Raw genomic sequence first — 47,723 nt, forward strand, 5'->3', positions numbered from 1 at the left:
GGCGGGGCAGGGCGGCCCCGTCGGCGTGCTCCTCGATGTGCACCGCCCGGCCCAGGCCGCCCAGGGACCCCGTCAGACGGAGCACCCCGGGGACGGCCAGCGCCGTCTCCGCCACCCTGGTCTCGTCCGGGGCCGTGGGTTCGCGGGCGGGTGGCGGTTGCGGTGCGCCGGCCGCCGCGGTGGGCGGGGCGTCCGGCTCCAGCAGGTCCGTCACCCGTAGATCGATCTCCGTGACCGCGAGGCCGAGCCGTTCCGTCGCGGCTCTCGCCAGGGCGAGCCGGAGGCGGGCCGCCGCCGTCGGCAACGGTTCGGCGGCCGTCGCCGCGAAGTCCGCCGTCACCCGCAGCAGGCCCGGCGGCAGCGCGCTCGGCGGTGCCGGTACGACGGGCTCGTGCACGTCCTCCGGATCGGCGAGCGCGATCCGCAGCGCGCCCAGGCGCACACCCGGCGCCCCGTCCGCCACCGCGCGCCGCAGCACCGCCCCGGCCGCCCCTTCCGTGATCCACGCGCCGTCGCGCGGCCCGCCGAGCGGCAAGAGCCTGCCCAGTCCCACCTGATGCCGTACCACCTGTGTCCACCGATCCGCCGTCATTCCACCAGCCTGCCGTATCCCCGGCGCGCTGCCGGGCAACCTTGCATACCGTGGTCGCAGGACGACGACCGGGCGGCACGACGACCGAAAGGGACGTACGGCGATGACCGACACGACGATCACCCCCGAGGACGACCACGAACCCCAGGTGTCGACCCGCAAGACCACGCGGCGCGGCGGCGGCGACCCGGCGGCCCGGGGCCGCACCACCATCGCCGACGGCGTCGTGGAGAAGATCGCCGGGCTCGCCGCCCGGGACGTGGTCGGGGTCCACGCCATGGGCAGCGGCCTGGCCCGCACGTTCGGCGCCGTTCGGGACCGGGTGCCGGGCGGCAGCAAATCGGTGGCCCGGGGCGTCAAGGCCGAGGTCGGCGAGGTGCAGACCGCGCTCGACCTGGAGATCGTCGTGGACTACGGCGTCGCGATCGCCGATGTCGCCCGCGCCGTGCGGGAAAACGTGATCGCCGCCGTGGAACGCATGACCGGCCTGGAGGTGGTCGAGGTCAACATCGCGGTCAGCGACGTCAAGCTGCCCGAGGAGGAGGACGAGGAACCGGAGCCCCGCATCCAGTGAGACCCGGCATCCGAGACCGCACGCCTGACGAACTGAGGAGCGCTGCATGAGCATGGCCGTGGTCGGCTTGATCGCCGGGATGGCGCTGGGGTTCGCCGGCTACTTCGGCGGCTTCGGCGCCTTTCTGCTGGTGGCGGCGCTGGGGGCCATCGGTTTCCTCGCCGGCCGGTTCGCGGACGGCGACCTGGAACTCGGTGACGTCTTCCGCACCCGCGACGACCGGCGCGACCGGCGGCGGTGACCCGGTGAGCGCCGAGACCGGCACACCGCGCCCCGCGCCGCCCCTCGTGCCGCCGGCCGAACGGGGCGCCACCCGGATCGCCGACCGGGTCGTCGCCAAGATCGCCGCGCAGGCTGCCCGCGAGGCCCTCGACCCGCTGCCCGGTGCCGCCGCCGCACCGCACGCCACGGTCGTCGTGGCCCAGCGGACGGCCCGGGTCCGCGTCCATGTCGAAGTCGGCTACCCCAGTGACATCGGCGCCCGCTGCGCCGCCGTACGCCGCCATGTCACCGCCCGGGTGGGCGCGTTGACGGACATGCGGGTGCCGGAGGTCGCCGTCCACGTGGAACGGCTGAATCCGACGACGGATCAGGGGGCGGACGGATGAGCACGACGGGTCACGGGAGGCGGAGGGTCCGATGAGCGAGACGCGAGAAACCCCCGCCCGCGCCGAGTCGCCCGTCGCCGAGCCGCCCGGCGCCGCACCGCCCGCCGCGAACGGCAGGGGCCGCGCCGCGAAGGGCAGCGGCCGGTTCTGGTCGCCGCGCCGCGTCCCCGCCGCCCTCGTCGCCGTCCTGCTCGTGACCGGCGCCGGACTCCTGCTGTACGACGTCGCCGCCGTACGCGCCCACCGCCCCGCGATGCGCTGGCGCCGCGCGCTCGCCCGGCAGCTGGCCGAACGGCCCCTGGACGACATCTGGGTACTGGTCGGCGCGGGCCTCGCCGCCGCCCTCGGCCTGTGGCTGATCGTCCTCGCGGTCACCCCCGGTCTGCGCGACCTGCTGCCGATGCGGCGCCCGCACCCGGACGTCCGGGCCGCGATCCGGCGCGGCGCGGCGGCGCTGTTCCTGCGTGACCGGGCCATGGAGGTGTCCGGGGTGCGCGCGGTACGGGTGCGGATGGGCCGACGGAAGGCCGACGTCCGGGTCGTCTCGCACTTCCCGGACCTGGACGACGTACGCGCCGACCTGGACACCGTGCTCACCGAGGCGATCCGGGGCCTCGGTCTGGCCCGTCCGCCCAGGCCGGCCGTGCGCGTGGTCCGGCCCGGACGGAAGGGGTGAGCGCGATGCGCGGCGGTGTCCACCGCGTCCTGCTGACCCTCGCCGGTCTGCTGCTGTTCGTACTCGGCGGCGCGGTCCTGGCCGTCGGCCTGGGCGCGCCGTTCCCTTCCTGGTGGCCGCACACCGGCCCGCACGACGTCCTGCTCACCAGGGCCGAACGCACCCGCTGGCGGGACGCCCCCTGGTGGTGGCCGGCGGTCATCACCGCCCTGACCGTCCTCGTCCTCCTCGGCCTGGGGTGGCTGACGGCGACCCTGCGCCGCCGCCGGCTGACCGAGCTGCTGATCGACACCGGTGACGGCGCGGGCGCGCACCTGCGGGGCAGGGCCCTGGAGAGCGCCCTGGCGGCGGAAGCGGCCGCCCAGGCGGGCGTGGCCCATGCGCACATCGTCCTGCGGGGCCGCCGTACGGCTCCGGCGGTGCGGGCCTGGCTCCAACTGGCCCCGGACGCGGCCCCGGCCGAAACCCTGACCACGTTCACCGCCGAAACCCTGACCCGCGCACGCGAGTCGACGGGCCTGACGTCACTTCCGGCCGAGGTCCGCCTGGGCGAGGTCAAACACCGCGCGGAGAGGGTGACTTGACGGCTGCGGTTCAGAACCCGTGCCGCGTCCCCCCGTCCACCGGCACCATGACCCCCGTCAGGTAGGAGGCCGCCGGGGACAGCAGGAACGCCGCCACCCGTCCGAACTCCTCAGGCGCCCCGTACCGGCGCAACGGAATCCGGGACTCGTTCGCGGCCCGAGTGGCCTCCGGGTCCGCGGACAGCCCGTCCAGCTCGCGCATGCGGTCCGTGGCGATCCGTCCCGGCAGCAGGCCCACCACCCGGATCCCGCGCGGCCCCAGCTCGTCGGCGATCGACTTGGCGAACCCGGCGAGTCCGGGCCGCAGCCCGTTGGACACGGTCAGCCCCGGGATCGGCTCGTACACCGAGCCCGACAGCACGAACCCGATGACACCGCCCTCCGCCAACTCGGCCGCCGCCGCGCGGGCGACCCGTACCGCGCCGAGGAACACCGACTCGAACGCGGCGCGCCACTGCTCGTCGGTGTTGTCGGTGACGAACCCCGGCGGCGGCCCGCCCACGCTCACCAGCACACCGTGGAAGCCGCCGAAGTTCTCCCGGGCGGCGGCGATCAGCCGCTCGGGAGCCTCCGCGTCGGCGTTGTCCACGGCCACGCCCACCGCGTTCGGGCCCAGTTCGGCGGCCGCTTCGGCGGCCCGCTGCTCGTCCCGGCCGGTGACGACCACCTTCGCCCCGTCGGCGACGAGTTCCCGCGCGGTGGCGTTGCCCAGCCCGCGCGTGGCTCCGGTGACGACGTACACCCGGTCCTTCAGTCCAAGATCCATGGCCCCTATCCTGCCTGGTCGTCCCCGTAGAGGATCAGCGCGGTGTTCACCAGGCCGATGTGGCTGAACGCCTGCGGGAAGTTGCCCAGCTGGCAGCCGTCCAAGGGGTCGTACTCCTCGGCCAGCAGACCCACGTCGTTGCACAGGCCCACCAGCCGGTCGAACAGCTCCCGCGCGTCCTTCGTCCGGCCGGTCAGATGCAGCGCGTCGGCCAGCCAGAACGAGCAGGCCAGGAAGGCGCCCTCGCCGCTCGGCAGCCCGTCGACCACCGAGTCCTCGGTGTCGTAGCGGCGCAGGAAGCCGTCGTGGCCGAGGTCGTCGCGGATCGCGTCGACCGTGCCGACCACCCGCGGGTCGTCCGGCGGCAGGAACCCGACGCGCGGGATGAGCAGCAGAGAGGCGTCGAGTTCCCGGGAGCCGTAGTACTGGGTGAACGTGTTGCGCTTCCGGTCGAAGCCCTTCTCGCACACCTCCCGGTGCACCTCGTCGCGCAGTCTGCGCCAGCTCTCCAGGTCGCCCCGCAGCTCCCGGTTCCGCTCCACGGTCTTCACGGCCCGGTCGGCGGCCACCCACACCATCACCTTGGAGTGCACGAACTGGCGCCGGCCGCCGCGCACCTCCCACAGGCCCTCGTCCGGCTGCCGCCACGCCGACTCCAGGAACGTCATCAGCGAGCGTTGCATGGCCCACATGTGCGGTTTCGCGGGCAGGCCCGAGGCGCGGGCCAGCGACAGTGAGTCCATGACCTCGCCGTACACGTCCAGCTGGAGCTGGTCGACGGCGGCGTTGCCGGTGCGTACGGGGGAGGAGCCGGCGAAGCCGGGCAGCCAGGGCAACTCGATCTCCCGCAGCCGCCGCTCGCCCGCGACGCCGTACATGATCTGTAGGTCGGCCGGGTTGCCGGCGACCGCGCGCAGCAGCCAGTCGCGCCAGGCCTCGGCCTCCTCGTGGAAGCCCGCCTTGAGCAGCGCGCCGAGCGTGAGAGTGGAGTCGCGCAGCCAGCAGTACCGGTAGTCCCAGTTGCGCACACCGCCCCGCTGTTCGGGCAGCGAGGTGGTCGCCGCGGCGACGATCCCGCCGGTCGGGGCGTAGGTGAGGGCCTTGAGGGTGATGAGGGAGCGGACGACCGCGTCCCGGTACGGGCCGTCGTACCGGCACTGGCGAGCCCAGCGCCGCCAGCCGGTCACGCTGTTCTCCAGTGCCTCGTACGGATCGATGAGCGGCGGGCGTTTCTCGTGCGAGGGGTGCCAGGTGAGCACGAACGCGACCCGCTCGCCCTCCGCGAGGGTGAACTCCGCGTGGGTGCCGTAGTCCTCGCCCCAGGTGTGCACGGCCGGCTCGGAGCGCAGCCAGACGGAGTCCGGCCCGGCGACGGCCACCCGGTGGCCGTCCGAGCGGCGCACCCACGGCGTGATCGAGCCGTAGTCGAAGCGCAGGCGCAGCGTGCTGCGGACGGTGACCCGGCCGCTGAGGCCCTCCACGATCCGTACGACGTCGGGGGCGCGGTCGCGCTGCGGCATCAGGTCGGTGACGCGCACCGTGCCGTCGGCGGTCTCCCACTCGGTGTCGAGCACGAGGGTGTCGGTCCGGTAGGCGCGGCGGGTGCAGACGTCCGTTCCCTCGGGCGCGATCCGCCAGTGGCCGTGCTCCTCGTCGCCCAGCAGCCGGGCGAAGCAGGAACCGGAGTCGAAGCGCGGCAGGCACAGCCAGTCGATCGAGCCGTCCTTGCCGACCAGGGCCGCGGTCTGCTCGTCGCCGATGAGGGCGTAGTCCTCGATGCGCGCGTTCACGGGGTGCGGTTTCCCGGCGGACCAGGGGGCCAATCAGGTGATGCGCCGGGGGAGTGACGTTTCCGCGGGGAAACCTGTGCTGCTCGGGGAACACCGTGGCCGGTTCGCCGGGCCGGATCGCCGGGAGGTGCTGCCCGCTCAGACCGTGGCGGATCGCCGGGAGGCGCTGCCCCCGGTCACACCGTGGCCGGTTCGCTCTCCTCCGGCTGCGTCTGCGCTGCGGCCTCCTCCTGGTCGCGGATCTCCCGCCGGACCAGGAACCACCAGCCGACCGGAACGGCCGCCGCGAACAGCCACCACTGGATCATGTAGGCGTAGTTCAGCGGGGCGTCCTCGCTGCCCGGGTCGGAGATCTGCTCCGGGGAGCCGCCCTTGGGCTCGGGCGCCGTCTGCTGGATGTAGCCGCCGAGCACCCGCGCGCCGAGCCGCCGGGCCTCCTCCGCGCTGTTGATCAGCATGATCTGCCGGTCGGGAAGGCCTTCGACGTTCTTGATGCCGCTCGCCGAGGTCGTCTCGTCGGCCATCAGCCGCCCGGTGATGGTGGTCCGGCCGGCCGGCGGGGCGGGGATCTCGGGGAAGGCGGTCTGCGCGCCGTTCGCGGGGATCCAGCCGCGGTTGACGAGCAGCACCTTGCCGTCGTCGAGGACGAACGGGGTGAGGACGTGGAAGCCGACCTCGCCGTCGGAGTTCGTCCGGCGCCGGACCACGACCTCCTTCGCGGTCTCGAAGGTGCCCGTCGCGGTGACCGTGCGGTACTTGTCGGCGCGGGTCACGGCGTGCCCGGGGGAGGTCAGCCGCTCGACCGGTACCGGCTCGGCGTGCAGCGCGGCGGAGACCAGGTCGTTGCGGGCGGTGCGCTCCTCGTAGCGGTGCTGCTGCCAGAAGCCCAGCCTTATCATCGTCGGGATCAGCGCGATCGCGACGAGGGTGAGGATCACCCACTGGCGGGACAACAGGAAGCGGTAGCGGTGCACCCCACGACGGTACCTCCGGGCCGTGGGGCGCATTCAGGCGGGTACCGGGTCAGACCCGGTCGACGATTCCGGTCCTCCCCTCCTGGCGGGCGCAGTGCGCGCCGCAGAACCAGTGCCCCTCCACCTCCACGCCCTGGCCGATGATCTGCACCCGGCAGTGCTCGCAGATCGGGGCCATGCGGTGGATCGCACAGGAGAAGCAGTCGAAGACGTGCACCGCGCCCTGCGCGTGCACCTCAAAGGTCATGCCGTAGTCATTGCCGCACACTTCGCATGTCGCCATGCGCCACAGGGTGAGCCGTCCGCCGATCCCCCGGCGAGCGGGCGCCGGGTGAGTCGTGGGGCAATCACCCGATCGTACGACGACTCGACACGGGGTGTGGCTACTCGTCGGCGGGCTCGACATCCCTCAGCAGCTGCCCGAACGCGGCCTCGTCCACGATCGGCGTGCCGTACTGCCGTGCCTTCACCGTCTTCGACGTGCCCGAGTCGGGGTCGTTGGTCACCAGCAGGCTGGTGAGCCGGGAGACGCTGGTGGCGATATGCAGCCCGGCCTCCACGGCCCGGTCCTCCAGCAGCTCCCGCTCGGTCGAGGTGTCGCCGGAGAAGGCGACCCGCATGCCCTGTTTGAGGTGTTTGCCGTCTTCATAACGCCCTGGGTTGGGATAGGGGCATGCGGGCCTTTTGCGGGAGGGGCGCCAACCGCCGGTCCGATAGCCGCCGTAGCCAGCCGACGCCTGCCGGGGCACGGGCCGGTCCGACCACTCCGTCAGCGGCCGGCACTCCAGCAGCGGCAGCCGTACGCCGCCAGCCGCCGCGGCCCGCAGGCTGGGCCGGAACGCCTCCGCCAGCACGCGCGCGTCGTCCAGCGCGTGGTGCGCCCGCTGCTGCACGACCCCGAAGTGCGCCGCCAGCGACTCCAGCTTGTGGTTGGGCAGCGGCAGCCCCAGCTCCTTCGACAGCGCGATGGTGCACAGCCGCTGCCGCACCGGCGCCTCGCGCCGCACGCGCGCGTACTCCCGCGCGATCATCTGCCAGTCGAAGACGGCGTTGTGCGCGACGAGCACCCGCCCGTCCAGCCGGGCGGCGAACTCCTCGGCGATGTCCGCGAACAGCGGCGCGCCGGCCAGCGTCTCGCTCGTCAGACCGTGTATCCACACGGGGCCCGGATCGCGTTCCGGGTTGACCAGCGTGTACCAGTGGTCCTCGACCTCACCGAGCGCGTCCAGCCGGTAGACGGCCGCGGAGATGATCCGGTCGTCCCGGGCCAGGCCGGTGGTCTCCACGTCAACGACCGCGTATCCCTGCGGATACGCGGCCGGCCACTGGGTGGGGGAGGACACTGCGGTCGCACGGTCTTCGAGCATGGTCACTGAGGATACGGGCCGCGACTGACAGCGCGGTCCCTCAGGTCCCGTTCGTACGACCCGGCCTCGCCCTCCTGCTCGGCCACCGCACACGTATGCCCAAGGCCGGCGGTTCGGGCGCTCGTACGACGCTCACCCCAGCGCCGCCACCAGGTCCCCGGCCGTCAGCGGCGAGAGACCGCAGCCGTCGGCCGGGCCCGGCAGCAGCCGGTACACCTCCCCGGTCGTGCCCTCCGGTGCCACCCCGCCGTGCACCAGGACCGGCAACACGCGTCTCTTCGCCGCCGCTTCACCCGCACGGGCGTCCGCGTCGGCCGCGCTCCGCACGCCCCGCCCGCCGAGCGCGCCGAGGGCCGGGTCGACGTGCTCGGTCGCGCCGTCCGGCGCCGGAGCCGACGTCAGATCGCCGGAGTGCACGGCCCACCGGTCGCCGTACACGAGGTTCGTGTAGTCGCACAGACCGGCGAACTCGCAGTCCTCGTCGTACAGCGCCACCGACAGATCCAGGTCCACGCGGGTCCTCTCGGGCTCGGTCCAGTGCAGGAACAGGCGCAGCACCTCACCCGCGGGCAGGCGCTGGGTGCTGCCGCACGGCACCGACACCAGGGCCTTGGCGGCGGCACGCTCGGCGGACGGCACCGCGAGCCCGGCGAGCGCCGAGTCGAGCACCGCCAGGTCGAAGCGGGACCCGCCGGCCAGGCGGCGCAGGGCCTCCGCCTCCAGCAGCGCGCACACGCGCGCGGTCACCGCCTCGGCGCGCGGCGCGCGTGTCATCGGCCGTGTACGCGTGCGTGACCTGCCCGCGCGGGAAGAACAGCCGCCGCTCGCCTGGGAGATGACGGACGCGTAGCCGGCCCAGCGCGGCCGGCAGCGGGCCGGGCCCGGCCGTGGGCAGCGCCCGGCGCAGCACCTCGCCCCGAACTCCTCGGGCAGCACGTCGAGTTGGCGTGGCCGCAGCAGACGGTCCAGCCGGCGCGGCAGTTCGCCCGGCCGCTGTTCCAGGAGGGCGGGCGCGGCGCCGGTGTCCCGCCCGGCCGGCGCCCGCTCCGCACGCGCGCGCCAGGTGGCCGCCCCGCGTCTCCAGGGCGGCAGCGGCGGCCGACGGGAGCGGCCCGGTGCCCGCGCGCGGGGCGTCGGTGCGGCGGGCGTGACCCCGGGATGCGATCCTCCCTGCTGTGACGGAACCCACCCATGACGAGCCCCACGGCGGCGCGCTCGGCTCCCGGCTGAACTGGCTCCGGGCGGCCGTGCTCGGCGCGAACGACGGCATCGTCTCCACCGCGGGACTCGTCGTCGGCGTGGCCGGCGCGACCGAGAGCCGCGGCGCCCTGCTCACGGCCGGACTGGCCGGCCTGCTCGCCGGCTCGATGTCCATGGCGGCCGGCGAGTACGTCTCCGTCTCCACCCAGCGCGACTCCGAGTTGGCCGCGCTGGCCGTGGAGAAACGGGAACTGCGCGAGCAGCCGGAGGCCGAACTGCGGGAGCTGACCGAGCTGCTGGAGCAGCGCGGGCTGTCCCGCGAGGTGGCCCGCGAGGCCGCCGAACAGCTCACCGCGCGGGACGCGCTGAGGGCCCACGCGCGCGTGGAGCTGGGCATCGACCCGGACGAGCTGACCAACCCCTGGCACGCGGCCTGGGCGAGCTTCCTGTCGTTCACCGTGGGCGCGCTGCTGCCCCTGCTGGCCATCGTCCTGCCCCCGGCCGGCTGGCGGCTCGCCGTCACGGTCCTGTCGGTCCTGGCCGCCCTGACCCTCACGGGCTGGAGCAGCGCCCGCCTCGGCGCGGCGGCCCCGGCGCGCGCGGTCCTGCGCAACGCGGCGGGCGGGGCACTGGCGATGGCGGTGACGTACGCGGCGGGGAGCTTGCTGGGGGCGGCGGGGGTGTGACCGGGCGGGGTACCCCTGGCCGCGCGGACGGCGGTGGCCCCGGCGTACGGTGAAATGGGCCCGGCACCCGGGCCCCCGATGACCGTACGACACCGCATGACCTGTACGACCTGTACGACTCCGCACGGCCCCGTACGACCCCGTACGACCCCGTACGACCCCGCACCAGAAGGATCCCCGCCATGCGCGCCACCACCATCCACGCCCCGTACGAGCTGCGCGTGGAGGACGTGCCCGACCCCGTGGTGCAGTTGCCCACCGATGCCGTGGTGCGGGTGCTGCGGGCCTGTGTCTGCGGCAGCGACCTGTGGGCCTACCGGGGCGAGGCGGCCCGGCAGCCGGGGCAGCGGATCGGGCACGAGTTCCTCGGGATCGTGGAGGAGACCGGCTCCGAGGTGAGCACCGTCCGGCGCGGTGACCTGGTGGTCGCGCCCTTCATGTGGTCCGACGGCGTCTGCGACTACTGCCGCGAGGGCCTGACGACGTCCTGCGAGCACGGCGGCTTCTGGGGCTCCGTCGGCTACGACGGCGGCCAGGGCGAGGCCGTCCGCGTGCCGTTCGCCGACGGCACCCTCGTCCAGCTCCCCAAGGACGCCGCCTCCGACGACCACCTGCTGTCGGGCCTGCTGACCCTCTCCGACGTCCTCGGCACCGGCCACCACGCGGCCCTCGGCGCGGGTGCCCGGCCCGGCGCCACGGTCGCCGTCGTCGGTGACGGCGCGGTCGGCCTGTGCGCCGTCCTGGCCGCCAAGCGGCTCGGCGCCGAGCGGATCATCGCGCTCGGCCGGCACGAGGTGCGCACCGACATCGCGCGCCGGTTCGGTGCCACCGACGTCGTCGCCGAGCGCGGGGAGGCGGCCGTCGAGGCCGTCCGCGAGCTGACCCGTGGGCAGGGCGCCCACGCCGTCGTGGAGGCGGTCGGCACCGAGCAGTCCATGCGGACGGCCGTCAACATCACCCGCGACGGCGGCGCCATCGGCTTCGTGGGCGTGCCCCACGGCAGCGGCACCGGCCTGGACCTCGGCGTGATGTTCGACCGGAACATCGCCCTGCGCGGCGGTGTCGCGCCGGTCCGTGCCTACATCCCCGACCTGCTGCCGGACGTGCTCGACGGCACGATCGACCCCTCGCCGGTGTTCGACATGACCGTCGACATCGAGGGTGTACCGGCCGGTTACCAGGCCATGGACGAACGCAAGGCGCTCAAGGTGCTGGTGACCAACGGCTGAGTCAACGCCGAATCGAGCTGAATCAACTCCAGTCAACTCGAATCAACTCCGTCAACGACCGAATCAACCCGTCACCGCCACTCCGCCGGGTCCGATCCCCACGGCACCGGAGGCCGCGCCCAGCCGGCCGGGCCGCCGGTGAAGGACACGGCCGGGCGGGCGTGCCGGAGGCGGCCCAGGGGGCTGTCCGTCACGGTCAGCCAGGCGTCCGGGCCCGCGTACGGCACCCCCTCGGCCGCCGTGGCCAGAGTGCCGTCCGTCAGCCAGTGGGCGTCCGTGAGCCAGTGGGCGGTCCGGGCCAGTGCCAGCCGGACCAACCGGCTCCCGCCGTCGTACGACTGCTCGGTCAGCGCCCGCAGCACGGCCGCCGCCAGCAGATAGCCGGTGCCGTGGTCCAGCGCCTGCGCGGGCAGCGCGCCGGGCCGCTCCGCCGAGCCCTCGGTGACCGCGACGCCGGTCGCGACCTGCACCAGACTGTCGAAGCCGCGCCGCCCGCCCCACGGCCCGTACGCGCCCCACGCCGACACCTGCGCCACGACCAGGCCGGGGTGCCGCTCGGCCAGCGCGCGCGGTGCGAGCCCGAACCGGTCGAGCGCGCCCGGCCGGTACCCGGTCACCACGACGTCGGCGGTGCGCAGCAGCTCCTCGAAGGTGTCCCGGTCCGCGGTCAGGTCGAGCGTGGCCGACCGTTTGCCGAAGCCCGTGTCGGCGTGCTGGTCCGGCAGTTCCGGCAGCCAGGGGGCGTCCACGCGCAGGACGTCCGCGCCCAGCAGGGCCAGGGTGCGGGTGGCGACCGGGCCCGCCAGCACCCGGGTCAGGTCCAGGACGCGCAGCCCGGCGGCGGGCAGCAGGACGGCGTCGGCCGGGGCCGGCGGCGGCAGCACGCGCGCGGGTGCCGCGTCCAGCCGGACGCGCTCGACCAGGGGCCGTGCGGCCACCTCGGCGGCCTGCGGGTGCGCCTGCCACTCCGCCGGGGTGCGCAAGGCCACGGCGAGGCCGCCGGCGCCGTGGACGGCCTCCTCGGTCTCCCGGGCGGAGCGCTCGGCGAGCCGGCCGGCGACATCCTCCGCCGAGGCGTCCGCCGGCAGGCCCAGCGCGCCGAGCAGCCGGGCCCGGTGGTGCGGGTAGTTGGCGTGGGTGCGCACCCAGCCGTCGGCCGTGCGCCAGAACCGCGACAGCGGCGCGAAGCCGGCCGGCGCCCGGCCGTCGACGCGGAGCAGCCGCTCGCTGTGGAAGGCGGTGGCGACCGCGCCGTCGTCGACCCGGACGCCGGGCACCTCGGCGAGCCCGGCCCGGTGGGCCGCGAGTTCCGCGGCGGCCAGCGCGCACGCGCCCACGCATGCCCGGGCGAGCTGCCGTACGGGAAGGCGCGCAGGGAGCGCGCCTTCCCGCGCGACGGTGGTGAGCCGTGCGAGACGGGCGGGATCGCCGCCCAGAGCGGACCACGCGTACTTGATAGCAGTCATGACTGCACTATGCAGTATTGACTCAATCAATATAGGGACTGTACCGACGTGGTCCTCACGCAAGGCCTACCGGGTCACCGCGGCCAGGGCGTCCGCCGTGCCCCGCCCGTAGAAGCCGTTGTGGTTCTTCGACCCCTCGCACACCGCGTCCACCTTGCCGTCACTGTTGATGTCGTAGGGGTCCGTGCACGGTGTGGCGTCGGCCTGGGCGTACAGCAGCGCCTTCACGAGGGCGGCGGAGGCGTGCGGATGGGTTGACTTGATCAATGCGGCGACACCGGCGACATGCGGGGTCGCCATGGACGTCCCGGCCATGTAGCCCCACTTGCCGCCCGGCAGCGGACCCAGGATGAGGCCGCTGGTCGCCGGCGGCTCGGGCTTCTGGTAGGCCGTCGAGTCGCCGCCGGGCGCGGCGATGTCGATCACGCCGAGGCCGTAGTTGGAGAAGGACGACTTCAGGCCCTTGGCACCCGTCGCCGCCACCGTCACCACACCCGGCAGCTGGGTCGGTATGTCGTAGCACTCGTGCGGGTCGATCACCCGGTCCGACGCCGTCCCGTCGTTCGGGGAGACCGGGTCGGTGATCGAGTCGGACGCGAGGTCATAGCTCTCGTTGCCCGCCGCCGCGACGTTGACCGCGCCCTTGCGCTCCGCGTACCGCGACGCCCGGGTGATGGCGTCCACGAGCGCCTTCTGGTCCGGGTCGGTGGTGCAGTTGAAGTACCACGGGTCGGTGTAATAGCTGTTGTTGGTCACGTCGACGTGGTGCTCGGCAGCCCACACGAAGCCGCAGACCACGGCCTCCGTGTAGAAGTAGCCGTCCGGATTGGCGACCTTGATGCCGGCGACCCTGACGCCCGGTGCCACGCCGGTGACGCCCACGCCGTTCTTCGCGGCGGCGATCTCGCCCGCCACGTGCGTGCCGTGGGGGCTCTCCGACGCGCTCGGCCGCCAGGCGCCGTCCGTGGTGTCCGGCTTGCCCGCCACGCAGTTGGCGGACGCGGCACGGTCGAAGTTGGGCGCGATGTCCGGGTGGGTGTCGTCGACGCCCGTGTCGATGACGGCGACGGTGACGTCCCGGCTGCCCAGCGTCTTCTCGTGCGCCTTGTCCGCCTTGATGGCCGGCAGGTCCCACTGGAGCGGCTCCAGCGGGTCCTGGCCGTCGGCCGCCCGCACATCGGCGGCCTCGTCGGCGCTCAGCGTCTTCGGCGTGCCCATGTCGGTGGTGGACTGGGCGGGCAGCGGCGCGTTGCGCGTGGCCCCGGCCGAGTCCACTCCGCGTACGGTGCGGATCCGCTGGGCGAAGTCCGGGTTCGCCGAGTGGGCGACGATCACGCCGATCCGGTCGTACGCGATCACCACCGAGCCCCCGGCCTCGGCGATCGCCTTCTCGACACGCGCCGACACGGCGTGTCCCGGGCGGACGTTGACGACATAGCTGAGCGTGGGCCCGTCGGCGGAGGCCGCCGGGGTGCCGGTGGCGGCGGACGCGGTGACGCCGGGCAGGAACGCGAGTGCCGTCGCCAGGGCCGTCCCGGCGGAGAGGGCGAGGGTGCGGCGGTAGCGCGGCTTGGGCGCTGTCATGGGTGTTGTCTCCAGTTCGGTCGCGGTACGTGCGCGTCGTGCGGGAAGTCGTGGTGGAGCGCCGTCAGATGACGGCGACGTGCGGGCTGCCGGACGGCTACTCGACCGCGCGCAGCGCGTTGACGACACCGAAGCCGTAGAAACCGTTGACCCGCTCGCCGCCGGCGCAGGTCGCGTCCACGACCCCGTCGCCGTCACCGTCGTACGGCCCGGCCGGGCAGCCCGGGTTGTCCGCCTGGGCCTTCAGCAGCGCCCGCAACCGGTCCGGAGTGGCGTGCGGGTGGGCCGACTTGAGCAGCGCGGCCACCGCGGCCACGTGCGGGGAGGCCATCGAGGTGCCCTGGAGGAAGCCGTACTGGTTGTTCGGCATGGTGGACAGGATGCGGCCGTTCTTCGACGGCGTGTCCGGGATCTGGTACTTGTCGCCGCCCGGCCCCGCCACGTCGACCACGCCCTGGCCGTAGCTGGAGTAGTACGACTTGGTGCCCTTCACGCCCACCGCGCTCACGGTGACCACACCGGGCAGCTGGGTCGGTATGTCGAAGCACTCGTGCGGGTCGATCGTGCGGATCCGGGTCGTCGAGTCGTCGGGGCTGGAGTCGTCCACGATGGCGTCGGCGTCCAGGTCGTGGTTTGAGTTGCCCGCCGAGGCGACATTGAGCGTGCCCTTGCGCTGGGCGTACAACTGGGCCCTGTTGACCGCGTCAACGATGGCACGTTGATCGGGGTCGTCCATGCAGTTGTACAGCCATGGGTCAACGTAATAGCTGTTGTTCGTGATCTCGATGCCGTGGTCCGCGGCGAACACGAACGCGCAGACCACGCTCTCCGGGTAGAACAGCGACGTCTCGTCCGGCTGCGCCACCGTGATGCTCGCGACCTTCACCCCCGGCGCCACACCGGCCACGCCGACGTTGTTGCGGGCGGCGGCTATCTCACCGGCCACATGGGTGCCGTGGTAGTGGTCGGCGTCCGCCGGCCGCCACGCGCCGTACGTCGTGTCCGCCTTGCCGCTCACACAGTTCGCCGACTGGGACGCGGAGAAGTTCGGGGCGATGTCCGGGTGGGTGTCGTCCACGCCCGTGTCGATGACCCCGACCGTGACGTTCCGGCTGCCCGGATTCACCTTCGCGGCCCGGTCGGCGCCGATCGCCCGCAGGTCCCACTGGTCCGCCTCCAGCGGCTCCTCGCCCGCCGTCGCGCTCGCCGCGAGCCGCGCCCGCTCCGCCCGGGACAGCATCTGCGCCGCGCCCTCGTCGGTCGTCCCGGCCGCGCTCAGCGGCGCGGTGCGGGTGGCGCCCGCCGAGTCGACCCCGCGCACCGCCCGCATCCGCGCGGCGAAGTCCGGGTTCGCGGAGTGCACGACGATGACGCCGATCCGGTCGTAACCGGCCACCACCGTGCCGCCGTTGCGCACGATCTCCCGCCGCACGGACGCGATCGTGCGGTCGTCCGTACGGGTGTTGACCACGTAGGCGAGATTCGGGCCGTCCGCCGCCCGCGCCACCGTGTCCGCGGCGGGTGCCGCCGAGGCCGCCGACGGCAGGAAGCCGAGCGAGGCGGTCAGCGACAGCACGACCGGCACGGCGAGCGCGAGCCGGCGTCTGGAGCGCAGATGAGCCATGGGATCTCCACATCATCCGGATACGAAACCGCCCGGACACGGTCGTGTTCGGGCAGGTACATGACGGGTGGTGCAGGCCGAAGCTATCTGCCGCGCCCGATCTCCGAAAGAGTCCGGCGGACTTGAACCGGTCCGCGCGGGGCGCCGTGACCGTGGACGGGGGGCCCGTCAACGCAGGCGCCCCCCGCGCCGGAATCACACAACGGAGTCGTGCGGCGACTACCCGTAACATGATCCCCGGTTCTGTGAAGCCCGACAGCGCATGTCCGTGACGCGAGGAGAGCCCGTGGCTACCGAGACACCGCCACCCGCGAAACCCCCAGCTTCCCTTCCCTCCACCGAGGAGTTCACCGAGGTACAGCAGAGCGCGGAGTTCGGTGAACTGCGCCGCGCCCACCGCTCCTTCGCCTTCCCGCTGACCATCGCCTTCATCGCCTGGTACCTGCTGTACGTCCTGTTGTCCAACTACGCGGGCGACTTCATGGGCACCAAGGTCGTCGGCAACATCAACGTGGCCCTCGTCCTGGGCCTCGCCCAGTTCCTCACCACGTTCCTCATCGCCTGGTGGTACGCGCGGCACGCCGCGGCCAAGCTCGACCCGAAGGCCGAGGCCATCAAGTCCCGGATGGAGGGCGGAGCATGAGCCCCGCGCAGTACACCCTGTCGGCCACCGGCCGGGCATCGCACACCGTGCTCGCCGCCGGGGAGGCGAGCGAGCACCGGACGCTGATCATCACCCTGTTCGCGGTGTTCGTCGCCGCGACCCTCGTCATCACCATCTGGGCCGGCCGGCAGACCAAGGACGCCGCCGACTTCTACGCCGGCGGACGGCAGTTCACCGGCTTCCAGAACGGCCTCGCCGTCTCCGGCGACTACATGTCCGCCGCGTCCTTCCTCGGCATCGCCGGCGCCATCGCCCTGTTCGGCTACGACGGCTTCCTGTACTCCATCGGCTTCCTCGTCGCCTGGCTCGTCGCCCTGCTCCTGGTCGCCGAGCCGCTGCGCAACTCCGGCCGCTACACCATGGGCGACGTGCTGGCCTACCGGATGCGCCAGCGCCCCGTCCGCACGGCCGCCGGCACCTCCACGATCGTCGTGTCGATCTTCTACCTGCTGGCCCAGATGGCCGGCGCAGGCGTCCTGGTCTCCCTGCTCCTGGGCATCACCAGCGACGGCGGCAAGATCGGCATCGTCGCCCTGGTCGGCGTGCTGATGATCGTGTACGTCACCATCGGCGGCATGAAGGGCACCACCTGGGTCCAGATGGTCAAGGCGGTCCTGCTGATCGTCGGCGCCCTGCTGCTGACCTTCCTCGTCCTGCTGAAGTTCGACTTCAACGTCTCCGAGCTGCTCGGCAAGGCCGCCGACAACAGCGGCAAGGGCAGCGCCTTCCTGGAACCCGGCCTGAAGTACGGCGCCACCGGCACCACCAAGCTGGACTTCCTCTCGCTCGGCATCGCCCTGGTCCTCGGCACCGCCGGCCTGCCGCACATCCTGATCCGCTTCTACACGGTCCCCACCGCCAAGGCCGCCCGCAAGTCCGTCATCTGGGCGATCGGCCTGATCGGCGCCTTCTACCTGATGACCCTCGCCCTCGGCTTCGGCGCCGCCGCACTGATCAAACCGGACGAGATCATCGCCTCCAACAAGGCGGGCAACACGGCGGCGCCGCTCCTGGCCCTGCATCTGGGCGGCATCGACTCCAACTGGGGAGCCATCCTGCTCGCCACCATCTCCGCCGTAGCCTTCGCCACGATCCTCGCGGTCGTCGCCGGCCTGACCCTGGCCTCGTCGTCCTCGTTCGCGCACGACATCTACGCGAACGTCATCAAGAAGGGCCAGGCCACCGAGAAGCAGGAGATCGGCGCGGCCCGCTGGGCGACCGTCGGCATCGGCGCGGTCTCCATCGTGCTCGGCGCCCTGGCCCGCGACCTGAACGTGGCCGGCCTGGTCGCCCTCGCCTTCGCGGTCGCCGCCTCCGCCAACCTGCCGACCATCCTCTACAGCCTGTTCTGGAAGCGGTTCACCACCACGGGCGCCCTGTGGTCCATCTACGGCGGCCTGGTCACCGCGGTCGGCCTGGTGCTGTTCTCCCCGGTGGTCTCCGGCAAGCCGACCTCGATGTTCCCCGACGTCGACTTCCACTGGTTCCCGCTGGAGAACCCCGGGATCATCTCCATCCCGGTCGGCTTCCTGCTCGGCGTCGTGGGCACCCTGCTGTCGAAGGAGACCCCGGACACGGGCAAGTACGCGGAACTGGAGGTGCGGTCCCTGACCGGCACCGGAGCGCACTGACGGAGCGCACGGAGAGTGCGTCCGGAGTGCGTACGGACGACCGCGTCGTGCCGGACTGTACGGTCCTACGACGCGGTCGCGTCGTACCTCGTGGGATCGGGCCGCTGTCGATGTCGGCGGCGTCACGTAGGCTCACAGGTGACGGACGACGCACGCGCGACCGAAAATGAGTGACCGGGAGAGGGAGGGGGCCCACGTGCTCATCGACACCTACGGCCGAGTGGCCACCGACCTGAGGGTCTCGCTGACCGACCGCTGCAATCTGCGCTGCACCTACTGCATGCCCGAGGAGGGCTTGCAGTGGCTGGCCAAGCCGGACCTGCTCACCGACGACGAGATCGTCCGGCTCATCGACATCGCGGTCCGCACGCTCGGCATCGAGGAGGTCCGCTTCACCGGCGGCGAGCCGCTGCTGCGCCCGGGCCTGGTCGGCATCGTCGAGCGGGTCGCGGCCCTCGACCCGCGCCCCCAGATGTCCCTCACCACCAACGGCATCGGCCTCAGGCGCACCGCGACCGCCCTGAAGGCGGCGGGCCTGGACCGGGTCAACGTCTCCCTGGACACCCTCCGCCCGGACGTCTTCAAGACCCTCACCCGCCGCGACCGCCACAAGGACGTGCTGGAGGGCCTGGAAGCCGCCCGCGAAGCCGGTCTGGCCCCCGTCAAGGTCAACTCGGTCCTGATGCCGGGGCTGAACGACGACGAGGCCCCGGACCTGCTCGCCTGGGCGGTGGAGCACGACTACGAGCTGCGCTTCATCGAGCAGATGCCCCTGGACGCCCAGCACGGCTGGAAGCGCGAGGGCATGGTCACCGCGGGGGACATCCTCGCCTCCCTGCGCACCCGCTTCGACCTCGCCCCGGAGGGCGCGGACGAGCGCGGCTCGGCACCGGCGGAGCGCTGGCTGGTGGACGGCGGCCCGCACCGGGTCGGCGTGATCGCGTCGGTCACCCGGCCGTTCTGCGCGGCCTGTGACCGCACCCGCCTCACCGCCGACGGCCAGATACGCACCTGCCTGTTCGCCACCGAGGAGACCGACCTGCGCGCGGCCCTGCGCTCGGGCGCCCCGGACGAGGAGATCGCCCGCATCTGGCGCCTGGCGATGTGGGGCAAGAAGGCGGGAGCGGGCCTGGACGACCCGTCGTTCGTCCAGCCGGACCGCCCGATGTCCGCGATCGGCGGCTAGGCCCCCTCGGCCGCCCGCCACTCCTCGAACGCCACCACGTCCTTCAGGAACCCCCGGACCCCGAGGAACTGCGACAGATGCTCGCGGTGCTCCTCACAGGCCAGCCATGTCTTGCGCCGCTCCGGTGTATGGACCTTCGGGTTGTTCCACGCCAGCACCCACTCGGCGGCGGCACGGCAGCCCTTGGCGGAGCAGATCGGGGTCTCGTCACTCACGGATTCGTCTCGGGTTGAAGGGGCGTGTATGAGGGGCTCAAACAAGGCGACGCCGGGCAGCCACGGGGGGAGCTGCCCGGCGTCGGTCCATCGCTCCGACGGGGGATGCGGAGCGCGTACGCAGTATGTCACGGGTACCCTGCCGCCCGGCACCGGAACAGCACGATTGATCTGAGCTTTTCTTGAGCTTGGCGCATGGTCGCATTCCGCTTTCCGTCGCGTGCGCGCTGCTCAGACCGGGTCGGCGCGCTCACCACGCGCTCCGGCTGCCGGATTCGTCGGCACGTCCCCCGGTGCGGATTCCCGCACGGACTCCCGCGCGGATTCCGCCCGTCCGTCCTCGGCCATCGACGGCGCGATCATCGGCCGCATCGGCGCGGTGACGAACGTGGACGGCAGAGACGGCGGCCTCTCCCGGCCCGCGTTGGCGATCACCACGGCGATGTAGGGCAGGACCGCGCCGAGCACGAGCGCGACGATGGCGACGTACCGCTCGACGTTCCACAGTGAGACCGCGAGAATCACCGACAGGGTACGGATCGACATGGAGATCACGTACCGCCGCTGCCGGCCCCGGACATCCTCGGCGAGTCCGGTCCGGGCGCCGGTGATCCGGAACACCTGGACGCTGCCGCCGTGCTGTTTCCGCATCACATTCCACCATCCGCCCGCATCGGACTCTCCCCGGCCCGCACACCCTCGTCCACCTCCGGCGGGGATCCGGCCGGGACATCTTCCACGTTACGCCGTGCCCGCGCCGCCTTCGAGACCGGGTCGCCCCCAGCCTGCGACGACGCTTCCCGCCCCGCCGCGTACGGGGGAACCCGACATGCGCCGTACTGCGGACCGAATCACACTGGCCGTAATGCTCACGTCGAGCCGTTCAAGGAGGCAGCCATGGGCTGGTTGTGGGCGATCATCGTGGGATTCGTGCTGGGCCTCATCGCCAAGGCGATCATCCCGGGCAAGCAGCACAGCCCCCTGTGGCTGACCACGATCTGCGGCATGCTGGGCGCCATCGTCGGCAACGCGGTCGCCCGCGCGGCCGGCGTGGAGGCCACCCGCGGCATCGACTGGAGCCGCCACATCTTCCAGCTCGTGGCCGCGATCATCATCGTCGCGGCCGTGGACGCCCTCTACATGGCGACCCTGGGCAAGCGGAAACACCAGCGGGCCTGAGCTTTCGAACGCCCTGAGGACAGCGCGGCCAAAGGGGCGCGGGGAACTGCGCGACCAGCCACAACGCGGCAGCAGTCGTCGGCATCCCCCCCACGACGCTCAGGCGCCTGTGACCTCCACCGCGGCCAGGTTCTTCTTCCCGCGCCGCAGCACCAGCCACCGCCCGTGAATCAGATCCCCGGCGGACGGCACCGCGTCCTCGGCCGTGACCTTCACGTTGTTCACGTAGGCCCCGCCCTCCTTCACGGTCCGCCGCGCGGCGGACTTGCTGGCGACCAGCCCGACCTCGGCGAACAGGTCCACCACCGGAGCGAGCTCGCTGACCTGGACGTTCGGCACCTCGGACAGCGCCGCCGCCAGCGTCCGCTCGTCCAGCTCGGCAAGCTCGCCCTGCCCGAAGAGGGCGCGGGACGCGGCGATCACCGCGGCCGTCTGCTCGGCGCCGTGCACCAGCGTCGTCAGCTCCTCGGCGAGCGCCCGCTGCGCCGCCCGGGCCTGCGGACGCTCCTCCGTCTGCCGCTCCAGCTCCTCGATCTCCTCCCGGGACCGGAAGCTGAAGATGCGCAGGAACTTGGAGACGTCCCGGTCGTCCGCGTTGACCCAGAACTGGTAGAACGCGTACGGCGTGGTCATCTCGGGGTCGAGCCACACCGTGCCGGACTCGGTCTTGCCGAACTTGGTGCCGTCCGCCTTGGTGATCAGCGGGGTGCCCAGCGCGTGCACCACGGCCTCCGGCTCGACCCGGTGGATCAGGTCCGTGCCCGAGGTGAGGTTGCCCCACTGGTCGCTGCCGCCGGTCTGGAGCGTGCAGCCGTGCCGCCGGTACAGCTCCAGGAAGTCCATGCCCTGGAGGATCTGGTAGCTGAACTCGGTGTAGCTGATGCCCGCGTCGGAGTTGAGCCGGCGGGAGACGGCCTCCTTGGCGATCATCTTGTTGACCCGGAAGTGCTTGCCGATGTCCCGCAGGAACTCGATGGCCGACAGGCCCTGGGTCCAGTCCAGGTTGTTGACCATCACCGCGGCGTTCGGCCCGTCGAAGTGGAGCAGCGGCTCGATCTGCGCGCGCAGCCGCTCCACCCAGCCGGCCACGACCTCCGGCGCGTTCAGCGTGCGCTCGGCCGTGGGCTTCGGGTCGCCGATGAGACCCGTGGCACCGCCGACCAGCGCCAGCGGACGGTTGCCCGCCTCCTGGATGCGGCGCATCGTCAGGATCTGCACGAGGTTGCCGAGGTGCAGGCTGGGCGCGGTCGGGTCGAAGCCGCAATAGAACGTGACGGGGCCGTCCGCGAACGCCTTGCGCAGTGCGTCCTCGTCCGTGGAGAGGGCGATGAGCCCCCGCCACTTCAGCTCGTCGACGATGTCCGTCACGGTTCTCGTGTCTCCTTGGTGATCTTCGGGCGGTCGGGTGACACCCGACCACGAACGTCTACGAGGTTATACGCCCTGACTGACAGAGCTCATGTTGAAATCGGGGATGCGCAACGCGGGCATCGCGGCCCGCGTGAACCAGTCGCTCCACTCGCGCGGCAGCGTCTTCTCCGTCCGCCCGGCCTCCGCGGCCCGGCCCAGCAGGTCCACCGGCGACTCGTTGAACCGGAAGTTGTTCACCTGCCCGGTCACCTCGCCGCTCTCCACGAGGTAGACGCCGTCCCGGGTCAGGCCGGTCAGCAGCAGCGTCGCCGGGTCGACCTCGCGGATGTACCACAGGCAGGTCAGCAGCAGCCCGCGCTCGGTGTCCGCGACCATCTCCTCCAGGGAACGGTCGTCACCGCCGTCCAGGATCAGGTTGCCGAGCACCGGGGCGACCGGCAGCCCGGTCAGGCCCGCGCTGTGCCGGGTGGTGGTCAGGTGCTTCAGCACGCCCTCGCTGATCCACTCGGTGGTGTGGGTCGGCAGCCCGTTGTCGAACACCGACTGGTCGCCGCCGGAGGAGTGCGCGACCACGAAGGGCGGGCACTCCAGGCCGGGCTCGTTCGGGTCGCTGCGCAGGGTCAGCGGCAGCTCGCTCAGCTTCTCGCCGACCCGCGTGCCCCCGCCGGGCTTGGAGAACACCGTCCGGCCCTCGGCCGCGTCCCGGCCCGACGCCGACCACAGCTGGTAGATCAGCAGGTCGGCCACGGCGGTCGGCGGCAGCAGCGTCTCGTAGCGGCCCGCGGGCAGCTCCACGCGCCGCTCCGCCCAGCCGAGCCGCACGGCCAGCTCGGCGTCCAGCGCGCCCGGGTCGACGTCCTTGAAGTCCCGCGTGGACCGGCCGGCCCACGCCGAGCGCGTACGGTCCGGTGACTTGGCGTTCAGCTCCAGCGTGCCGGTGGGCTGGTCGTGCCTGAGGCGCAGCCCGGTGGACGTCCCCATGTACGTCGACACCAGCTCGTGGTTGGCGAAGCCGTACAGCTCCCGGCCGCCCGCACGCGCGCGTGCGAAGGCCTCGCCGAGTGCCGGGGCGAAGTCGGCGAACACGGCGGAGGAGGTCTCGGCGGGCGCGTCCGTGAAGTCCGGGGACTCCGGCACCCCGCCGACCAGCGGCTGCGCGTCCTCGGCGGGCCCGGCGCCGCGCGCGGCGGCCTCCGCGGCCCGCACCAGCGGCTCCAGCTCCTCGGCGGTGACCGCGGACCGGGACACCACACCGGAGGCCGTGCCCTGCGCGCCGTCCACGGTCGCGATCACAGTGAGCGTACGGCCCCGCGTCACGCCGTTGGTGGTGAGCGCGTTGCCCGCCCAGCGCAGGTTGGCGGTGGAGTGCTCGTCGGCGATGACGACGCAGCCGTCGGCCCGGGACAGCGCCAGGGCCTGCTCGACGACCTCGTGCGGCTTGTGGGTACGGGCGCTCATCGACCGGCCTCCTGCGTGGTGTTCAGAATGTTGACGCCCTTGAAGAGGGCGGACGGGCACCCGTGGGACACGGCCGCCACCTGGCCGGGCTGGGCCTTGCCGCAGTTGAAGGCACCGCCGAGGACATAGGTCTGCGGCCCGCCCACGGCGGCCATCGAGCCCCAGAAGTCGGTGGTCGTGGCCTGGTAGGCGACGTCCTTCAGCTGCCCGGTGATCCGCCCGTTCTCGATCTTGAAGAAGCGCTGGCCGGTGAACTGGAAGTTGTAGCGCTGCATGTCGATCGACCAGGACCGGTCCCCGACGACGTAGATGCCCCGGTCCACACCGCCGATCAGGTCCTCGGTGGACAGCCCGGCCGGGTCCGGCTGGAGGGAGACGTTGGCCATGCGCTGCACCGGCACATGCGCCGGCGAGTCGGCGAACGCGCACCCGTTGGACCGCTCGAACCCGGTCAGCCGCGCGATCCGCCGGTCCAGCTGGTAGCCGACCAGCGTGCCGTCCTTCACCAGGTCCCAGGACTGCGCCGCCACGCCCTCGTCGTCGTAGCCGATGGTGGCGAGGCCGTGCTCGGCGGTGCGGTCGCCGGTGACGTTCATCAGCTCGGAGCCGTACTTCAGCTTGCCCAGCTGGTCGAAGGTGGCGAAGGAGGTGCCGGCGTAGGCGGCCTCGTAGCCGAGGGCGCGGTCCAGCTCGGTGGCGTGACCGATGGACTCGTGGATGGTCAGCCACAGGTTGGACGGGTCGACCACCAGGTCGTACAGGCCCGGCTCCACGCTCGGCGCCCGCATCTTCTCGGCGAGCAGCTCCGGGATGCGCTCCAGCTCGCCGTCCCAGTCCCAGCCGGTCCCGGTCAGATACTCCCAGCCACGCCCCACCGGCGGCGCGATGGTGCGCATGGAGTCGAACTCCCCGCTCGACTCGTCGACCGACACGGCCGTCAGCTGAGGGTTCAGCCGCACCCGCTGCTGGGTGGTCACGGTCCCGGCGGTGTCGGCGTAGAACTTGTTCTCGTGCACGATGAGCAGTGAGGCGTCGACGTGGTCGACGCCCGGCGCGGCCAGCAGCCGCGCGCTCCACTCCGCGAGCAGCGCGGACTTCTCCTCGTCCGGCACCGAGAACGGGTCGATCTCGTACGACGAGATCCACGTCTTGTCGGAGTGCACCGGTTCGCCGGCCAGCTCCACTCGCTCGTCGGACCCGGCCGCCTTGATCACCTGCGCGGACAGCTTGGCCATGGCCACCGCCTGCGAGGCGACCCGGGCGGCGGCGTCCATGGTCAGATCCACCCCGGAGGCGAAGCCCCACGTACCGCCGTGCACGACCCGGACCGCGTACCCGAGGTCCGTGGTGTCCGACGATCCGGCGGGCCTGGCGTCCCGCAGCCGCCAGGACGCGCTGCGCACCCGCTCGAACCGGAAGTCCGCGTGCTCGGCCCCCAGCGCACGCGCGCGTGCGAGCGCGGCGTCGGCGAGGGCCCGTAGGGGAAGCGCCGTGAAGGCTTCGTCGATGGAATGAGGCACGGAGGTCTCCCTGCTGTCGTGGCCTGTCGGCTCCGATCATGTCGCGGGAGCGGCCCGGGGGACCACACCTTTCGGTCCCCGGAACGACGCATTCTGTAGGGACCCGACAGCGACACTCCCGCGCCACTGTCGGTGCCCGCTTGCCCGTGCGCGTGGCGGTACCGATAGGTTTTCGATGAAGCCGCCTGTCATCCAGGTGTTCGGGCGGATGTGTGCAACCGCTATCGAAAGGGTGATCCGTTGAGCCGCTCGGTTCTCGTCACCGGAGGCAACCGGGGCATCGGCCTCGCCATCGCCCGCGCATTCGCCGACGCCGGCGACAAGGTCGCGATCACGTACCGCTCGGGTGAGCCGCCCGCCGCCCTGACGGAATTGGGCTGCCTGGCCGTCAAGTGCGACATCACCGACCCCGAGCAGGTGGAGCAGGCCTACAAGGAGATCGAGGACCAGCACGGTCCGGTCGAGGTCCTGATCGCCAACGCCGGCGTCACCAAGGACCAGCTCCTGATGCGCATGTCCGAGGAGGACTTCACCTCGGTCATCGACACCAACCTCACGGGCACCTTCCGCGTCGTCAAGCGCGCCAACCGCGGCATGCTGCGCGCCAAGAAGGGCCGCGTCGTCCTGATCTCGTCCGTGGTCGGCCTGCTCGGCTCGGCGGGTCAGGCGAACTACGCCGCGTCCAAGGCCGCCCTGGTCGGCTTCGCGCGTTCCCTCGCCCGGGAGCTGGGCTCGCGCAACATCACCTTCAACGTCGTCGCGCCCGGCTTCGTCGACACCGACATGACCAAGGCGCTCACCGACGAGCAGCGCCAGAACATCGTCTCTCAGGTGCCGCTCGGCCGTTACGCGCAGCCCGAGGAGATCGCCGCGACGGTGCGGTTCCTCACCTCGGACGACGCCTCGTACATCACTGGAGCCGTCATCCCGGTTGACGGCGGACTGGGAATGGGTCACTGATCACCATGAGCGGAATCCTCGAGGGCAAGCGCATCCTGATCACGGGCGTGCTGACGGAGTCCTCCATCGCCTTCCACACTGCCAAGCTGGCCCAGGAGCAGGGCGCCGAGATCATCCTGACCGCGTTCCCGCGGCCCACCCTGACCGAGCGCATCGCCAAGAAGCTGCCGAAGCCCACCAAGGTCATCGAGCTGGACGTCACCAACGACGAGCACCTCGCCCGCCTGGCCGACCTCGTCGGCGAGGAGCTGGGCGGCCTCGACGGCGTCGTCCACTCCATCGGCTTCGCCCCGCAGGACGCGCTCGGCGGCAACTTCCTGAACACGCCGTTCGAGTCGGTCGCCACCGCCATGCACGTCTCGGCGTACTCCCTGAAGGCGCTCACGATGGCCTGCCTGCCGCTGATGCAGAACGGCGGCTCGGTCGTCGGCCTGACCTTCGACGCGCAGTTCGCCTGGCCGCAGTACGACTGGATGGGCCCGGCCAAGGCCGCCCTGGAGGCGACCAGCCGCTACATCGCCCGCGACCTGGGCAAGCAGAACATCCGCTGCAACCTGATCTCGGCGGGCCCGCTCGGCTCCATGGCCGCCAAGTCCATCCCGGGCTTCGGCGAGCTGGCCTCCGTGTGGGACAGCCGCTCCCCGCTGGAGTGGGACCTGAAGGACCCGGAGCCGGCCGGCCGCGGCGTCGTCGCCCTGCTGAGCGACTGGTTCCCGAAGACCACCGGCGAGATCATCCACGTCGACGGCGGCCTGCACGCCATCGGCGCCTGATCACAGCACCACACGGACGCCCCGTTCCCCGCCGCGCGGGGGAGCGGGGCGTCACCCGTTCAGCGACGGTGTCACCCGTTCGGCTCACCGGCCGGGCCGCCGCCGCGCGGACGGCGCACCCTGGATTACGCCTTCCCTCGCTCGTCCCTCCGCCGCCCGGCCGAGGAGGTTCCCTTGTGCGCCTGTCCCGCAGCCTGGCCCCGGTGACCGTGGCCCTGGCCCTCGTCCTGTCCCTGCCGTACGACGCGCTGTCCCACGCGCGCGTGAGCGACGGCAAGCCGCCCGCGCCGAGCCGGTTCGGCGCCTCGTGCCGTACGGCCGTCCAGGGCTCGCATGTGGTGGCCTACTGCCACAACCCCTATGTCGACACCGATCGTGTGCGGCTGCACATCGAGTGCGACCGCTGGTGGGACATCGACACCGACAGCGCCCCGGTGGACGCCGGGGCCGCGATGACCGTACGGCTGACCGGCCGGTGCTGGAAGGAAGTCCACTCGGTGTGGATCAGCCACCAGAAGGTGCGGTGAACCGCCCCGGGTCGCACAGGAAGGGATAGCTCGCGGCCTCCGTCGCCGCCGCTTCGGCGTCCCCCTCGCGGATCGCGTCCATCAGGCGCGTGTGGTCCATGTACGTCTCCGGGGTCAGCTCCGTCCCGACGTCCGCGCGCAGCCAGTCCCGCAGCACCTCGCCCAGATCGGCGTACATCGCGGTCATCACGTCGTTGTGGGAGGCGGCCACCACGGCCAGATGGAAGGTGGCGTCGGCCGTCACGAAGGCCTCCGTGTCGCCGCTCTCCCAGACCTCCTCGCGCCGGGCCAGCAGCGTGTCCAGCTGCTTGAGGTCCTTCTCGGTGCGCCGCTCGGCGGCCAGCTTCGCCGCCGCCGACTCCAGCGTGGACCGCAGCTCGGCGATGTGCCGCGGGTCGGCACCGGCGAAACGGCGGTGCATCACTCCGGCCAGCTCGCTCGTGGCCACCACATACGTGCCCGAGCCCTGGCGGATGTCCAGCAGACCGTTGTGGGCGAGCGCGCGGACGGCCTCGCGGACGGTGTTACGGGCGACACCGAGCTGCTCGACCAGTTCCGGCTCCGTCGGGATCCGCGCCCCGACCGGCCACTCGCCGGACGTGATCTGGTTGCGCAGTTCGGCGATGACCTGCTCGGACAGCGCCGAACGGCGCGGGTGGCTCAGGGGCATGGCACACCTTCGCACGTCGGACCCGGGCGCGCGGGCCACGGGCGCCACGAGGATGGACAACCAATCATCCCATGATTCTATGATGGCTCTCATGGCTAGTGAGGAAACCCGGACAGTGGAGACCCGTACGGCGATGTCATCGACCGAACGCGGTACGGCCGCGACGCGCCCCCAGGAGACGACGCCCGGCGCCGGCCGCACGCGCGCGTGGGCGGTCCGGCTGGTCGTCGTCGGCATCGTGCTCTCCGCGCTGAACCTCCGCCCGGCCATCACCAGCCTCGGCGCCCTCCTGGAGGAGGTCCGCGACGGGCTCGGCATGAGCGGCAGCGTCGCCGGACTGCTCACCTCCGTGCCCCCGCTGTGCTTCGCCGTCTTCGGCGTCACCGCGCCCCGCCTGGCCCGCCGCTTCGGACCGGCCGCCGTGGTGTGCGCCGGCATGGCCGCCATCACCGCCGGCCTGCTCATACGGCCGTACGTCGGCGGCACCGCCGGATTCCTGGCCGCCAGCGCGCTCGCCCTGATGGGCATCGCCGTCAGCAACGTCCTGATGCCGGTCATCGTCAAGCGCTGGTTCCCCGACCGGGTCGGCTCCATGACCGGCCTGTACTCCATGGCCCTCGCCCTCGGCACCTCCGTCGCCGCCGCGGTGACCGTCCCGCTGACGGACGCCCTGGGCGGCTGGCAGTCCGGCCTCGCCGTGTGGGCCGCCCTCGCCGTCGCCGCCGTCCTGCCCTGGCTGCCGCTCGTCCGGGACCACGGCACCGCCACCGCCCAGCGAGGGGAGCCCGCGCGCGGGGCGGCGGAACAGCACGCTCCGCTGCGCATCACCCGCAGCCGCACCGCCTGGGCCCTCGCCGTCTTCTTCGGCCTCCAGGCCACCGCCGCCTACATCACCATGGGCTGGATGCCCCAGATCTTCCGGGACGCCGGTGTCCCGGCGGGCACCGCGGGCGTGCTGCTCGCCGTCACCATGGTGATGGGCGTGCCGCTGGCCTTCGTCATCCCGAGGGTCGCCACCCGGCTGCCCCATCAGGGCCCGATCGTGCTGGTCCTGGGCGCCTGCGGCCTCGCCGGCTACGCCGGGCTGTACCTCGCCCCGGCCGGCGGCGCCTGGGCCTGGGCCCTGCTGCTCGGCGTCTCCAACTGCGCCTTCCCGCTCGCGCTGACGATGGTCGGCATGCGGGCCCACAGCGGTCCGGGCGTGGCCCAGCTGTCCGCGTTCGCCCAGAGCACCGGCTATCTGATCTCCATCCCCGGCCCGCTGCTGGTCGGCGTGCTCTACCAGCAGAGCGGCGGCTGGGGGCTGCCGCTCGCCCTCATGGCGGGCCTCATGGTGCCGCAGATGGTCGTGGGCTTCCTGGCGGGCCGCGACCGGACGGTGGAGGAGGAGGCGGCCCGCTGACCCGGCCCGGGTGCCCCCGGCGCGGCCGTGCGGGGGGCGGGGTGCGAGACTGGGCGCATGCAGCCTGTGCTCGACCCGAACCCGCAGAACGGCCAGAAGAAGATGCTGCTCGTCTTCGGCTCGTTCCTCGCCATCTTCGTGATCATCGCCGTCGTGGCGACCCTCGCGTCTCCGTGACGGCAGCGCCCGGGGCGCTCCCGGCTTCACCGGTTCGCCCGGTTGTGCCGGTTTTCCGGGTTCTCCCGGTTCTCCGGGTTTGCCGGGCGGATGGTGGGGCTGGCCCCACCGTCCCCTAGGGGGCCAGGGTCAGGGTCAACTGGGTGGAACTCCGGATGGGTTGACGGCCCCGGTTTCCGTAGCTTCGAGATGTGACCGCACCAGGCGGTCACGGACCCGCTCGAGGACTCACGGAGGCGACCATGGCGGCCCGCACCCACTCCCGGCCCCACCCGGCGACCACGGGCGGCGTCGACATCAGGCTGCCCTGGTGGGCGCTCGCCCTGCCCGCCCTCGCGTTCCTCGTGCTGCTCGCGCTGATACTGAACCCGTCGGACGCCCACGCGGCGAGCGGCGACCCGGCGATCGCGCGTCTCCTGGAGCGCGCCCAGCAGCTCCTCGCGCGCTGACGGCAAGCCCCCTCACGCGGTGAATCCGCATGTCAACTCCCTGCGCCGGGTGGCCTGTTTCATGCGAAGCTGGGTCACATGAGCGTCGCAGAACCCCGCAGGATCGTCCTCTTCCGGCACGCGAAGGCCGACTGGCCCCAGGTCCCCGACCATGAGCGCCCGCTCGCCGAGCGCGGCCGCACGGACGCCGCCGTCGCCGGACGCAAGCTGGCCGACACCGGCATCACCTTCGACCTGGCCCTGTGCTCCACGGCGACCCGCACCCGCGAGACCTGGAAGCTCGCCGTGCACGAGCTGTCGCACCGGCCGAAAACCGTCTACGAGGAGCGGGTCTACGAGGCCTCGCCCGGCGAGCTGATCGCCGTGCTGAACGAGGTCCCGGACGAGGTGCGGAACGTGATCCTCATCGGCCACAACCCCGGCGTGCACGGTCTGGCCGACATCCTGGCCGGCGCGGTCGACGACGAGGCCCGCGAACGAATGGAGCGGCGTGGGTTCCCCGCCGCCGCCTTCGCCCTGCTGTCCTTCGACGGCCCCTGGAAGGGCGTCGAGCCCGGCGTGGCCACCCTCGTGGACTACTGGGCACCCTCCGTGTGACCCGGCGCCGACGCGGCACGCCGGACGGCGAGGGGCCCGGCACCCCACAGGGCGCCGGGCCCTCCCGGTAGCCGGACGCGGGCGCCGCCCTCCCTGCCGTCGGGCGCGGGCGGGGCTTCGCTCAGCCCTCGTCGTCGTGCATGTCGGCGGCCTCGACCTCTTCCCGGGTGATACCGAGGAGGTAGAGGACCGTGTCGAGGAAGGGGAAGTTCACCGCCGTGTGCGCCGCCTCCCGCACCACCGGCTTCGCGTTGAAGGCCACGCCCAGGCCCGCCGCGTTCAGCATGTCCAGGTCGTTCGCGCCGTCACCGATCGCCACCGTCTGCGACAGCGGCACCCCGGCCTCCGCCGCGAAGCGGCGCAGCAGCCGCGCCTTGCCCGCCCGGTCCACGATCTCGCCGGTGACCCGGCCGGTCAGCTTCCCGTCGACGATCTCCAGCGTGTTGGCCTGCGCGAAGTCCAGGCCCAGCCGCTCCTTCAGATCATCGGTCACCTGGGTGAATCCGCCGGAGACGACACCCACTTGGTAGCCGAGCCGCTTCAGGGTGCGGATCAGTGTGCGCGCGCCCGGCGTCAGCCGGACCTCCTCGCGCACCTTCCCCACCACCGACGCGTCCAGCCCCTTCAGCAGCGCCACGCGCGCGTGCAGCGACTGCTCGAAGTCCAGCTCCCCGCGCATCGCCGCAGCCGTCACCTCGGCGACCTGGTCCTCACAGCCGGCGTGCGCGGCGAACAGCTCGATGACCTCGTCCTGGATCAGGGTCGAGTCCACGTCCATGACCACCAGCCGCTGGGCGCGCCGGTGCAGACCCGCCGAGACCACCGCGATGTCGACACCCAGTGCCGCCGCGTCGGAGGCGAGAGCCGTGCGCAGGGGCTCGGTCTCCACGCCGGACACCGCGAACTCGACCGCCGTCACCGGATACTTGGCCAGCCGGAAGATACGGTCGATGTTGCCGCCGGCCTTCGCGATCCGGGCGGCGATCGCGGCGGTCGACTCGGCGGTGAGCGGGTGACCGAGCACGGTCACCAGGGAGCGCCCGAGGCCACGCGGACGGTTGTCGCCGTGCCCCGAGATGATCTCCGCCTGCATCTTCATCGACTCGGCCCAGCTGTGCACGGTGGCCCGCAGGTCGCCCTCCAGGCCGGCCGGCGGCTCGGTCACCAGCACGCACAGCACGAGGCGGCCCCGGGTGACGACCTGCTCGATGTCGACCACGTCGACGAGGTAGGCGGCAAGGGTGTCGAACAGGCCGGCCGTGATGCCCGGCCGGTCCTTGCCGAAGATCTTGACGAGGAGGGTGGGGACCTCGGGGGTCTGCGAAGCGGAGGTCTGCGAAGCGCTCATGGTGTCACCACCGTATCCGGCACCCAGTGCCTCCCGCCGCCGAGGTCCGCCTGACGGACACGGAACAATGGGTGTCGCCCCGGTGTCGAGGATCTTGCCACCGGAAAACGACCCCGCGGGACGCGGTACCGCCCGGCTCCACCACGAGGGTCCCACGCCGGAGCCGGAACGGCAGACCCACGGAACGCGCCGGCGCGGTTTCCGGGGCAGTGGGGGAGGAGGTCGAGCGGTCCGGCGAGGGCCGGGGCGCCGTGCACCTCCTGCCCGGCAGTCGCAGGCCAGCCGTCCCGCGGCCCGTCCGGCAGCCGGCTCAGGTCGGACCGCCGAGCATCGCCCCGAAGAGCACGGCCACCGCGCCCACCCGCGCGAGGAGTTCGGCCGGCGCGATCACAACTCCCGCCGCGCCCAGGGACCGTAGGAAGGACAGCGACACCACGCCCGCCATGCCGGCGACTCAGACTCCCTCGCGGGATGCCCACGGGGCGGGTTGGAGCGCCCGCCGGTGCCCTTGGCAAGGCCCGGGTTTCGGTCAAGGGGCCGAGCCTGAAATAGTTCCCCACGATGTTCGACATCCCTAGACTCCCTGCGACGGGGGTAACTCGGGGGACAACTCAGTGGGGCATGGAGTGCCGGAACTCGTACTCGAAACAAATGGACATACCTGGACGCTCGATCCATCCAGGGCATACATCCTCGGACGTGATCCGCAGGGGGACATCGTCTTCGACGACGCCAGGGTCTCCTGGCGGCACGCCACGGTCAGCTTCAACGGCCGCAGCTGGGTCATCGAGGACCACGGCAGCACGAACGGCACGTACGCGCAGGGCCAGCGGATCCAGCACATGGAGATCGGCCCCGGCTCGTCGCTGCACCTCGGCAACGCGACCGACGGACCGCGGCTGAACCTGTCGGCGACCACGGCACCGGTCTCCGGCCCCGGCCAGCAGCCACAGGCGGCGGCGCAGGCGGCGGCGCAGACGGCGGCGCAGACGGCGGCGCCGTACGCGGCCCAGGGCGCCGGCGCACCCGGCTGGGCCCAGCAGGCAACCCCGCAGCAGGCGCCCGCGCACCAGCAGCCCGCCTCGCAGCAGGCCGTACCCCACCAGGCGCCCGCGCAGCACCCGGCCCCCCAGGCCGGCTGGCAGCAGCCGCCCGCGTTCCCGCAGCAGCAGGGCGGGCCCGCCGAGCAGACGCCCGGTGGTGGCGCGGGGGCGCCGCCGGTCTACGGCGACCGCAGCCCGACCACGTTCCACCAGTTCGCACTCGGCCGCGTGATGCGCATCGGCCGTGCCCTGGAGAACGACCTGGTCGTCTCCGACCTCCAGGTCTCCCGGAACCACGCAGAGTTCCACGCCACGCCCGACGGCCGCCTCGAGATCCGCGACCTCGGCTCGCACAACGGCACCTTCGTCAACGGCCAGCCGATCCCGAAGGGCGGCTCGCAGCTGCTCGGCCCGACCGACATCGTCGGCGTCGGCCACTCCACGTTCCGGATCGTCGGCGACCGACTCGAGGAGTTCGTCGACACCGGTGAGGTCTCCTTCTCGGCCCGCCATCTGACCGTCACGGTCGACGGCGGCAAGCAGATCCTCAAGGACGTCTCCTTCGGCGTACCCGAGAAGTCGCTGATCGCGGTGATCGGCCCCTCCGGTTCCGGCAAGTCGACCCTGCTCAAGGCGCTCACCGGCTACCGGCCCGCCAACCAGGGCGAGGTGCTGTACGACAACCGGAACCTTTACAAGCAGTTCGCCGAGCTGCGCCAGCGCATCGGTCTGGTCCCGCAGGACGACATCCTGCACAAGGAGCTGACCGTCAAGAAGGCCCTGAAGTACGCGGCCAAGCTGCGCTTCCCGGCCGACACCACGGCGCAGGAGCGCGACGCCCGCATCGACGAGGTGCTGCGCGAGCTGAAGCTCGACATCCACAGGGACAAGAAGGTCACCTCGCTCTCCGGCGGCCAGCGCAAGCGCGTGTCGGTCGCCCTGGAGCTGCTCACCAAGCCGTCGCTGATCTTCCTGGACGAGCCGACCTCCGGTCTCGACCCGGGCATGGACCGCGACGTCATGCAGCTGCTGCGCGGCCTCGCCGACGACGGCCGTACGGTCCTCGTCGTCACCCACTCGGTGGCCGAGCTGGCGCTGTGCGACAAGCTGCTGGTGATGGCGCCGGGCGGTGCGGTCGCCTACTTCGGCCCGCCGGGGGAGGCACTCAACTTCTTCGGCTACGACAGCTGGGCCGACGTCTTCTCCGCCTTCGAGAACTACCGCGACTACGACTGGGCGGGCCGCTGGAAGGGCTCGCAGCACTACCAGATGTACGCCGCGGACCTCGACTCGGTCGCCCCGCAGGCGGTCCAGACGTCGCCGATGCAGGCGATCAGGCCACCCAAGCCGCAGGGCTGGTTCTCCCAGTTCGTCACCCTGGTGCGGCGCTATGTGTCGGTCATCGCCTCCGACCGCGGCTTCCTGGCCCTGATGGTGCTCCTGCCGGCCGTCATCGGATCGGTCAGCCTGCTGATCCACCCGGACCGCGGCCTGCTGCCCAACGGCGCCAACCCGCAGACCGGCCAGATCGTGCCCAACGGCACGGCCACCACCGTGCTGCTGATCCTGGCCGTCGGCGCCTGCTTCGCCGGTGCCGCCAACTCCGTCCGCGAGCTGATCAAGGAACGGGTGATCTACGAGCGGGAGCGCGCCACCGGCCTGTCCCGGTCGGCGTACCTGATGTCGAAGGTGTTCGTGCTCGGCGTGATCACCGGGTTCCAGGGGCTGCTGGTCGGCGTCATCGGCTTCGGCAGGCGCGAGATCCCGGACCAGGGCCTCATCCTCGGGCACGCCACCCTGCTGGAGCTGTCCCTGCCGATCATGGGGCTCGGCTTCGCCGCGATGATGTTCGGCCTGATCATCTCCTCGCTGGTGAAGACAGCCGAGAAGACCATGCCGCTGCTGGTCATGTTCGCGATCATCCAGGTCGTCTTCACCGGCTGCCTGTTCGCCCTGCACGGCACGGTCGGTGTCAACGAGTTCTCGTACCTGATGCCGTCCCGCTGGGCGGTCGCCGCGGCCGGCGCCACGCTGGACTTCAACCGGATCAGCCCGCCGGAGACCGCCGGGGACAACGACCCGCTGTGGAACCACACCGTCGGCGCGTGGAGCATGGACATGATCGCACTGATCGCGCTCGGCGTGGTCTGCGGCTTCTTCGTGGCCCGCTTCCTGCGCCGCCACGAGCCGGAGGTCATGCGCAAGTAACCGCGCGCACGTACCCGTGCCGGGTACCCGCTCGTACGACGCCGAAGGGCGGCGCCCCCGCGATGGGGGTGCCGCCCTTCGGCGTTACGTCGCTGAGGTCCCGCGCCGGTGGCCTCAGTACGCGCTGTTGACGTTGTCGATCGAGCCGTACCGGTGGGCCGCGTAGTTGGCGGCGGCGGTGATGTTGGCGACCGGGTCGTAGATGTTCCAGGAGGTGCCGGGGACGTGGTACGCCCGGAAGGTGGGCGGGATCACCTGGAGCAGACCCTTGGACGGGATGCCGTTGACGGCGTTGATGTCCCAGTTGTTGATGGCCATGGGGTTGCCGGAGGACTCCCGCATGATGTTGCGGTGCAGTCCGCTGTAGCTGCCCGGGATGCCCTTGGCCTTCATGATGCCCAGGGCCTGGCGGATCCAGCCGTCCAGGTTGTTGGAGTACGTCTTCGCGGCGACCGGCTGCATCGGCAGACGCTGGGCGGAGCGACCCGCGGCGGCCGTGACGGCGCGCTCCTGCGTGGCCTTCTTGACGGCGGCGTCGACGGCGGCCTTCTTCGCGGCGGCCTGCTTGACGGCGGCCGCCTTCGCGGCGGCAGCGTCGGCGGCCTTCTTCTGCGCGGCGAAGGTGTCGAGCTTGATGTTCTTCGCGGCGAGCTGGTCCGTCACCGTGCCCTTGACGTTCTTCAGGACGGTGCCGGTGGCGACCTGCGCGGTCGTGGCGGGGGCGCCGGTGGTGACGGTGTCGGCGCTGCTCGGGCCGGCCGAGAACGCGAGGGCGGCGGTGCCGAGTGCGGTGACACCGGCGACGGCGATCTTGTGGTGCTTGGTCAGCTGACGACTATGAGCACGGTTGAGGATGTTCTTGGGCATGGCTGATGGACCTCTTCGATAGCGCGGAGGTCGCTCCTGCGTCCGCCGGGGGAATCGGCTCCTCCCACACGAACGCCGCGGGGCGGAAAACCCGCGGCGCTGAGCGACGGAAGCAATTCTTAGCGGGCGCAAAATGCCCAGGCAAAGGTGTGACGTACTATCCCCCATAGTGGATCAGGGAAGGGCAAAACAGGACAGACGGGACCGTCTGTCCCGTTCATGTGGGGGCGTTTATCTCCTATGCCCTTTAGTACGTGATGCAGGCCCTATGCGCGGGCTCACATTGAGCGGCATGCCATATCACCGCTAGTTGCCATCGCAATGCTCTGTGTGAGGGCTCTCCTCCGGGAGGATGAGATGGACGTCGCCGAACTCGTGCCAGAGGTAGAGCGCGCCCAGCGCCTCCCGGTAGGCACGGTCGACCGCCGCCCGCCCGGCGACCGCCTCCAGCATCAGCAGATGCGAGGCCTCCGGCTCGTGCAGCCCGGTCAGCAGCCCGTCCACCACCCGCACCCCGCGCCCGGGCGTGACCACCAGATCCGTCCACCCCTCGGCCGCCCGCACCACCCCGTCCGGCCCCGCGGCCGACTCCACGGCCCGCACGGCCGTCGTCCCCACCGCGATCACCCGGCCGCCGGCCCGTCTCCCCGGAGGAAGCGCGTCCCCTTCCTGACGCGCCCGGACAAGGTTGATCAGCCGCGCCGACGCCTCCGGCACCGCGAACCGCTCCGGATACGGCGGCTCGTGCGCCTCCGCCGACGACACCCCTGTGTGCAGCGTCACCGGCGCGAACAGCACCCCCCGGCTCACCAGCTCCGCCACCAGCCGCGCGGTGAAGGGCCGGGCCGCACTCGGCATCTCGGCACTGCCCGACCCGTCCGGCGAGGGCAGCGCGAACACCGTCTGGTGAGCGGACAGCGGCTGATCCCGCTTCGTATAGGAGTAGCGAATGGGCCGCCCGTGCTCCTCCAGCACCTCCTGTACGTCCGCACCGGCGACCCGCGCCCACCACAGCCGCTCCCCCCGCGCGCTCAGCGGCTCCTCCAGCAGCAGCCGGCCCCCGCCCGGCAACGACACCTCTGTCCCCGCGGGCGAGCCCGCACGCGCGCGCGTGGTACCGCACCCGTCCGGTTCCCGCAGTTCGACCGCCCACCGCCCGTCGTCCCCGCGCGTGGAGAAATGCACCACCACGCGCGCGTGCCCGATCCGCCCGTCCACCGCGGCGGCCAGCGTCGGCGAGGTGTTCACCACCAGCAGATCCCCGGCCCGCAACAGCCCCGGCAGCTCACGGAACGCGTGGTGCGCCACCTCCGTGCCGCGCGACACCAGCAGCCGTACGGCGTCCCGGCCCAGCCCCGGCCCCCGCTGCTCGGCCGGCACGCGCGCGGACAGCTCCTCGGGAACCTTCCCCCACTCGCGCGGCCCGAGCGAGGAGACCCCCGTGGACACGGTCACCGTGCCTCCAGCAGAGAAGGCGCCGCGTACCGCCCGCTCGCCGGACGCTCGTCCAGCAGCCGCAGGAACGCCGGTACGACAGCGGCGGGCGCCGGACGCGGCGTGTCGTCGTCCGGTACGGCCGCCGTATACAGGTCCGTCGCCATGTCCCCGGGGTCCACCGCCCACACCCTGAGCCCCGGCTCCTCCGCGCCGAGCACCGCGGCGAGCTGGTCCAGGGCCGCCTTCGAGGCGCCATAGCCGCCCCACGTCCCGTACGCCTCCGCCGCCGCGTCCGAGGAGACCACGATCACCGTGCCCGCCGTCGACGCCCGCAACAGCGGCAGCGCCTCCTGGACCAGCCCCAGCGCCGCCACCACGTTCACCTCCAGTGCCCGCCGCAGCCCCTCCAGCGGCAGCTCCGCCAGCCGCACCAGCGGCTCGGCACCGAGCGCGCTCGCGTTGCTCACCACCAGGTCGACCCCGCCCAGCCGCCACCCGGCGGCCACCAGCTCGGCCCGGTGCCGGCCGTCCGTGACGTCTCCCGGCAGCGCCACCACCCGCGTACCGTGCCGCGTGACCGCCTCCGCGGTCTCCTTGAGGGCGTCGGCGCCCCGGGCGTCGAGCACCAGATCCCAGCCGCGCGCGCCCAGCGCCTCGGCGAGCGCCCGCCCCAGGCCCTTCGAGGCCCCCGTGATGATCGCTACCGGCATGACTACCGTCCCTCGTCGCTCACCGCCTCCCTCGGGCGGTGACCTCAACCTAGGAACGGCGCCCGCCGGGCCGCCTCGGACGCGGGCCGCAAAGCGCCGGGGCCCTTCGGCGTACGCCCGGCGCCCCGGTACCGGCGCCCCGGTACCGGCGCCCCGGTACCGGCGCCCCGGTACCGGCGGCCTACGCCACCGGCCCTAGGCCCAGCGGACCGGGTCCGGCCGCCACCGGTCCGATCCGCGCTGTCGGACCCCGCCGGTACCGTGAGGAGCATGAGTCAAGGCCCCCGGTCCGGCCTCGCCGCGGTGAGTTCCGCGCTGCTGGCCATGAGCAGGCACCTGGAGATGCGCGACGTCCTCAAGACGATCGTCGCCTCCGCCCGCGAGCTGCTCGACGCGCAGTGCGCCGCCCTCGGCGTCCCCGACGACCACGGCGGCTTCGCCCAGTTCGTCGTGGACGGCGTCAGCGACGCGCAGTGGCGCGCCATCGGCCCGCTCCCGCGCCAGCACGGCATCCTCGCCGCGATGCTGCGCGAGGCGAAGGCCGAGCGCCTCGCCGACGTGCGCAAGGACCCCCGCTTCGAGGGCTGGCCGTCCGCCCACCCCGACCTGGCCGACTTCCTGGGCCTGCCCATCCGCGACGGCGACGAGGTCATCGGCGCCCTGTTCCTGGCCAACAAGAACTGCGCCAAGCAGGAAGGGAGCTGCGGCTTCACCCAGGACGACGAGGAACTGCTCTCCATCCTCGCCCAGCACGCCGCCATCGCCCTGACCAACGCCCGTCTCTACGAGCGCAGTCGCGAACTGACCATCGCCGAGGAACGTTCCCGCCTCGCCCACGAACTGCACGACGCGGTCAGCCAGAAGCTGTTCTCCCTGCGCCTGACCGCCCAGGCGGCAGCCGCCCTCGTCGACCGCGACCCCGCCCGCGCCAAGGGCGAACTGCACCAGGTGGCCTCCCTCGCCGCCGAGGCCGCCGACGAACTGCGCGCCGCCGTCGTGGAGTTGCGGCCCGCCGCGCTGGACGAGGACGGCCTGATCGCCACCCTGCGCACCCAGACCCAGGTCCTCGACCGCGCCCACTCCGCGCGCGTGACCTTCAGCAGCAACGGCTTCCGCGCCCTGCCCGCCGCACAGGAAGAGGCCCTGCTCCGGGTCGCCCAGGAGGCCCTGCACAACGCCCTGCGCCACTCCGGCGCCGACCGGGTCGAGGTGAGCGTGGACCGGCGCGGCAACGGAGCCGTCCTGCGCGTCACCGACGACGGCAGCGGCTTCGACCCCACGGCGGTCCGCCGCGCCGGACGCCACCTCGGCCTGGTCTCGATGCGGGACCGGGCGAGCGGGGTCGGCGGCACGCTGACCGTGGATTCCGCGCCCGGCAAGGGCACCACGATCGAGATGGAGGTCCCCGGTGGGTGAATCGATCAAGGTCCTGCTGGTCGACGACCATCAGGTCGTCCGCCGCGGCCTGCGCACCTTCCTGGAGGTCCAGGACGACATCGAGGTCGTCGGCGAGGCCGCCGACGGTGCCGAGGGAGTCGCCCGCGCCGAGGAACTGCGGCCCGACGTCGTCCTCATGGACGTCAAGATGCCGGGCGTGGACGGCATCGACGCCCTGCGCAGACTGCGCGAACTCGACAACCCCGCGCGCGTGCTCATCGTCACCAGCTTCACCGAGCAGCGCACGGTCGTCCCGGCCCTGCGCGCGGGCGCCGCCGGGTACGTCTACAAGGACGTGGACCCCGACGCCCTCGCCGGCGCCATCCGCTCCGTGCACGCCGGGCACATCCTGCTCCAGCCGGAGGTCGCCGGCGCCCTGCTCTCCCAGGAGGAGGCCAACACCGGCCAGGGCAGAGGCGGTTCGCTCACCGAGCGGGAGCGCGAGGTGCTGGGTCTGATCGCGGACGGCCGCTCCAACCGCGAGATAGCGCGCGCCCTCGTCCTGTCCGAGAAGACCGTCAAGACGCACGTCTCCAACATCCTGATGAAACTGGACCTCGCCGACCGCACCCAGGCCGCGCTGTGGGCCGTACGCCACGGCGTGACCGGCTGAGACGCCCTGACCAACGCCTCACCCGTGGCAACACGGAGGGTCACGGTCCGGACCGGAATTCATACCGTCGTGGGAATGTCACCCGGATGGCGCACCCTCCGGTGATCTCCGCCGTTCTCCAGTGCGTGCCGCGGAGATCGCCGCGGTGAACGACCAGGAGGGGTTGACAGTGAAGAACCTGAAGAGGGCAGCGGCCGTGACGATGGTGGCCGGGGGTCTGGTGGCGGCCGGTGCCGGTCTGGCCTCCGCCCACGGCGGCGCCCACGCGGCCGGCGAGGCCATCGGCTCCCCGGGTGTCGGCTCGGGCAACGTCGCCCAGGTTCCGGTGCACGTCCCGGTGAACGCGGTCGGCAACAGCGTGAACGTCATCGGCGTGCTGAACCCGGCCTTCGGCAACCTCGGCCTCAACCGCTGAGGCTCCCGCCGACGACGACCTCAGGCCCCTCGGGGCGCACCGGGGGGCCTGTCCGGTTGTCGTCCGACTGACCCGAACGGGCGCCGGAACCGGGGTCCGCGTACCTCGCCGGAGGCTCCCGCGTTGATCAGCACACGACCCACGGCCGGGTCACAGCCGCACACGCAGGAGGAACCCGTCCCATGAACATCGCCGTCGCCGACGCGGACGCCCACGACATGGCCGTGCGATCCCGGGGCGTCGCGTCCGGCCTCACGGCCCAGGTCCCGGTCGACGTCCCGGTCCAGGTGGACGGCCTGACCGCCGACCTGGTCGGCGCCCTGAACCCGGCGTTCGGCAACACGAGCGTCAGCCGGTGACGACGAGCCCGGGGGCCCGGCTCTCAGGCATACGTACCTGCACCGAGTCCCCGGGCATCCGCACCGGCCAGGGCCCCCGGCTCACCGCACCCCGCGCTCCCGCTCCTCCACGAACGCGTTGTACGCCGCGACCTGCGCCCGCCGGGCCGTCCGCTCCACCGGCCGCAGCGCCTCTCCGCGCGCCGCCATCTCCGAGGCGCTCACCGCGCCCCCGTGGCCGTTGCCGTACGCCAGCGACACCAGCAGCCCCACCCGCTGAGCCAGCTCCAACACCCTCACCGCGCGCGGCGGATACCCCGGCGCCAGCACCTCGCGGCCTCGGTCGACCCGTGCCCGGTACGCCTCGATCGCCGCCTCCGCCACCGGCCCCGACCCGGCGACGTCCAGCTTCGACAGCACCTCGGTCGCGTCCCGCAGCGCCTCCGCCAGCTCCCGCTCGGCCTCGCCCAGCGACGGCACATCGGCGGGCGGCGCCTCCCGCACCGGCAGCACTCGCCAGACCACCTCGGCATGTACATCACCCTCGGGCCCGGCCTCGTACACCTGAGGCACCAGCCCGAACGCGGCGCCGTGACAGACCACCGCCTCCTCGGCCTCCAGCGCCCGCGCGTTGAACTCCGGCGGACCGCTCAGCCCCAGCGGATGCCCCGGCGCGGGCAGCGCCACCCGCAGCCCGGTCACCCCCAGCGTGCGCAGCCGCCCCAGCGCGAGCGTCAGCCCGACCGGCGCGGACTCACCCGGCAGCCCCTCCACCCGGTGCACGGCGTCCTCGCCCACGACAGCGAGCGCGGCGTCATCCGGAGAGACAAGTCCGGCCAAAAGGGCATTTCCCCAAGCGGCAAGGCGTCCTGAACGCGGTTCCGAGAGCATGCCCCCACCCTAAGGACCGGACCGATGGAATGGAGCGGGGCGCTCGTGGCGTAGATTTCATAAGGGCTGCGCCCACCGGCGCGGCGGACCCGAGCCACAGGCGTACGCGACAGCCGAGACCGGCCACACTGCAAGGGGAGACAACGCGCTCATGAGCGATGTTCTGGAGCTTCAGGACGTATCCGTGGTCCGTGAGGGCCGGGCTCTGGTGGACCAGGTCTCCTGGTCGGTGAAGGAGGGCGAGCGCTGGGTCATCCTCGGTCCCAACGGCGCCGGCAAGACCACCCTGCTCAACGTCGCCTCCAGCTACCTCTTCCCCAGCAAGGGCACCGCCACCATCCTCGGCGACACCCTCGGCAAGGTCGACGTCTTCGACCTGCGCCCCCGCATCGGCATGGCCGGCATGGCCATGGCCGACAAGCTCCCCAAGCGCCAGACCGTGCTGGAGACCGTCCTGACCGCCGCCTACGGCATGACCGCCCACTGGCAGGAGGAGTACGACGAGGTCGACGACCAGCGCGCCCGCGCCTTCCTCGACCGCCTCGGCATGAGCGACTACCTGGACCGGAAGTTCGGCACCCTCTCCGAGGGCGAGCGCAAGCGCACCCTGATCGCCCGCGCCCTGATGACCGACCCCGAGCTGCTCCTGCTCGACGAGCCCGCCGCCGGTCTCGACCTCGGCGGCCGCGAGGACCTGGTCCGCCGCCTCGGTCGGCTCGCCCGCGACCCCATCGCCCCCTCGATGATCATGGTCACGCACCACGTCGAGGAGATCGCCCCCGGCTTCACCCACGTCCTCATGATCCGCCAGGGCAAGGTGCTCGCCGCCGGCCCGATCGAGCTGGAACTGACCTCCCGCAACCTCTCCCTCTGCTTCGGCCTCCCGCTCGTCGTCGAGCAGGTCGGCGACCGCTGGACCGCCCAGGGCCTGCCCCTGTCCTGACCCCGCCGCTCTCCCCGCGCGCCCTGTCCGCCGCCCGACCGCGGCCCTACCATGACCATGTGAACGACATCGACGCATGGGTGTGGTGGCTCGTCGGCGCGGCGGCGCTCGGAATCCCGCTCGTGGTCACCGCGATGCCGGAGTTCGGCATGCTCGCCGTGGGAGCCGTCGCGGCGGCGGTCGTCTCCGCCCTCGGCTTCGACGCGGTCATCCAGGTCCTGACGTTCGTCATCGTCTCCGTCGCCCTCATCGCCGTCGTCCGGCCCATAGCGGCCCGGCACGGCAGACAGCGCCCCCAACTCGCCACCGGCGTGGAGGCGTTGAAGGGCAGGCAGGCCGTCGTACTGGAACGGGTCGACGCGTCCGGCGGCCGCATCAAACTCGCCGGGGAAGTCTGGTCGGCCCGCGCGCTCGACACCGGCCGTGCCTACGAAGTGGGCCAGGAGGTGGACGTCGTGGACATCGAAGGGGCCACCGCGATCGTCATCTGAGGACAACTCGCCGAGAAGGACTCACGAGTTGCGCGACGGTCTGTCAGACTCGACCAGCAAGATCCTCAACAGTCATGAGATCTGCCGAAGGCGCCGAGGCGGAGAAGGGTACGGGGAACGACGATGGAACCGGTCATCATCGTCTTGATCATCCTGGTGGTGTTGGTCTTCATCGCCCTGATCAAGACAATCCAAGTCATCCCACAGGCCAGCGCGGCCATCGTCGAGCGCTTCGGCCGTTACACGCGGACGCTGAACGCGGGCCTCAACATCGTGGTCCCGTTCATCGACACCATCCGCAACCGCATCGACCTGCGGGAACAGGTCGTACCGTTCCCGCCGCAGCCGGTGATCACCCAGGACAACCTGGTCGTGAACATCGACACGGTCATCTACTACCAGGTCACCGACGCCCGGGCCGCCACCTACGAGGTCGCCAGCTACATCCAGGCGATCGAGCAGCTCACCGTCACCACGCTCCGGAACATCATCGGTGGCATGGACCTGGAGCGCACCCTGACCTCCCGCGAGGAGATCAACGCGGCCCTGCGCGGCGTCCTGGACGAGGCCACGGGCAAGTGGGGCATCCGCGTCAACCGCGTGGAACTGAAGGCCATCGAGCCTCCGACCTCCATCCAGGACTCGATGGAGAAGCAGATGCGCGCCGACCGTGACAAGCGCGCCGCCATCCTCACCGCGGAAGGTACGCGCCAGGCCGCCATCCTCACCGCCGAGGGCGAGAAGCAGTCACAGATCCTGCGCGCCGAAGGCGAGGCCAAGGCAGCCGCCCTGCGCGCCGAGGGCGAGGCCCAGGCCGTCCGCACGGTCTTCGAGGCCATCCACGCCGGCGACCCCGACCAGAAGCTCCTGTCCTACCAGTACCTTCAGATGCTCCCCAAGATCGCCGAGGGCGACGCCAACAAGCTCTGGATCGTCCCCAGCGAAATCGGCGACGCCCTCAAGGGCCTGTCCGGAGCGATGGGCAACTTCGGTCCCCTGGGCGGGGGTTCGGGCAACAGCGGCTCGTCGGGCAACGGCGGCTCCGAGCGCCGAGAGAAGCCGTCGATCGACTGAGGGAGCTTTTCTACGCAGGTTCTGCCGCGCCCCGGAAGGGGCGCGGGGAACTGCGCGAGCAACGCGACACGACCCGCAGCCGCCGACGAACAGAACCCGGCAGACGCCTAGGCCGCATCCCGACCGAGCCACTCAGGAAGCGCGTCGAACTCCTCCCGCCCCAGAGCCAAGAGCATCGCATCGGCCGGCGTCGGCTCGAACGGCTCCCGGAGCAGAGCCATACCGGCCTCCTCCGGAGTCCGGTTCGCCTTCCGGTGATTGTCCTCCGCACACGCGGCAACCGTATTCAGCCACGTGTCCTGCCCACCCTGCGACCGCGGCACCACATGGTCCACGGTCGTCGCCCGCCGCCCGCAGTACGCGCACCGGTGCCGGTCCCTGACCAGCACTCCCCGCCGCGACCACGGAGCTTGTCTTCGGAACGGCACCCGTACGTACCGGCACAACCGGATCACCCGAGGCGCCGGTATGTCGACATCGGCACCCCGCATCCGCAGTTCGGGATGGGCCTGCTCGACCACGGCCTTGTCCTGGAGCACCAGAACGACCGCGCGGTTCAGCGTCACCGTCGACAGCGGCTCGAAGCTCGCGTTCAGCACCAGCGTGTCACGCATCCAGCCCACCTCCCGTGTGCACCTGCCCACCCCCCGGCGGGCTCGGATCAACTCTGGACGGGCGCGCCGAGATGGACAACGCAATAAAAAATGCCCGCCTCCGATCACTTCCAAGACCGGAGGCGGGCAAACGTTCAATGAACCCTTGGCTGAATCCTTGCGCTGACGTCAGCCCTCAGCGGGGTTCTCGTACTCACCGATGAGCTGAGCGCGCGCGATCGTGTGGAACCGCAGGTTGAAGCCGACGACAGCCGGAGAGGCGTCCGCGTCCGGACCCAGCTTCTCCTGGTCCACCGCGTACACCGTGAAGACGTACCGGTGCGGGCCGTCCCCGGGCGGCGGAGCGGCACCGCCGAAGTCCTTCGTCCCGTAGTCGTTGCGCGCGTGCACGGCGCCCTCGGGCAGCCCCTCGAACTTGCCGCTGCCCGCGCCCTCCGGCAGCTCCGTCACGGAGGCCGGGATGTCGAACAGGACCCAGTGCCAGAACCCGCTGCCGGTCGGCGCGTCGGGGTCGTAGCAGGTCACGGCGAAGCTCTTGGTCTCGGGCGGGAAGCCCTCCCAGCGCAACTGCGGCGAGGTGTTGCCCTCCGCATGCACCTGGGCGCTCTTGAGCGTCGCACCCTCCTCGATGTCCTCGCTCGTCACCGTGAACGACGGCACGGGCGGATGGAAGTCATGGGGGAGCGGCCGCCGCTTGAGCTCGGTCACCTCGGTACCTCCTGATCGATGATCTGGAACCTGCGGTTCCCGAGCCTAGAACCAGTTGCGCTTGCTGCCGACCTCGGACAGCCACTGGTTGAGGTACGCCGCCCAGTCGGTCCCCTGCCAGTCGTTCAGACCCACCTGGAACGACCGGAAGGTGTCCGAGCCCTCACTGAACAGACCCGGCTTCTTGTCCATCTCCAGCACGACGTCCATCGCGTGCTCGTCGGCGACGAAGCTCAGCTCGACCTGGTTCAGACCCCGGTACTGCGACGGCGGGAAGAACTCGATCTCCTGGTAGAACGGCAGCTTCTGCCGCGTGCCCCGGATGTGGCCGCGCTCCATGTCCGCGTTCTTGAAGCGGAAGCCCAGCTGGATGAAGGCGTCCATGATCGCCTTCTGCGCCGGCAGCGGATGCACGTTGATCGGGTCCAGGTCGCCGGAGTCCACGGCCCGCGCGATCGCCAGCTCGGTGGTCACACCGATGTTCATCCCCCGCAGGGCCTGCCCGTCGATCATGGTGATCGGCGTCTCCCAGGGGATCTCCAGGCCGAACGGCACCGCGTGCACGGCCCCCGCCTGGAGCTCGAAGGCCCCGCCGAGCCGCACCTTCGTGAACTCGATGTCCTGCTTGTACTCCTGGTCGCCGCTCTCCACCTCGACCTTGGCCTGGAGGCCGACGGACAGCCCCTCGATCGCCTGGTTCACGGACCCGCCCTGGATCCGCACCTCACCCTGGACGACACCACCCGGTACGACATTGACCTCGGTCAGCACCGTCTCGACCGACGCCCCGCCGGCCCCCAGGCTCGCGAGCAGCTTCTTGAACGCCATGACTCTCCCTTTACGAATGGACCCTCGACCCGTACAAACGCGATCCGCCCGCGCCCGGTTCCGCCGGCGCGGTGCCCCGTCTGGACTACCCTCGGAGGGCATGATCGCGCCCCCGGACCGTACGCCACTGCCCCGAGCCTTCTTCGACCGCCCGGTACTGGAGGTCGCTCCCGACCTCCTCGGCCGCATCCTGGTCCGGACGACACCCGACGGCCCGATCGCCCTCCGCCTCACGGAGGTGGAGGCGTACGACGGCCCGAAAGACCCCGGCTCGCACGCCTACCGTGGCCCCACCGCCCGCAACGCGGTGATGTTCGGCCCGCCCGGACACGTGTACGTCTACTTCACCTACGGCATGTGGCACTGCATGAACCTGGTCTGCGGACCCGAGGGCCGGGCCAGCGCGGTCCTGCTCCGCGCGGGCGAGGTGGTGGAGGGCGCAGAGCTGGCCCGCAAGCGCCGCGTTTCGGCCCGGAACGACAAGGAACTTGCCAAGGGTCCGGCCCGGCTGGCCACCGCCCTGGAGGTCGACCGGGCCCTGGACGGCACGGACGCGTGCGCCGCCGGCGAGACCCCCCTGAGGATGCTCACCGGGACGCCCGTCCCCTCCGACCAGGTACGCAACGGTCCCCGTACCGGCGTGGCCGGCGAGGGAGGCGACGGCGACCTCCACCCGTGGCGCTTCTGGGTCGCCAACGACCCGACGGTGAGCCCTTATCGGGCCCACGTGCCCCGGCGCCGCCGAAGTTGACGCGGGCCGCCGGGGTGCGTAATGTAGCCCGAGCCGCTGAACCGGGTACGGCGATCGCCTGCAGCCGGAGCGGCCAACCCACTACCTAGCTTCAACCCCTCAGCGGGGTCGTTTCTGGCGCACCCGTGTGCCCGAATTCGAACTCGCGAGACTCGATTATGAGTTCCCCGAGGGAATCGGCTAACGTAGTGAATGTCGAAAAGGCGGGCGGCGAAAGCCGAAAGCCCCGAGACAAGCCCCCCGACTGGGACATCGGATCGAGAAAAGATCTGATAGAGTCGGAAACGCAAGACCGAAGGGAAGCGCCCGGAGGAAAGCCTGAGAGGGTGAGTACAAAGGAAGCGACCGTTCTTTGAGAACTCAACAGCGTGCCAAAAGTCAACGCCAGATATGTTGATACCCCGTCTCTCTCGTACGAGAGGGCGAGGTTCCTTTGAAAAAACACAGCGAGGACGCTGTGAACGGTCGGGCTTATTCCGCCTGACTGTTCCGCTCTCGTGGTGTTGAA

The 47,723-nt window shown here is 71.9% G+C and carries 52 protein-coding genes (1 of these 52 only partly in view); 27 read left to right on the forward strand and 25 right to left on the reverse strand.

Features of this window, described 5'->3' with window-relative positions:
- Positions 1-592, reverse strand: the 5' portion of a protein-coding gene (locus ACZ4WH_RS13145; RefSeq protein WP_468179699.1) for a nucleopolyhedrovirus P10 family protein. The gene continues 134 nt to the left of window position 1, outside the view; the window shows 592 of its 726 coding nt (coding positions 1-592); its start codon is at positions 590-592; the stop codon falls past the left edge of the window.
- A 103-nt stretch (positions 593-695) separates the two neighbouring features.
- Between ACZ4WH_RS13145 and ACZ4WH_RS13150 the strand changes: the two genes are divergently transcribed.
- Genes ACZ4WH_RS13150 through amaP form a run of 5 tightly spaced genes read left to right on the forward strand, consistent with a single transcriptional unit; the run spans position 696 to position 3,034 of the window.
- On the forward strand, positions 696-1,166 hold the full coding sequence (locus tag ACZ4WH_RS13150) for an Asp23/Gls24 family envelope stress response protein (protein WP_468179701.1): 471 nt from the start codon (positions 696-698) through the stop codon (positions 1,164-1,166).
- A gap of 46 nt (positions 1,167-1,212) precedes the next feature.
- Entirely contained in the window at positions 1,213-1,407 is a 195-nt protein-coding gene (locus tag ACZ4WH_RS13155) for a hypothetical protein (RefSeq protein ID WP_468179703.1), read from the forward strand.
- A 4-nt stretch (positions 1,408-1,411) separates the two neighbouring features.
- Positions 1,412-1,774, forward strand: a complete 363-nt coding sequence (locus ACZ4WH_RS13160) for an Asp23/Gls24 family envelope stress response protein (RefSeq protein WP_468179705.1) — start codon at positions 1,412-1,414, stop codon at positions 1,772-1,774.
- Positions 1,775-1,805: 31 nt separating this feature from the next.
- The gene (locus tag ACZ4WH_RS13165) at positions 1,806-2,450 is read left to right on the forward strand and encodes a DUF6286 domain-containing protein (protein ID WP_468179707.1); all 645 of its coding nucleotides are present in this window, start codon (positions 1,806-1,808) and stop codon (positions 2,448-2,450) included.
- Between the two features lie 5 nt (positions 2,451-2,455).
- The gene (gene amaP / locus ACZ4WH_RS13170) at positions 2,456-3,034 is read left to right on the forward strand and encodes an alkaline shock response membrane anchor protein AmaP (protein WP_468179709.1); all 579 of its coding nucleotides are present in this window, start codon (positions 2,456-2,458) and stop codon (positions 3,032-3,034) included.
- A 10-nt stretch (positions 3,035-3,044) separates the two neighbouring features.
- On the opposite strand, the gene ACZ4WH_RS13175 is transcribed toward amaP, so the two are convergent.
- The 6 genes from ACZ4WH_RS13175 to ACZ4WH_RS13200 all read right to left on the reverse strand — a co-directional run bounded on the left by ACZ4WH_RS13175 (position 3,045) and on the right by ACZ4WH_RS13200 (position 8,705).
- On the reverse strand, positions 3,045-3,800 hold the full coding sequence (locus ACZ4WH_RS13175) for an SDR family oxidoreductase (protein WP_468179711.1): 756 nt from the start codon (positions 3,798-3,800) through the stop codon (positions 3,045-3,047).
- Between the two features lie 5 nt (positions 3,801-3,805).
- Complete coding sequence (locus tag ACZ4WH_RS13180; protein ID WP_468179713.1) at positions 3,806-5,590, reverse strand: glycoside hydrolase family 15 protein; 1,785 nt, start codon at positions 5,588-5,590, stop codon at positions 3,806-3,808.
- Between the two features lie 176 nt (positions 5,591-5,766).
- The gene (locus ACZ4WH_RS13185) at positions 5,767-6,564 is read right to left on the reverse strand and encodes an SURF1 family cytochrome oxidase biogenesis protein (RefSeq protein WP_468179715.1); all 798 of its coding nucleotides are present in this window, start codon (positions 6,562-6,564) and stop codon (positions 5,767-5,769) included.
- Between the two features lie 49 nt (positions 6,565-6,613).
- Positions 6,614-6,847, reverse strand: a complete 234-nt coding sequence (locus ACZ4WH_RS13190; RefSeq protein ID WP_468179717.1) for a hypothetical protein — start codon at positions 6,845-6,847, stop codon at positions 6,614-6,616.
- A gap of 100 nt (positions 6,848-6,947) precedes the next feature.
- Complete coding sequence (locus tag ACZ4WH_RS13195) at positions 6,948-7,931, reverse strand: DEDDh family exonuclease (protein ID WP_468179719.1); 984 nt, start codon at positions 7,929-7,931, stop codon at positions 6,948-6,950.
- Between the two features lie 132 nt (positions 7,932-8,063).
- Positions 8,064-8,705 carry a TerD family protein gene (locus tag ACZ4WH_RS13200; protein ID WP_468179721.1) on the reverse strand — a complete coding sequence of 214 codons (642 nt, stop codon included), beginning with the start codon at positions 8,703-8,705 and terminating at the stop codon, positions 8,064-8,066.
- Between the two features lie 401 nt (positions 8,706-9,106).
- On the opposite strand from ACZ4WH_RS13200, the gene ACZ4WH_RS13205 reads away from it, so the two are divergent.
- The gene (locus ACZ4WH_RS13205) at positions 9,107-9,817 is read left to right on the forward strand and encodes a VIT1/CCC1 transporter family protein (protein ID WP_468179722.1); all 711 of its coding nucleotides are present in this window, start codon (positions 9,107-9,109) and stop codon (positions 9,815-9,817) included.
- A gap of 182 nt (positions 9,818-9,999) precedes the next feature.
- Complete coding sequence (locus ACZ4WH_RS13210) at positions 10,000-11,046, forward strand: zinc-dependent alcohol dehydrogenase family protein (RefSeq protein WP_468179724.1); 1,047 nt, start codon at positions 10,000-10,002, stop codon at positions 11,044-11,046.
- A gap of 71 nt (positions 11,047-11,117) precedes the next feature.
- On the opposite strand, the gene ACZ4WH_RS13215 is transcribed toward ACZ4WH_RS13210, so the two are convergent.
- The 3 genes from ACZ4WH_RS13215 to ACZ4WH_RS13225 all read right to left on the reverse strand — a co-directional run bounded on the left by ACZ4WH_RS13215 (position 11,118) and on the right by ACZ4WH_RS13225 (position 15,720).
- Positions 11,118-12,512: a CoA transferase gene (locus ACZ4WH_RS13215; protein ID WP_468179725.1), complete on the reverse strand. Its 1,395-nt coding sequence runs from the start codon at positions 12,510-12,512 to the stop codon at positions 11,118-11,120.
- Positions 12,513-12,578: 66 nt separating this feature from the next.
- Positions 12,579-14,096: a S8 family peptidase gene (locus ACZ4WH_RS13220; RefSeq protein WP_468179727.1), complete on the reverse strand. Its 1,518-nt coding sequence runs from the start codon at positions 14,094-14,096 to the stop codon at positions 12,579-12,581.
- Positions 14,097-14,193: 97 nt separating this feature from the next.
- Positions 14,194-15,720, reverse strand: a complete 1,527-nt coding sequence (locus ACZ4WH_RS13225) for a S8 family peptidase (RefSeq protein WP_468179729.1) — start codon at positions 15,718-15,720, stop codon at positions 14,194-14,196.
- A 286-nt stretch (positions 15,721-16,006) separates the two neighbouring features.
- Between ACZ4WH_RS13225 and ACZ4WH_RS13230 the strand changes: the two genes are divergently transcribed.
- The 3 genes from ACZ4WH_RS13230 (at position 16,007) to moaA (ending at position 19,201) form a co-directional block, all read left to right on the forward strand.
- The gene (locus tag ACZ4WH_RS13230; RefSeq protein WP_468179731.1) at positions 16,007-16,363 is read left to right on the forward strand and encodes a DUF485 domain-containing protein; all 357 of its coding nucleotides are present in this window, start codon (positions 16,007-16,009) and stop codon (positions 16,361-16,363) included.
- Positions 16,360-18,015, forward strand: coding sequence for a solute symporter family protein (locus ACZ4WH_RS13235; protein ID WP_468179733.1), 1,656 nt, complete (start codon positions 16,360-16,362; stop codon positions 18,013-18,015). Before ACZ4WH_RS13230 ends, ACZ4WH_RS13235 begins: the two co-directional genes overlap by 4 nt.
- A gap of 196 nt (positions 18,016-18,211) precedes the next feature.
- Positions 18,212-19,201 (forward strand): GTP 3',8-cyclase MoaA, encoded by a 990-nt coding sequence (gene moaA, locus ACZ4WH_RS13240; RefSeq protein WP_468179735.1) that lies wholly within the window; start codon positions 18,212-18,214, stop codon positions 19,199-19,201.
- On the opposite strand, the gene ACZ4WH_RS13245 is transcribed toward moaA, so the two are convergent.
- Both ACZ4WH_RS13245 and ACZ4WH_RS13250 read right to left on the reverse strand, forming a co-directional pair.
- The gene (locus ACZ4WH_RS13245) at positions 19,198-19,416 is read right to left on the reverse strand and encodes a hypothetical protein (protein ID WP_468179736.1); all 219 of its coding nucleotides are present in this window, start codon (positions 19,414-19,416) and stop codon (positions 19,198-19,200) included. The two genes, moaA and ACZ4WH_RS13245, sit on opposite strands and share 4 nt — an antisense overlap.
- Positions 19,417-19,647: 231 nt before the next feature.
- Positions 19,648-20,067, reverse strand: a complete 420-nt coding sequence (locus tag ACZ4WH_RS13250) for a DUF3099 domain-containing protein (RefSeq protein WP_468179737.1) — start codon at positions 20,065-20,067, stop codon at positions 19,648-19,650.
- Between the two features lie 246 nt (positions 20,068-20,313).
- Between ACZ4WH_RS13250 and ACZ4WH_RS13255 the strand changes: the two genes are divergently transcribed.
- Entirely contained in the window at positions 20,314-20,595 is a 282-nt protein-coding gene (locus ACZ4WH_RS13255) for a GlsB/YeaQ/YmgE family stress response membrane protein (RefSeq protein ID WP_356130125.1), read from the forward strand.
- Positions 20,596-20,694: 99 nt separating this feature from the next.
- Here ACZ4WH_RS13255 and tyrS read toward each other — a convergent pair whose 3' ends face one another.
- From tyrS to ACZ4WH_RS13270, 3 genes are all read right to left on the reverse strand, one after another.
- Positions 20,695-21,963 carry a tyrosine--tRNA ligase gene (gene tyrS / locus ACZ4WH_RS13260; protein WP_468179738.1) on the reverse strand — a complete coding sequence of 423 codons (1,269 nt, stop codon included), beginning with the start codon at positions 21,961-21,963 and terminating at the stop codon, positions 20,695-20,697.
- A 66-nt stretch (positions 21,964-22,029) separates the two neighbouring features.
- The gene (locus ACZ4WH_RS13265) at positions 22,030-23,424 is read right to left on the reverse strand and encodes a metallopeptidase TldD-related protein (protein WP_468179739.1); all 1,395 of its coding nucleotides are present in this window, start codon (positions 23,422-23,424) and stop codon (positions 22,030-22,032) included.
- On the reverse strand, positions 23,421-24,944 hold the full coding sequence (locus ACZ4WH_RS13270; protein ID WP_468179740.1) for a TldD/PmbA family protein: 1,524 nt from the start codon (positions 24,942-24,944) through the stop codon (positions 23,421-23,423). The genes ACZ4WH_RS13265 and ACZ4WH_RS13270 overlap by 4 nt, the downstream gene beginning before the upstream one ends.
- A gap of 240 nt (positions 24,945-25,184) precedes the next feature.
- Here ACZ4WH_RS13270 and fabG point away from each other — a divergent pair, with 240 nt between their 5' ends.
- The 3 genes from fabG (at position 25,185) to ACZ4WH_RS13285 (ending at position 27,204) form a co-directional block, all read left to right on the forward strand.
- On the forward strand, positions 25,185-25,904 hold the full coding sequence (gene fabG, locus ACZ4WH_RS13275) for a 3-oxoacyl-[acyl-carrier-protein] reductase (RefSeq protein ID WP_468179741.1): 720 nt from the start codon (positions 25,185-25,187) through the stop codon (positions 25,902-25,904).
- Between the two features lie 5 nt (positions 25,905-25,909).
- Complete coding sequence (gene fabI / locus ACZ4WH_RS13280) at positions 25,910-26,677, forward strand: enoyl-ACP reductase FabI (RefSeq protein WP_468179743.1); 768 nt, start codon at positions 25,910-25,912, stop codon at positions 26,675-26,677.
- A 176-nt stretch (positions 26,678-26,853) separates the two neighbouring features.
- Positions 26,854-27,204: a hypothetical protein gene (locus ACZ4WH_RS13285; protein WP_468179745.1), complete on the forward strand. Its 351-nt coding sequence runs from the start codon at positions 26,854-26,856 to the stop codon at positions 27,202-27,204.
- Here the strand turns inward: ACZ4WH_RS13285 and ACZ4WH_RS13290 are convergent.
- Positions 27,182-27,874 (reverse strand): FadR/GntR family transcriptional regulator, encoded by a 693-nt coding sequence (locus ACZ4WH_RS13290; RefSeq protein ID WP_468179748.1) that lies wholly within the window; start codon positions 27,872-27,874, stop codon positions 27,182-27,184. The genes ACZ4WH_RS13285 and ACZ4WH_RS13290 overlap by 23 nt on opposite strands.
- Before the next feature lie 133 nt (positions 27,875-28,007).
- Here ACZ4WH_RS13290 and ACZ4WH_RS13295 point away from each other — a divergent pair, with 133 nt between their 5' ends.
- From ACZ4WH_RS13295 to ACZ4WH_RS13310, 4 genes are all read left to right on the forward strand, one after another.
- Positions 28,008-29,276, forward strand: coding sequence for a CynX/NimT family MFS transporter (locus ACZ4WH_RS13295; protein ID WP_468179791.1), 1,269 nt, complete (start codon positions 28,008-28,010; stop codon positions 29,274-29,276).
- Between the two features lie 57 nt (positions 29,277-29,333).
- Positions 29,334-29,453, forward strand: coding sequence for an SGM_5486 family transporter-associated protein (locus ACZ4WH_RS13300; protein ID WP_263982356.1), 120 nt, complete (start codon positions 29,334-29,336; stop codon positions 29,451-29,453).
- Between the two features lie 242 nt (positions 29,454-29,695).
- The gene (locus ACZ4WH_RS13305) at positions 29,696-29,902 is read left to right on the forward strand and encodes a hypothetical protein (protein ID WP_468179750.1); all 207 of its coding nucleotides are present in this window, start codon (positions 29,696-29,698) and stop codon (positions 29,900-29,902) included.
- A gap of 78 nt (positions 29,903-29,980) precedes the next feature.
- Complete coding sequence (locus tag ACZ4WH_RS13310) at positions 29,981-30,499, forward strand: SixA phosphatase family protein (protein ID WP_468179752.1); 519 nt, start codon at positions 29,981-29,983, stop codon at positions 30,497-30,499.
- Positions 30,500-30,620: 121 nt separating this feature from the next.
- Here the strand turns inward: ACZ4WH_RS13310 and serB are convergent, their stop codons facing one another.
- Both serB and ACZ4WH_RS13320 read right to left on the reverse strand, forming a co-directional pair.
- On the reverse strand, positions 30,621-31,847 hold the full coding sequence (gene serB / locus ACZ4WH_RS13315; protein ID WP_468179754.1) for a phosphoserine phosphatase SerB: 1,227 nt from the start codon (positions 31,845-31,847) through the stop codon (positions 30,621-30,623).
- Between the two features lie 310 nt (positions 31,848-32,157).
- Entirely contained in the window at positions 32,158-32,292 is a 135-nt protein-coding gene (locus tag ACZ4WH_RS13320) for a hypothetical protein (protein WP_468179756.1), read from the reverse strand.
- A 181-nt stretch (positions 32,293-32,473) separates the two neighbouring features.
- Here ACZ4WH_RS13320 and ACZ4WH_RS13325 point away from each other — a divergent pair, with 181 nt between their 5' ends.
- The gene (locus ACZ4WH_RS13325; RefSeq protein WP_468179758.1) at positions 32,474-35,098 is read left to right on the forward strand and encodes an ABC transporter ATP-binding protein/permease; all 2,625 of its coding nucleotides are present in this window, start codon (positions 32,474-32,476) and stop codon (positions 35,096-35,098) included.
- A gap of 114 nt (positions 35,099-35,212) precedes the next feature.
- Here ACZ4WH_RS13325 and ACZ4WH_RS13330 read toward each other — a convergent pair whose 3' ends face one another.
- From ACZ4WH_RS13330 to ACZ4WH_RS13340, 3 genes are all read right to left on the reverse strand, one after another.
- The gene (locus tag ACZ4WH_RS13330) at positions 35,213-35,965 is read right to left on the reverse strand and encodes a transglycosylase SLT domain-containing protein (protein WP_468179760.1); all 753 of its coding nucleotides are present in this window, start codon (positions 35,963-35,965) and stop codon (positions 35,213-35,215) included.
- 306 nt (positions 35,966-36,271) lie between these two features.
- Complete coding sequence (locus ACZ4WH_RS13335; RefSeq protein ID WP_468179762.1) at positions 36,272-37,420, reverse strand: S-adenosylmethionine:tRNA ribosyltransferase-isomerase; 1,149 nt, start codon at positions 37,418-37,420, stop codon at positions 36,272-36,274.
- Positions 37,417-38,112 carry an SDR family NAD(P)-dependent oxidoreductase gene (locus ACZ4WH_RS13340; protein WP_468179764.1) on the reverse strand — a complete coding sequence of 232 codons (696 nt, stop codon included), beginning with the start codon at positions 38,110-38,112 and terminating at the stop codon, positions 37,417-37,419. Before ACZ4WH_RS13340 ends, ACZ4WH_RS13335 begins: the two co-directional genes overlap by 4 nt.
- A gap of 270 nt (positions 38,113-38,382) precedes the next feature.
- Here ACZ4WH_RS13340 and ACZ4WH_RS13345 point away from each other — a divergent pair, with 270 nt between their 5' ends.
- The 4 genes from ACZ4WH_RS13345 (at position 38,383) to ACZ4WH_RS13360 (ending at position 40,936) form a co-directional block, all read left to right on the forward strand.
- The gene (locus tag ACZ4WH_RS13345; protein ID WP_468179766.1) at positions 38,383-39,528 is read left to right on the forward strand and encodes a GAF domain-containing sensor histidine kinase; all 1,146 of its coding nucleotides are present in this window, start codon (positions 38,383-38,385) and stop codon (positions 39,526-39,528) included.
- The gene (locus ACZ4WH_RS13350; protein WP_468179767.1) at positions 39,521-40,162 is read left to right on the forward strand and encodes a response regulator; all 642 of its coding nucleotides are present in this window, start codon (positions 39,521-39,523) and stop codon (positions 40,160-40,162) included. Before ACZ4WH_RS13345 ends, ACZ4WH_RS13350 begins: the two co-directional genes overlap by 8 nt.
- A 169-nt stretch (positions 40,163-40,331) precedes the next feature.
- Positions 40,332-40,577 (forward strand): chaplin, encoded by a 246-nt coding sequence (locus tag ACZ4WH_RS13355; RefSeq protein WP_468179769.1) that lies wholly within the window; start codon positions 40,332-40,334, stop codon positions 40,575-40,577.
- 182 nt (positions 40,578-40,759) lie between these two features.
- Positions 40,760-40,936 (forward strand): chaplin family protein, encoded by a 177-nt coding sequence (locus ACZ4WH_RS13360; protein ID WP_468179771.1) that lies wholly within the window; start codon positions 40,760-40,762, stop codon positions 40,934-40,936.
- 81 nt (positions 40,937-41,017) lie between these two features.
- Here ACZ4WH_RS13360 and ACZ4WH_RS13365 read toward each other — a convergent pair whose 3' ends face one another.
- Positions 41,018-41,806 carry a hypothetical protein gene (locus ACZ4WH_RS13365; RefSeq protein ID WP_468179773.1) on the reverse strand — a complete coding sequence of 263 codons (789 nt, stop codon included), beginning with the start codon at positions 41,804-41,806 and terminating at the stop codon, positions 41,018-41,020.
- Positions 41,807-41,957: 151 nt separating this feature from the next.
- Between ACZ4WH_RS13365 and ACZ4WH_RS13370 the strand changes: the two genes are divergently transcribed.
- The 3 genes from ACZ4WH_RS13370 to ACZ4WH_RS13380 all read left to right on the forward strand — a co-directional run bounded on the left by ACZ4WH_RS13370 (position 41,958) and on the right by ACZ4WH_RS13380 (position 44,314).
- On the forward strand, positions 41,958-42,749 hold the full coding sequence (locus tag ACZ4WH_RS13370; RefSeq protein ID WP_468179775.1) for an ABC transporter ATP-binding protein: 792 nt from the start codon (positions 41,958-41,960) through the stop codon (positions 42,747-42,749).
- A 59-nt stretch (positions 42,750-42,808) separates the two neighbouring features.
- Positions 42,809-43,240, forward strand: a complete 432-nt coding sequence (locus ACZ4WH_RS13375; protein ID WP_468179777.1) for an NfeD family protein — start codon at positions 42,809-42,811, stop codon at positions 43,238-43,240.
- A 123-nt stretch (positions 43,241-43,363) separates the two neighbouring features.
- On the forward strand, positions 43,364-44,314 hold the full coding sequence (locus ACZ4WH_RS13380; protein WP_468179779.1) for an SPFH domain-containing protein: 951 nt from the start codon (positions 43,364-43,366) through the stop codon (positions 44,312-44,314).
- A 107-nt stretch (positions 44,315-44,421) separates the two neighbouring features.
- Here the strand turns inward: ACZ4WH_RS13380 and ACZ4WH_RS13385 are convergent, their stop codons facing one another.
- The 3 genes from ACZ4WH_RS13385 to ACZ4WH_RS13395 all read right to left on the reverse strand — a co-directional run bounded on the left by ACZ4WH_RS13385 (position 44,422) and on the right by ACZ4WH_RS13395 (position 46,464).
- Positions 44,422-44,928, reverse strand: coding sequence for an HNH endonuclease (locus ACZ4WH_RS13385; protein ID WP_468179781.1), 507 nt, complete (start codon positions 44,926-44,928; stop codon positions 44,422-44,424).
- Positions 44,929-45,096: 168 nt separating this feature from the next.
- The gene (locus ACZ4WH_RS13390; RefSeq protein WP_468179783.1) at positions 45,097-45,636 is read right to left on the reverse strand and encodes a YbhB/YbcL family Raf kinase inhibitor-like protein; all 540 of its coding nucleotides are present in this window, start codon (positions 45,634-45,636) and stop codon (positions 45,097-45,099) included.
- A 45-nt stretch (positions 45,637-45,681) separates the two neighbouring features.
- Positions 45,682-46,464, reverse strand: coding sequence for a sporulation protein (locus tag ACZ4WH_RS13395; RefSeq protein WP_031098836.1), 783 nt, complete (start codon positions 46,462-46,464; stop codon positions 45,682-45,684).
- A 100-nt stretch (positions 46,465-46,564) separates the two neighbouring features.
- Between ACZ4WH_RS13395 and ACZ4WH_RS13400 the strand changes: the two genes are divergently transcribed.
- Positions 46,565-47,215, forward strand: a complete 651-nt coding sequence (locus ACZ4WH_RS13400) for a DNA-3-methyladenine glycosylase (RefSeq protein WP_468179785.1) — start codon at positions 46,565-46,567, stop codon at positions 47,213-47,215.
- The last annotated feature ends 508 nt before the right edge of the window (positions 47,216-47,723 follow it).

The sequence above is a fragment of the Streptomyces sp. NPDC029138 genome (assembly GCF_055564375.1).

Excerpts from the sequence above, each read along its gene's own strand:
- ACZ4WH_RS13345 (WP_468179766.1), top strand. The coding sequence starts at position 38,383 with ATGAGTCAAGGCCCCCGGTCCGGCCTCGCCGCGGTGAGTTCCGCGCTG.
- ACZ4WH_RS13400 (WP_468179785.1), top strand. The coding sequence starts at position 46,565 with ATGATCGCGCCCCCGGACCGTACGCCACTGCCCCGAGCCTTCTTCGAC.
- ACZ4WH_RS13235 (WP_468179733.1), top strand. The coding sequence starts at position 16,360 with ATGAGCCCCGCGCAGTACACCCTGTCGGCCACCGGCCGGGCATCGCAC.
- ACZ4WH_RS13175 (WP_468179711.1), bottom strand. The coding sequence starts at position 3,800 with ATGGATCTTGGACTGAAGGACCGGGTGTACGTCGTCACCGGAGCCACG.
- ACZ4WH_RS13200 (WP_468179721.1), bottom strand. The coding sequence starts at position 8,705 with ATGACACGCGCGCCGCGCGCCGAGGCGGTGACCGCGCGCGTGTGCGCG.
- ACZ4WH_RS13300 (WP_263982356.1), top strand. The coding sequence starts at position 29,334 with ATGCAGCCTGTGCTCGACCCGAACCCGCAGAACGGCCAGAAGAAGATG.
- ACZ4WH_RS13295 (WP_468179791.1), top strand. The coding sequence starts at position 28,008 with ATGTCATCGACCGAACGCGGTACGGCCGCGACGCGCCCCCAGGAGACG.
- ACZ4WH_RS13290 (WP_468179748.1), bottom strand. The coding sequence starts at position 27,874 with ATGCCCCTGAGCCACCCGCGCCGTTCGGCGCTGTCCGAGCAGGTCATC.
- ACZ4WH_RS13305 (WP_468179750.1), top strand. The coding sequence starts at position 29,696 with ATGGCGGCCCGCACCCACTCCCGGCCCCACCCGGCGACCACGGGCGGC.
- amaP (WP_468179709.1), top strand. The coding sequence starts at position 2,456 with ATGCGCGGCGGTGTCCACCGCGTCCTGCTGACCCTCGCCGGTCTGCTG.
- ACZ4WH_RS13340 (WP_468179764.1), bottom strand. The coding sequence starts at position 38,112 with ATGCCGGTAGCGATCATCACGGGGGCCTCGAAGGGCCTGGGGCGGGCG.
- ACZ4WH_RS13150 (WP_468179701.1), top strand. The coding sequence starts at position 696 with ATGACCGACACGACGATCACCCCCGAGGACGACCACGAACCCCAGGTG.
- ACZ4WH_RS13385 (WP_468179781.1), bottom strand. The coding sequence starts at position 44,928 with ATGCGTGACACGCTGGTGCTGAACGCGAGCTTCGAGCCGCTGTCGACG.
- ACZ4WH_RS13165 (WP_468179707.1), top strand. The coding sequence starts at position 1,806 with ATGAGCGAGACGCGAGAAACCCCCGCCCGCGCCGAGTCGCCCGTCGCC.
- ACZ4WH_RS13155 (WP_468179703.1), top strand. The coding sequence starts at position 1,213 with ATGAGCATGGCCGTGGTCGGCTTGATCGCCGGGATGGCGCTGGGGTTC.
- ACZ4WH_RS13225 (WP_468179729.1), bottom strand. The coding sequence starts at position 15,720 with ATGGCTCATCTGCGCTCCAGACGCCGGCTCGCGCTCGCCGTGCCGGTC.
- ACZ4WH_RS13215 (WP_468179725.1), bottom strand. The coding sequence starts at position 12,512 with ATGACTGCTATCAAGTACGCGTGGTCCGCTCTGGGCGGCGATCCCGCC.
- ACZ4WH_RS13365 (WP_468179773.1), bottom strand. The coding sequence starts at position 41,806 with ATGCTCTCGGAACCGCGTTCAGGACGCCTTGCCGCTTGGGGAAATGCC.
- serB (WP_468179754.1), bottom strand. The coding sequence starts at position 31,847 with ATGAGCGCTTCGCAGACCTCCGCTTCGCAGACCCCCGAGGTCCCCACC.
- ACZ4WH_RS13395 (WP_031098836.1), bottom strand. The coding sequence starts at position 46,464 with ATGGCGTTCAAGAAGCTGCTCGCGAGCCTGGGGGCCGGCGGGGCGTCG.
- ACZ4WH_RS13190 (WP_468179717.1), bottom strand. The coding sequence starts at position 6,847 with ATGGCGACATGCGAAGTGTGCGGCAATGACTACGGCATGACCTTTGAG.
- ACZ4WH_RS13320 (WP_468179756.1), bottom strand. The coding sequence starts at position 32,292 with ATGGCGGGCGTGGTGTCGCTGTCCTTCCTACGGTCCCTGGGCGCGGCG.
- ACZ4WH_RS13220 (WP_468179727.1), bottom strand. The coding sequence starts at position 14,096 with ATGACAGCGCCCAAGCCGCGCTACCGCCGCACCCTCGCCCTCTCCGCC.
- ACZ4WH_RS13330 (WP_468179760.1), bottom strand. The coding sequence starts at position 35,965 with ATGCCCAAGAACATCCTCAACCGTGCTCATAGTCGTCAGCTGACCAAG.
- ACZ4WH_RS13310 (WP_468179752.1), top strand. The coding sequence starts at position 29,981 with ATGAGCGTCGCAGAACCCCGCAGGATCGTCCTCTTCCGGCACGCGAAG.
- ACZ4WH_RS13380 (WP_468179779.1), top strand. The coding sequence starts at position 43,364 with ATGGAACCGGTCATCATCGTCTTGATCATCCTGGTGGTGTTGGTCTTC.
- ACZ4WH_RS13265 (WP_468179739.1), bottom strand. The coding sequence starts at position 23,424 with ATGAGCGCCCGTACCCACAAGCCGCACGAGGTCGTCGAGCAGGCCCTG.
- ACZ4WH_RS13255 (WP_356130125.1), top strand. The coding sequence starts at position 20,314 with ATGGGCTGGTTGTGGGCGATCATCGTGGGATTCGTGCTGGGCCTCATC.
- ACZ4WH_RS13370 (WP_468179775.1), top strand. The coding sequence starts at position 41,958 with ATGAGCGATGTTCTGGAGCTTCAGGACGTATCCGTGGTCCGTGAGGGC.
- ACZ4WH_RS13360 (WP_468179771.1), top strand. The coding sequence starts at position 40,760 with ATGAACATCGCCGTCGCCGACGCGGACGCCCACGACATGGCCGTGCGA.
- ACZ4WH_RS13195 (WP_468179719.1), bottom strand. The coding sequence starts at position 7,931 with ATGCTCGAAGACCGTGCGACCGCAGTGTCCTCCCCCACCCAGTGGCCG.
- fabI (WP_468179743.1), top strand. The coding sequence starts at position 25,910 with ATGAGCGGAATCCTCGAGGGCAAGCGCATCCTGATCACGGGCGTGCTG.
- ACZ4WH_RS13250 (WP_468179737.1), bottom strand. The coding sequence starts at position 20,067 with ATGCGGAAACAGCACGGCGGCAGCGTCCAGGTGTTCCGGATCACCGGC.
- ACZ4WH_RS13210 (WP_468179724.1), top strand. The coding sequence starts at position 10,000 with ATGCGCGCCACCACCATCCACGCCCCGTACGAGCTGCGCGTGGAGGAC.